At 38.0% G+C, this 57,671-nt stretch carries 48 protein-coding genes, 3 tRNA genes and 1 other RNA gene (1 of these 52 running past the window's edge); 41 read left to right on the top strand and 11 right to left on the bottom strand.

Going from position 1 to position 57,671, the window contains the following annotated elements:
* A protein-coding gene (gene deoD, locus ABP870_RS01445) for a purine-nucleoside phosphorylase (protein WP_350013724.1) crosses the window boundary here: on the top strand, positions 1-374 show its 3' portion. 337 nt of this gene lie to the left of the window's left edge; 374 of the gene's 711 nt are visible here — the last part of the coding sequence; its start codon lies off the left edge, out of view; its stop codon occupies positions 372-374.
* Between the two features lies 1 nt (position 375).
* On the top strand, positions 376-1,155 hold the full coding sequence (locus ABP870_RS01440) for a LytR family transcriptional regulator (RefSeq protein ID WP_350013723.1): 780 nt from the start codon (positions 376-378) through the stop codon (positions 1,153-1,155).
* Positions 1,156-1,885: 730 nt separating this feature from the next.
* Here the strand turns inward: ABP870_RS01440 and ABP870_RS01435 are convergent.
* From ABP870_RS01435 to ABP870_RS01405, 7 genes are all read right to left on the bottom strand, one after another.
* Positions 1,886-2,509 carry an ABC transporter ATP-binding protein gene (locus ABP870_RS01435; protein WP_350013722.1) on the bottom strand — a complete coding sequence of 208 codons (624 nt, stop codon included), beginning with the start codon at positions 2,507-2,509 and terminating at the stop codon, positions 1,886-1,888.
* 10 nt (positions 2,510-2,519) lie between these two features.
* Positions 2,520-3,887, bottom strand: a complete 1,368-nt coding sequence (locus ABP870_RS01430; protein WP_350013721.1) for an ABC transporter permease — start codon at positions 3,885-3,887, stop codon at positions 2,520-2,522.
* Positions 3,888-3,921: 34 nt separating this feature from the next.
* On the bottom strand, positions 3,922-5,193 hold the full coding sequence (locus ABP870_RS01425) for an ABC transporter permease (protein WP_350013720.1): 1,272 nt from the start codon (positions 5,191-5,193) through the stop codon (positions 3,922-3,924).
* Between the two features lie 284 nt (positions 5,194-5,477).
* Positions 5,478-6,209: a S1 family peptidase gene (locus ABP870_RS01420; RefSeq protein ID WP_350013719.1), complete on the bottom strand. Its 732-nt coding sequence runs from the start codon at positions 6,207-6,209 to the stop codon at positions 5,478-5,480.
* A gap of 483 nt (positions 6,210-6,692) precedes the next feature.
* Positions 6,693-8,075: a HAMP domain-containing sensor histidine kinase gene (locus tag ABP870_RS01415; protein ID WP_350013718.1), complete on the bottom strand. Its 1,383-nt coding sequence runs from the start codon at positions 8,073-8,075 to the stop codon at positions 6,693-6,695.
* On the bottom strand, positions 8,072-8,725 hold the full coding sequence (locus ABP870_RS01410) for a response regulator transcription factor (RefSeq protein ID WP_350013717.1): 654 nt from the start codon (positions 8,723-8,725) through the stop codon (positions 8,072-8,074). Before ABP870_RS01410 ends, ABP870_RS01415 begins: the two co-directional genes overlap by 4 nt.
* A 675-nt stretch (positions 8,726-9,400) precedes the next feature.
* Complete coding sequence (locus ABP870_RS01405; RefSeq protein ID WP_350013841.1) at positions 9,401-10,315, bottom strand: LysR family transcriptional regulator; 915 nt, start codon at positions 10,313-10,315, stop codon at positions 9,401-9,403.
* A 294-nt stretch (positions 10,316-10,609) separates the two neighbouring features.
* Here ABP870_RS01405 and pyrF point away from each other — a divergent pair, with 294 nt between their 5' ends.
* From pyrF to ABP870_RS01355, 10 genes are all read left to right on the top strand, one after another.
* Positions 10,610-11,308: an orotidine-5'-phosphate decarboxylase gene (pyrF, locus tag ABP870_RS01400; protein ID WP_350013716.1), complete on the top strand. Its 699-nt coding sequence runs from the start codon at positions 10,610-10,612 to the stop codon at positions 11,306-11,308.
* A gap of 33 nt (positions 11,309-11,341) precedes the next feature.
* Positions 11,342-11,971, top strand: coding sequence for an orotate phosphoribosyltransferase (gene pyrE / locus ABP870_RS01395; RefSeq protein WP_350013715.1), 630 nt, complete (start codon positions 11,342-11,344; stop codon positions 11,969-11,971).
* Positions 11,972-12,067: 96 nt separating this feature from the next.
* On the top strand, positions 12,068-13,510 hold the full coding sequence (locus ABP870_RS01390) for an amidase (RefSeq protein WP_350013714.1): 1,443 nt from the start codon (positions 12,068-12,070) through the stop codon (positions 13,508-13,510).
* Positions 13,511-13,610: 100 nt separating this feature from the next.
* Positions 13,611-14,477 carry a transporter substrate-binding domain-containing protein gene (locus ABP870_RS01385; RefSeq protein WP_350013840.1) on the top strand — a complete coding sequence of 289 codons (867 nt, stop codon included), beginning with the start codon at positions 13,611-13,613 and terminating at the stop codon, positions 14,475-14,477.
* 64 nt (positions 14,478-14,541) lie between these two features.
* Positions 14,542-15,216: an amino acid ABC transporter permease gene (locus ABP870_RS01380; RefSeq protein WP_350013713.1), complete on the top strand. Its 675-nt coding sequence runs from the start codon at positions 14,542-14,544 to the stop codon at positions 15,214-15,216.
* A gap of 79 nt (positions 15,217-15,295) precedes the next feature.
* Positions 15,296-15,796: a YbhB/YbcL family Raf kinase inhibitor-like protein gene (locus ABP870_RS01375; RefSeq protein WP_350013712.1), complete on the top strand. Its 501-nt coding sequence runs from the start codon at positions 15,296-15,298 to the stop codon at positions 15,794-15,796.
* Between the two features lie 9 nt (positions 15,797-15,805).
* Positions 15,806-16,459, top strand: a complete 654-nt coding sequence (locus ABP870_RS01370) for a uracil-DNA glycosylase (protein ID WP_350013711.1) — start codon at positions 15,806-15,808, stop codon at positions 16,457-16,459.
* A gap of 238 nt (positions 16,460-16,697) precedes the next feature.
* Entirely contained in the window at positions 16,698-16,817 is a 120-nt protein-coding gene (locus ABP870_RS01365; protein WP_350013839.1) for a DUF1398 family protein, read from the top strand.
* Between the two features lie 57 nt (positions 16,818-16,874).
* Complete coding sequence (locus ABP870_RS01360; RefSeq protein WP_350013710.1) at positions 16,875-17,213, top strand: MazG nucleotide pyrophosphohydrolase domain-containing protein; 339 nt, start codon at positions 16,875-16,877, stop codon at positions 17,211-17,213.
* Between the two features lie 28 nt (positions 17,214-17,241).
* Complete coding sequence (locus tag ABP870_RS01355) at positions 17,242-18,510, top strand: dihydroorotase (RefSeq protein WP_350013709.1); 1,269 nt, start codon at positions 17,242-17,244, stop codon at positions 18,508-18,510.
* Between the two features lie 69 nt (positions 18,511-18,579).
* Here ABP870_RS01355 and plsY read toward each other — a convergent pair whose 3' ends face one another.
* The gene (gene plsY, locus ABP870_RS01350) at positions 18,580-19,215 is read right to left on the bottom strand and encodes a glycerol-3-phosphate 1-O-acyltransferase PlsY (protein WP_350013708.1); all 636 of its coding nucleotides are present in this window, start codon (positions 19,213-19,215) and stop codon (positions 18,580-18,582) included.
* A 123-nt stretch (positions 19,216-19,338) separates the two neighbouring features.
* Here plsY and parE point away from each other — a divergent pair, with 123 nt between their 5' ends.
* The 9 genes from parE to ABP870_RS01305 all read left to right on the top strand — a co-directional run bounded on the left by parE (position 19,339) and on the right by ABP870_RS01305 (position 28,082).
* Positions 19,339-21,288: a DNA topoisomerase IV subunit B gene (gene parE, locus ABP870_RS01345; RefSeq protein WP_350013707.1), complete on the top strand. Its 1,950-nt coding sequence runs from the start codon at positions 19,339-19,341 to the stop codon at positions 21,286-21,288.
* A 182-nt stretch (positions 21,289-21,470) separates the two neighbouring features.
* A complete protein-coding gene (locus ABP870_RS01340; protein ID WP_350013706.1) occupies positions 21,471-21,890 on the top strand; it encodes a YkvA family protein in 420 nt (139 codons plus the stop codon).
* A gap of 320 nt (positions 21,891-22,210) precedes the next feature.
* A complete protein-coding gene (parC, locus tag ABP870_RS01335) occupies positions 22,211-24,670 on the top strand; it encodes a DNA topoisomerase IV subunit A (protein WP_350013705.1) in 2,460 nt (819 codons plus the stop codon).
* Positions 24,671-24,848: 178 nt separating this feature from the next.
* Positions 24,849-25,874, top strand: coding sequence for a branched-chain amino acid aminotransferase (locus tag ABP870_RS01330; protein ID WP_350013704.1), 1,026 nt, complete (start codon positions 24,849-24,851; stop codon positions 25,872-25,874).
* Positions 25,875-26,172: 298 nt separating this feature from the next.
* Positions 26,173-26,403, top strand: coding sequence for a DUF2969 domain-containing protein (locus ABP870_RS01325; RefSeq protein ID WP_350013838.1), 231 nt, complete (start codon positions 26,173-26,175; stop codon positions 26,401-26,403).
* 58 nt (positions 26,404-26,461) lie between these two features.
* A tRNA-Tyr gene (locus ABP870_RS01320) sits at positions 26,462-26,542 on the top strand.
* Between the two features lie 5 nt (positions 26,543-26,547).
* Positions 26,548-26,619 (top strand) — tRNA-Gln (locus ABP870_RS01315).
* A gap of 122 nt (positions 26,620-26,741) precedes the next feature.
* Positions 26,742-27,944: a 30S ribosomal protein S1 gene (gene rpsA, locus ABP870_RS01310; protein WP_062708756.1), complete on the top strand. Its 1,203-nt coding sequence runs from the start codon at positions 26,742-26,744 to the stop codon at positions 27,942-27,944.
* Positions 27,945-28,010: 66 nt separating this feature from the next.
* Positions 28,011-28,082 (top strand) — tRNA-Arg (locus ABP870_RS01305).
* Positions 28,083-29,044: 962 nt separating this feature from the next.
* Here the strand turns inward: ABP870_RS01305 and ABP870_RS01300 are convergent.
* Both ABP870_RS01300 and ABP870_RS01295 read right to left on the bottom strand, forming a co-directional pair.
* A complete protein-coding gene (locus tag ABP870_RS01300; protein ID WP_350013703.1) occupies positions 29,045-29,671 on the bottom strand; it encodes a DUF3862 domain-containing protein in 627 nt (208 codons plus the stop codon).
* 105 nt (positions 29,672-29,776) lie between these two features.
* Complete coding sequence (locus ABP870_RS01295; protein WP_350013702.1) at positions 29,777-30,385, bottom strand: TVP38/TMEM64 family protein; 609 nt, start codon at positions 30,383-30,385, stop codon at positions 29,777-29,779.
* 77 nt (positions 30,386-30,462) lie between these two features.
* Between ABP870_RS01295 and ssrA the strand changes: the two genes are divergently transcribed.
* The 14 genes from ssrA (at position 30,463) to ABP870_RS01225 (ending at position 48,049) form a co-directional block, all read left to right on the top strand.
* Positions 30,463-30,810, top strand: a transfer-messenger RNA (tmRNA) gene (gene ssrA / locus ABP870_RS01290).
* Positions 30,811-30,884: 74 nt separating this feature from the next.
* On the top strand, positions 30,885-33,989 hold the full coding sequence (locus ABP870_RS01285; protein WP_350013701.1) for a DNA polymerase III subunit alpha: 3,105 nt from the start codon (positions 30,885-30,887) through the stop codon (positions 33,987-33,989).
* A gap of 80 nt (positions 33,990-34,069) precedes the next feature.
* A complete protein-coding gene (gene pfkA, locus ABP870_RS01280) occupies positions 34,070-35,077 on the top strand; it encodes a 6-phosphofructokinase (RefSeq protein ID WP_350013700.1) in 1,008 nt (335 codons plus the stop codon).
* Between the two features lie 70 nt (positions 35,078-35,147).
* A complete protein-coding gene (gene pyk / locus ABP870_RS01275; RefSeq protein ID WP_350013837.1) occupies positions 35,148-36,650 on the top strand; it encodes a pyruvate kinase in 1,503 nt (500 codons plus the stop codon).
* 116 nt (positions 36,651-36,766) lie between these two features.
* Positions 36,767-37,324: a signal peptidase I gene (gene lepB / locus ABP870_RS01270; RefSeq protein ID WP_350013699.1), complete on the top strand. Its 558-nt coding sequence runs from the start codon at positions 36,767-36,769 to the stop codon at positions 37,322-37,324.
* A 193-nt stretch (positions 37,325-37,517) separates the two neighbouring features.
* Entirely contained in the window at positions 37,518-39,329 is a 1,812-nt protein-coding gene (gene glmS / locus ABP870_RS01265) for a glutamine--fructose-6-phosphate transaminase (isomerizing) (RefSeq protein WP_350013698.1), read from the top strand.
* A 135-nt stretch (positions 39,330-39,464) separates the two neighbouring features.
* The gene (locus ABP870_RS01260; RefSeq protein ID WP_350013697.1) at positions 39,465-41,237 is read left to right on the top strand and encodes a PTS mannitol-specific transporter subunit IIBC; all 1,773 of its coding nucleotides are present in this window, start codon (positions 39,465-39,467) and stop codon (positions 41,235-41,237) included.
* 76 nt (positions 41,238-41,313) lie between these two features.
* The gene (locus tag ABP870_RS01255) at positions 41,314-43,263 is read left to right on the top strand and encodes a BglG family transcription antiterminator (RefSeq protein ID WP_350013696.1); all 1,950 of its coding nucleotides are present in this window, start codon (positions 41,314-41,316) and stop codon (positions 43,261-43,263) included.
* 1 nt (position 43,264) lies between these two features.
* Positions 43,265-43,702 carry a PTS sugar transporter subunit IIA gene (locus ABP870_RS01250; protein WP_350013695.1) on the top strand — a complete coding sequence of 146 codons (438 nt, stop codon included), beginning with the start codon at positions 43,265-43,267 and terminating at the stop codon, positions 43,700-43,702.
* A gap of 12 nt (positions 43,703-43,714) precedes the next feature.
* Positions 43,715-44,869, top strand: a complete 1,155-nt coding sequence (locus ABP870_RS01245) for a mannitol-1-phosphate 5-dehydrogenase (RefSeq protein WP_350013694.1) — start codon at positions 43,715-43,717, stop codon at positions 44,867-44,869.
* 107 nt (positions 44,870-44,976) lie between these two features.
* Positions 44,977-45,312: a zinc ribbon domain-containing protein YjdM gene (locus ABP870_RS01240; protein WP_350013693.1), complete on the top strand. Its 336-nt coding sequence runs from the start codon at positions 44,977-44,979 to the stop codon at positions 45,310-45,312.
* Positions 45,313-45,764: 452 nt separating this feature from the next.
* Positions 45,765-46,406 carry an amino acid ABC transporter permease gene (locus ABP870_RS01235; protein ID WP_350013692.1) on the top strand — a complete coding sequence of 214 codons (642 nt, stop codon included), beginning with the start codon at positions 45,765-45,767 and terminating at the stop codon, positions 46,404-46,406.
* A 161-nt stretch (positions 46,407-46,567) separates the two neighbouring features.
* The gene (locus tag ABP870_RS01230; RefSeq protein ID WP_350013691.1) at positions 46,568-47,197 is read left to right on the top strand and encodes an amino acid ABC transporter ATP-binding protein; all 630 of its coding nucleotides are present in this window, start codon (positions 46,568-46,570) and stop codon (positions 47,195-47,197) included.
* 15 nt (positions 47,198-47,212) lie between these two features.
* The gene (locus ABP870_RS01225) at positions 47,213-48,049 is read left to right on the top strand and encodes an amino acid ABC transporter substrate-binding protein (RefSeq protein ID WP_350013690.1); all 837 of its coding nucleotides are present in this window, start codon (positions 47,213-47,215) and stop codon (positions 48,047-48,049) included.
* A 236-nt stretch (positions 48,050-48,285) separates the two neighbouring features.
* On the opposite strand, the gene ABP870_RS01220 is transcribed toward ABP870_RS01225, so the two are convergent.
* Positions 48,286-48,966 carry a hypothetical protein gene (locus ABP870_RS01220; RefSeq protein ID WP_350013689.1) on the bottom strand — a complete coding sequence of 227 codons (681 nt, stop codon included), beginning with the start codon at positions 48,964-48,966 and terminating at the stop codon, positions 48,286-48,288.
* Positions 48,967-49,296: 330 nt separating this feature from the next.
* On the opposite strand from ABP870_RS01220, the gene guaC reads away from it, so the two are divergent.
* From guaC to ABP870_RS01190, 6 genes are all read left to right on the top strand, one after another.
* On the top strand, positions 49,297-50,280 hold the full coding sequence (gene guaC, locus ABP870_RS01215) for a GMP reductase (RefSeq protein ID WP_350013688.1): 984 nt from the start codon (positions 49,297-49,299) through the stop codon (positions 50,278-50,280).
* 469 nt (positions 50,281-50,749) lie between these two features.
* The gene (locus ABP870_RS01210; RefSeq protein ID WP_350013687.1) at positions 50,750-52,291 is read left to right on the top strand and encodes an ABC-F family ATP-binding cassette domain-containing protein; all 1,542 of its coding nucleotides are present in this window, start codon (positions 50,750-50,752) and stop codon (positions 52,289-52,291) included.
* Between the two features lie 327 nt (positions 52,292-52,618).
* Complete coding sequence (gene ldcB, locus ABP870_RS10680) at positions 52,619-55,003, top strand: LD-carboxypeptidase LdcB/DacB (protein ID WP_350013686.1); 2,385 nt, start codon at positions 52,619-52,621, stop codon at positions 55,001-55,003.
* A 308-nt stretch (positions 55,004-55,311) separates the two neighbouring features.
* Positions 55,312-56,019: a CPBP family intramembrane glutamic endopeptidase gene (locus ABP870_RS01200; protein ID WP_350013685.1), complete on the top strand. Its 708-nt coding sequence runs from the start codon at positions 55,312-55,314 to the stop codon at positions 56,017-56,019.
* Positions 56,020-57,364: 1,345 nt separating this feature from the next.
* On the top strand, positions 57,365-57,541 hold the full coding sequence (locus ABP870_RS01195) for a hypothetical protein (protein WP_350013848.1): 177 nt from the start codon (positions 57,365-57,367) through the stop codon (positions 57,539-57,541).
* A partial coding sequence (locus tag ABP870_RS01190; protein ID WP_350013836.1) for a replication initiator protein A occupies positions 57,538-57,671 on the top strand: 134 nt, incomplete at its 3' end. The genes ABP870_RS01195 and ABP870_RS01190, both read left to right, overlap by 4 nt.

The raw sequence follows: 57,671 nt of genomic DNA, 5'->3' as shown, positions 1-57,671 counted from the left end.
CTAGTATCATTCGCAATGATTTTCCAGAGTTTGATTTTCCACAAATTGCTAATTTCCAATTGCTTGATAAAGCCTATCATATCGCTAAAGACCTTGGTTTAACAACGCACGTTGGGAATGTTTTGTCTTCTGATGTCTTTTATTCAAACATGCCGGAACGCAATATAACGCTAGGTAAGCTTGGTGTTAAGGCGATTGAAATGGAAGCGGCAGCTCTTTATTACCTTGGAGCACAACACAGTGTTGATACTTTAGCCATCATGACCATTTCTGATAGTTTGGTAAATGCTGAAGAAGACACAACGGCAGAAGAGCGTCAAAATACCTTCACTGACATGATGAAGGTAGGACTGGAAACATTGATTGCAGAATGATATGACGATAGATACTGATAAAGTAGCTGTTCTGTTAGACTTGTACGCTTACCATCATTTATCAGAAATCCTTGACGATAAGATAAATGATGAGACTCATTTTCTTTTAGAAAGTTTAAAGGAACGTAGAGAATTGAATGTTGCTTATCTTTTTAAAAAAGAATATGAGAGAAGGCAGTGTGAAGCTTATTTCGATCGTCATTTGGTATCCAATCCTTATGAGAAGGAGTTGTTGGCCAATTATATTTTTGACTTAGAAGCTAAGTTACGAAATGGTAAGATTATTGATTTTGTCAGAGCTGTCAGCCCTATCTTGTACCGCCTATTTTTAGAAGTCCTTGCAGATCAAGTGCCTGAATTGGATGATTATATTCATAATGCAAAGTCATCTCAATATGATACTTGGAATTTTCATAAAATGCACGCTTCTGATAATAAGGCAATAATATCTTATGTTTCTCAAAAAAGAGATGGCAAAGTAACTTCTAGCAGTTTATCAGAATTGATTCAACACACAGACTTAGATGAAACGATTAAAAAGACTGTTTCAGATTTGCGTGAATTTGAAAAGTCAGTTCGCAATCCATTGGCACATTTGATTCAATCTTTCGATGAAGAAGAATTACATCGAACGACTGGCTTCTCATCACAAACTTTTTTAGCAAAAATTATTGATTTAGCTTTGTACTGTGATGTTGTCTATGATCGAGAGAATTTCTACTTTGATCAAATGAACCACTTAATATTAAGGGAACTATATTCATCAAAAACCAAAAAATAACTTATAGTAGATTTTTGGACTAACTATCTCATAAATGCACGAAGCAAAATCTTACGAGTGGGTATCTTACGGCTAAACGTACGAGTCAGAGATAACAATATTTTTCTTCAAGAGATTCGTTACCATCTAGATTTATGAAGTTAATAAAAAAGTGAACAAATGAGAATTTCTGTTAGACAGAATTCCATATTGTTTGCTTTTTATGTTTTGTGTCGAACTTTTAACGTAAGTGTCCTATAACAAGGTATATTTAAAAACACATTTTAGAGTCAGGATTGGCTCTGGAATGTCAATATACTGAAGGATTGAGAGGAGGGACTAGATACTTTGTCATGGAACGCTTAGGGTTGCTTTATAAGAAATGTGTTTTCAGAAAGTGATCATTAGAAAATCAATCAAAGTAGTTAGATTATTTCTAGATGACTACTTTGATTGATTTTTTTGTTATTTGTTAATGAATAAGCATAGATTTCCAACTTGAAAATGATTCATAATAGCCCAAAGCTGTCTCTTTATGTTGATAGTGCTTGGCCTTTATTTATGTTAGAACACGCTCCGCATCTCTATTGTGATGGTTTTCTATAACCAAGAAATCAATGATTTACTCGTTGGGAATTTGATGACAGATGTCATTAAGGTTTTTCATTTATGTGGCTTTAAGCCTAGTCTCGCCCCGATAGGTGCGAGACAAATAAACCAGCCGTTAGACAGGGGGCATGATCTAGCGAAGCTAGTCTAGCTGTCCATTTTTCAAGGTTAGCTGAACATCAGCCATTTTGGCTAGTGCCTTGCTATGTGTAACCATGATGACACATTTGTCTTCGTGATGGGCGATATCTTTGAGGTTTTGAACGATATCGATGGCAATTTCTTCATCCAAGTTACCAGTAGGTTCGTCTAACAGCATGACCTTAGCTCCTGAAACAAGAGATCGGGCAATGGCGACTCGTTGTTGTTGACCTCCTGAAAGTTGTAGAATATTTCGATTGATTTGTTCTTTCGACAGACCTAAATCGAGTAAAACCTCAGCCCTTGCTTTTTTATTAACGAGTCTGATATTTTCCAAAGGGGTTAGATAATCTAGAAGATTATAATTTTGAAAGACTAAGGAGACATGATGACGACGGTAGTTAGCGTAGCCGATGTCCTTTAAATCTTTTCCTTCTATCAAAACTTGGCCTGAAGTTGGTTTATCTAGTCCTGCTAAGAGTGAGAGTAGTGTCGTCTTTCCTGTTCCCGAATGGCCAACAATAGAATAAAAGGTGCCCTTTTTAAAATCGTAATTTAAATCTTTGAATACCTGTTGCTGGCTGATGCCGTCATAAGTATAGGATAAATGGTTAATGGTTAGCATGTCTGTCTCCTTATGAAATCTTAGTTAGAATATCTTTGGGTTTTAGTAGGATAACTGGTAAGCTTGCTACGATAATACCGATAATGATCAAGCCACTGCTGATAGCAATCATACTGATTAGCTCATTAGAACTTAGATGTACTTGGAAGTGCTTGACAGTTTGCATGATAAGGTCAGTCTGACTATCAGCCCCCAAGGTGTAACCTCCTAATTGCTTCGTAACTTCTTCTCTGACGGTACGAGCAACAGCGTCCACGGTCTGGTTAGCTAATAATTGTCCTAGTGTTTTTCCAACAAGACTAGCAACGATAAATGATGGAATGGCAAGCAGAAGGTTTTCAACGATATATTGGCTAACAATATCGATCTTAGATTTTCCAAGAGCTAACAAGACACCGCATTCACGTAAACGATTATGTACATTGAAGGTTAGTAGTAGGATAACTAATATAGCACTGGCAATAATGGTTACAAGCACTAAACGTTTTACCGTTTTTTGAAGGAGACTGATACTACGATTATAAGATTTTAAAGCAGGGTTTTGCTCAGTCAGTTGGTAGTTTTGCCAATTGACTTCGTCAACATCCTGTTTCACTTTAGCGATAAATTCTTTGGCATTGACTGATTTTTTTAAGCCATAAGTTGCTTCACTATAAAGTGTTTTTCCTTTAGGGAAGCCGAATAAATCACTGGCTAGACTGGTATCAGATAGTAAGGTGTTAGAAACTAGCTCGTCATTGTAATTCGGTTTATTGAAGGTTTTCCCACTAAAAATCCCGACAATTTCGGCTTTTAAAGGTGTTTTATCTTTTCCGATATAACGAAGGGGATCACGTCCCAATGTTAAATGATCACCGACTTTAAGATTATTGTGTTTGGCAAAGTCTTCATGAACTAAGACCTTATAGTGATCATTAGGTTTTAGATGACGACCACTTTTGAGTTTTAACATACTTGTTGTAAAACGATTATCCTTATGGCTGTTTGAAATACCTTCGACAGTTATGGCAGTCGCAATATCCTCTCTTCGATAATCGCCTTCAGTGGTTCCGATAGGGACTAGCTTGGCATCTTCTAAACTAGCAAAGGATGATACAGACGGAACAAAACTTTTGACTTCAGGATAACTAGCGATCTTTTGAATAGCTTTTTCAGAAAGTTCTCCGGAACCATAACCATCTCCAACAAAAATATTACTAGCTGACAGGGTTATGCTCTGAGTGAGGTTATGCTTTTTGACGACTGCTCCTGACATCGATGATGATAAGCTAAAGATGGCTATCAGAAAACTGGCAATAACACTAAAAAGTAAAAAGTTGATTAGTGTTTTTGCTCTTTTTCGATACAAATAATAAATAGCTCTGGTAAAAAATGACATGATTACTCCTTCGTTTTAATGGGTGATGTGATGTTTAAGACATCATGGCAAAGAGTTTCTTCGGTGAATATCTTAGCAGTGAAGAACAAGCTAGGAAGACGGCCCCAACAGCTAAGGCTAAGTTGGTGACAATACTATAGCTAATATCGGTCACTTTTAAGCTAGTGGTGTGCTGAACCAGTTGCTCCAGATTGAGATGATTAGCTAGAAAAGCGATAGGCATGAGTTCGGCATTATCAGTATTTTCATAGCTAGCGCTTAAAAGGTCATGAAGTAAGCTAGCTCTTATGGAGGGCAGTAAGAGATTGCTGATTAGCAAAGCAACCACTACTGAGACACTAGCTACAATGAGAATTTCTAGGATATATTGTAGCAAGATGTCGCCTCGACTTTTTCCGAGTGATTGTAAAATACCGATTTCAAGCTGTCTACTCTTCATCCATAGATTGAGAAAGAAAGCAAGAATTAAGGTGCTAAGAACAAGAGTTCCCCAGAAGATTAGTTTAAAAAGTCTTTGTTGGCTTTTCAATCCTTTCAACTGTGCTTGAATACTGGCATCTTTTTTTAATTGATATTCTTTAGCGATATTTTTTCGAGTTTGTAGATCAGTCTGTGCTTGCATAGCCTCTGTCTTCGTTGAGGCTTCATAGTAACTCGTTTGATAAGTATAGTTTGGGTTGACTTTTGTCAGAGTTGCTTGTGTTGTGATGATATTATTATCTAGGGAATCACTTTCTCGATTAGTGATAGGAGATTGGGATACTTTAAATATTCCAGCTACAGCTAAGGTGTGTTGAGAGCCATTTGCTCCTTTTATCGTAAAATGTTCCCCTGGTTTTAATTGGTATTTTTGTGCAAAACGTTGACTAACCAGAGCTTTATTGACATCACAATCCGTTAAATAAGTGCCTGTAGCCAAAAATGATTTTGATTTTAACAATTTAGCTTTTGATAAGAATTCCTGATTAATCAAGCTATAAGGCCTTGACGTTGATTGTTGTTTATCGGTGACTGTTACGACTTCAGTGATTAAGTGGTTGGCCTTTAGGTGATAGCGAGACGCGACCTTTTGGAATGTATGGCGGGTAGCTGAACTTGTGGTATGTTCAGGACTGTTATCTATCTTAGTGACCATAAAGCGTTTCGATTGTACTTGTGAGAGTGTTTGGATATCTTTACTAAACGTTGCGTTAAGTGAGATGAGTAGTGTCAGAGAAAGGCTTACGATCAAAAGTAGGCTAGTCAATATGACCGTTTTGATGTAATGCCGCTTTAAATACAGTTGTGCGCGTGTCAGAGCATTCATAGATTTTCCTTTGTGATTCTAATAGCGTTGATGGATATCGAGTAATTGACTGTTTAAGGTAAAGCTTAAAAGCAATCATTTCTTGGGTAGCTAGCAGGGTAAGTTTTTTCGTCTAGTCAAGCCTATTAACAAGAGGCTAGATAAATATCTCAGCCTCTAAGATGTTTATATCAGCAGTGACTAATGCTTGGTTGCTTTAACTATCATTGACTAGTAATGAGAAATCATTGCCAGAGATTCGAGAGTATCTCATATTCCTGTTGTTTTTAGATAGATCAGTTAGTCTATTTTTTGATTGTGGTTGTTAAAAAGTCTCGTAATTCTGGTCGTAATAAAAATCCAAATGTTTTAGGATTCTTTTTATCGTCAGTTGAAGCATTAACCAGTCCGACTAACTCATTTTTCTCATTGATAAGTGGTGATCCTGAATTGCCACTATAGATTAAAGCAGCGAAGGTTAAGAAGCTCCCATCTGGTTCGACTTTTGTCAGTTTTCCTTTACTTTCCCAAAGCGTTCCATATGGTTTGTCTCCTGGGTAACCAATGGCGCTGATTTTGTCTCCTTTTTTTAGACTTTTGATAGTATTAGGACTAGCCAGTTTTAAGGGAGTAATGGCAGCCAGCGTTCCTTTGTCCTTGGGATTATCTCCAATTTCTAGGATAGTCATGTCATCGCTCTCTTTTTTGGCTGGGGTTATTTTTTTAACGGGATAGTCATAATATTTTCCATCTTTCCCTGTGATACGAACCACAATCTCTTTTAAGGGTTTTTTAGACACATTGACAACATGCTTGTTGGTAACTAAGTGATGGCGTCCAACAAAGAATCCTGTTCCATATTCTTTTTTATTTTTCAAGTATTGTACTCTAACAACACTTTGATAAGGATATTCTTGATTTTTTTGAATTTCAGTGCGTGTCTTTTCCCCGTCGATGACTTTATCAGCCAAGACAGTGGAGTGGTTTCCTAGTAATAAGAGAAAACCAAGGGCGATGCAGGTTACTAATTTTTTCATTATGTATTTCCTCTCTCTAAATGTTTTTTTCTCACTGATGACTAAAAACATTCGCCAATGAGAAGCTCCAATGATTTACTCCTAAATTTTCTAGAATCTCTTAAGACCGATGTCGATGATCAGATAGCGACTATCAGTTTGTAGCATTGTAGTTGTTATCTAGTTGATGACTAGGTTTTTCTTATCTAAACTAGATTGTTGTCCCTTTTTTGGAACCTTTAACAGAAGGCTCTATACTCAGTTAATTTCAAAAAAATAACTTTTTCTTAAGTAGTGCGGACAAAAGCAACCTCCTTCAGAGTTTCATTCCTAATTTTTAAGCCTAAGTCTCAAAAATTCCGTTATTAGTGACAGCAATATTGTCACTAATAATACCACTACGGCGAAAATATCCTTTCAAGCTCACTTCGTTCGCTCTAAACTGCAGAAACTTATTTTGCTATTTGATACATCGCGTTATTTTATGATTTTGGCTGAGTATTATTAAGACTGACTCTCTTTTTCTAAGTCTGGAAAAGTGACTGTAAAGATTACCCAGCGCTCGTGTTGAATATCAATATGATAGTCAAAGTGGTAGCGTTCAAATATTTGGTGAGCGATGAACAAACCTAATCCTGTGCCACCATCTTTACGGGAGCGGCTGTAATCTGGTCGGTAAAAAGGCTGGAACAGTTGTTCTAATTGTTCTTGACTCAACAATTGCTCGGCTTCATTTTTGATCACTAACTGGTTAGCCTTAAGTGTGATGGCAATCTGACCTTCAGGTTTGGTATACCTAAAGGCATTATCAATGATATTTTTAATAGCTTTTAGTAAATATAATTTATTGGCTTTAACCCATTGTTCTTCTAGAGCGACAGTTACCTGGTAGCGATCAAGCTCTGATAAGATATGATAAACTTCCATCTCTTCTTCTAAAGCAGTCTTTAGCGAGAAAATCTCTTGATTTTGTTCCACAGCTGATTCTAGTTTGGACAGAGATAGGATGCTTTGAATAACTTGCGCCTGCCCCTCCAAGACTTTACGAGATTTCCTGAGATATTTATCTCTATTAGCAAAATCTCCTACATTGTAGAGCATACCGTCAATCATGCCGATAACACTAGAAATTGGTGTTTTTAACTCATGAGAAGTCATTCGCAGAAATTCTGATTTACTTCGTTCTAGATCAGCAAGTTTATCATACTCTTTATTTAAAGATTTAATGGTTGTAAATAATTTATCGTAAAGCCTGTTAATATCACTAGCTAGGTTAGCAATTTCATCTTTACCTTTAATGTCGCAGGATAGATTGGGTTCTAGATTGGCCATCTTTCGAGTAGTGTTTGAGATAGTAATTAAGCGGCTGCTAGAGGTTTTACTATAAAGAAAAGCAACAATACTAGCGATCGTTAAGGATATGAGAAGCAAATAAGGGTATAGGGTTAGCAAAATCTTGCTGGCATCAGAGACTGGCTGCAGCGAAAGCTCTCCTAATAGTGTTACCTTTTCGCCAGAGTCTAAAGTAAATGTATGCTTCATTACTTCATTGTTAGAATGAGAGTCATCACTTGCAATGATAATATCACTGGACTCATTATCACTAGCATTGCTAATTTGTATGCTTGGAAAAATGATATGTTGTTTTTGATTGACTACTGAATACCAGATGTTTGATTTATTGTTTTTAGAGAGAAGTCTGCTGACTTGTGTTAATGACTTCCCCTCTACTTGTTTGCTAACTTGTTTAAATTCATGCTTGATCTCTTGTGTTTGAACGTGCTCATAATAAATGGGCATGATAAAATAGAGAAGCCCTAGGATGATTGTCACAACGGCAAAAATGAGCAGATTAATGACCAAAAAGTTTTTTTTGATTAATTTCATGCACGGTCACCCAATAGATAGCCCATTCCAGTAATGGTTTGAAGCGGAAGACCAGGCATCTTTTTTCGAATATTTTTGATATGATTATCTAAAACGCGGCTGTCCAGCTCACAGTATCCCCAAATGGCATCCATTATTTGGTCTCTGGTGACTAACTTCTGGTGGTGTTGGACCAGGTACTCTAAAATGTCAAATTCTTTTTTCGTCAGGGTTATGGCAACATTTTTCCATGAAACTGTCCGTTCAGAAAGATCGATGACCAAATCAGTGATCGTTAGTTTTTCACCTCCTGCAACACCTCTCAAAGCATTTTCAATCCGCTTGATTAATATTAACGGTGAAAAGGGCTTTGTGACATAATCACTAATCAAATGATTAAAACTGACTAACTGAGTGTACTCATCATCAAGAGCTGTTAGCATAATAATAGGAACGTCAGAAGTCTTTCTAATTTCTTCGAGGATTTCGATGCCACCAATAGATGGCAACATAATGTCCAGGATAATTAAATCATAAGAATGGCTCTGCCATTTTTCTAAGGCGTCGGCCCCATCAAAAACAGGGTCGGGGCTGTAATTATTTGCTTTTAAAAACTCACAAACGACTTGATTAATTGTTTTATCATCTTCGACGACTAATATCTTAAACATTATTTCCTCACTTTTTAACGATAGTTTTTATAAAAGACACATTTATTTTTATTGTATCATATATTGTTTAGCGATGAGTCAATCTTTGAAAAGGTATTTGTCACTATGGTAGCAGCTTATAGCAAGAACACACTTGATAGTGATGACCTTGCTAGTCTAACCTTGAGAAAACAGTCAGTCTTAACAGTAAATATGCGGACAAGTCCATTCATATTAGGATTGATGAAAGAGCTAGCCAAGAATCAGTAGGGATGTCTTAAAGTATATGGTAAACCTATGTTCTGGTTGGTACTCAGAAAAAAAGGGGTATCTATCAAATGCATCGAATCATTAAATCCCTCCTTTACCTTTAGAATAATTTTAGTGTATCAAATGTATCTAATGTTAGCCTACAGCTCATCTATGTTTTATCTGTTTTTTTGATTAGAGTATTGAGTTAAAAGTTAGACTGGTCTGTCAATACTTTTTGAGCTTATGTATAATCAGGCTTTGTCACAACAGTGAAATTGTCAAATATTGACAAATCAGTTTAACTTTTGGTGTTGCTTGATAGCTAATGGTCATAATGAAAGAAGCTCTATATTTTTGGCTTTTAAAATTATTTTTAAAATGGGTAAGAAAAAAGACAAACATCAAAACAGATGCTTGCCTTTGAACTGGTATAACGGACGATTGTCAATTATTTGTTTTAAATTGGACTTCTTCCAATAAGTAATCGATAAATTTTTCACCCATTTTTGAAAGATTGGCCTTCTCATGTTTTAGGTAGACAATATCAATTTGGTCATCAACATCAAGCGGAATAGAAACAATATTGTCGCCATTGAGTTTGCTGTTTAAGACACCTGTTGCGATGGTATAACCATCAAGACCAATCATAAGATTGAAAAGTGTAGCACGGTCTGATACAACAATCGATTTGGGATGAGGAACCTGAGCCATAATTTCTTCAGAGAAATAGAAGGAGTTATGAACCCCTTGATCATAACTAAGATAAGGAAAATCCGCTAAATCTTCTAGTTGGATGATCTTTTTAGTTGCCAAAGGATTGTCCTTGCTGACAAAAATGTGTGGCTGCGTTGAAAAAAGATTGGTTGCTACCAAGTGATTATCATCAAACATTTTGGTGAGGACGTCCCTATTGTAACTATTGAGGAACAAGACACCAATTTCAGATCGGAAATTCTTGACGTCATCAATGATTTCGTAAGTCCTTGTTTCACGTAAAAAAAGCTCATACTTCGTCATATCTGTCTTATTTAATAATGAGACAAAAGCATTGACAACGAAAGCGTAGTGTTGTGACGATACGCTAAAAAGTTCCCGTTGCGCTATTGGATTTTTATAACGTTCTTCAAGAAGGTCGGTCTGTTCAATCACCTGTCGGGCGTAAGACAAAAACTCAACGCCATCCTTAGTTAGTGTGATTCCTTTGGGATTACGAATAAAGATAATGATGCCCATTTCGTGTTCCAAATCTCGAACAGCGTTGGAAAGGCTGGGTTGCGTAATATAGAGTTGTTTGGCTGCCTCATTCATCGAACCAGTTTCGACGATCTTAATAATGTATTGTAATTGTTGAATTCGCATAGCCATATTGTATCACAAAGCTGTCTGAAAGATAAGATAATGACAAAAATTCTCATCAAACGGCTGGAAAAGCCGGATTATATTTTGACAAGGACCTAACAATTGGATATAATAAATAAAATTAAATAACCTTTAACTAAGTCCAGAGAGGCATAGAAGGTTGGAATCTGCGGATTTCTTTCGGAATAATATGATCAGTTAGTATCGTCTAATTGGTCTACAAGAGGATAGTTCCTTGATTTCGTAAAGCCTTGCCTTTTCTGGTAAGGCTTTTGTTTTGCAAAGGAGACCGAATTGTTTGAGACGCGACCAATTATTGCTCTTGATTTTCCCGATTTTGATAGTGTTAAAGCATTTCTAGGAAAATTTCCAGAAGGTGAAACCCTCTATGTCAAGATTGGAATGGAGTTATACTATGCCTGTGGTGTTGAGATTATTTCTTATGTAAAATCTCTGGGACACAGTATTTTTTTGGATTTGAAGTTACATGATATTCCCAATACAGTTGAGTCAGCCATGAGAGTTTTAGCTAAGCTCGGTGTTGATATGACCAATGTTCATGCGGCAGGCGGGGTAGAGATGATGGCAGCAGCCAAACGGGGATTTGGTCAGCAAGGCATCTTAATCGCTGTTACCCAGTTAACATCTACCAATCAGGAACAGATGCAAGACAATCAAAATATACAAACCAGTTTGGCAGATTCTGTCAAACATTATGCTCAAAAAGCAGCGGAAGCTGGTTTAGATGGCGTTGTTTGTTCGGCACACGAAGTTACCTTGATTAAAGAGGCAACCATGTCAGATTTTGTTTGCCTAACACCCGGCATTCGTCCGACTGGTTCAGAATGCGGCGATCAAAAGCGCGTGATGTCACCTAGTCAGGCCAGAGCTGCAGGATCAAACTTTATTGTGGTTGGAAGACCTATCACACTAGCCCCTGATCCTTATCAAGCTTATCAAGCCATTAAGGCTGATTGGAATGCTTCGGTTTAAAAGGATTTCTAGAAAGTCACAAAGGAGATTATTATGACACTTGCTACACAAATTGCTTCGGATTTATTAGACATTAAAGCTGTTTACCTCAAACCGGAAGCTCCTTTTACATGGGCCTCTGGTATTAAATCACCTATTTACACTGATAATCGCATCACCTTATCCTATCCAGAGACACGCACCTTGATTGAAAATGGCTTTGTTGAAATGATTCGAGAGCATTTTCCTGAGGTGGAAGTGATTGCAGGTACAGCCACAGCAGGAATTCCACACGGGGCTATTATTGCTGATAAGATGAATTTACCATTTTCATATATCCGTTCAAAACCTAAAGATCACGGCGCTGGTAATCAGATCGAAGGACGCGTCATCAAGGGCGAAAAGATGGTCATTATTGAAGATTTGATTTCAACCGGTGGTTCTGTTTTGGATGCTGTTAAAGCTGCTCAGGATGCAGGTGTAGATGTTTTAGGTGTGGTAGCTATTTTTTCTTATGAATTACCCCAAGCTCAAGCAAACTTTGAAGAAGCTAATGTTACATTAGTCACCCTTTCAAACTATAGTGAATTGATAAAAGTCGCTAAAGTTCAAGGTTATATCGATGCTGACGGTCTTATGCTCCTAAAAAGATTTAAAGAAGACCAAGAGAATTGGCAAGATTAAAAAATCGAGAAGCTGCTCTAGTCAGCTTCTTTTTGATATAATAGTCATCAAAAATAGTGTTTGAAAAGTCATACTCATGAAAAGAAAGGGATTAGGATGGTTAAAGATGCAACTGATATGGCAAAAAGTGTTCGCTCTGGACAAGTTTCAGCCAAGGAGTTAGTCCTAGAAACTATTGCCAAAGCTGAAAAGGAAAATCCTAGACTAAATGCCATTTCCAGTACACGCTTTGAGAAAGCCTTGGAAGAGTCAGAAACTAGAGATTTCACTAATCAATCATTTGGAGGTGTTCCCATTTTCTTGAAGGATTTGGGGCAAGAACAGGCTGGTGAACAATCAACGTCAGGGTCACGTTTATTGGTAAACTATCGTGCCAAACAGTCTGATAATTATGTGAAAAGACTGGAATCACTTGGTTTTATTGTCTTAGGGAGGACCAACACTCCGGAGTTTGGATTTAAAAACATTTCTGATAGTCAGCTACATGGCTCCGTCAACCTTCCAGATGATATCACGCGCAATGCAGGCGGCTCATCTGGTGGTGCAGCAGCCCTTGTTGCTTCTGGCGTTAGTCCTCTAGCAGCCGCTAGTGATGGTGGTGGTTCCATCCGAATTCCAGCCTCTTTCAATGGCCTGATTGGTTTAAAGCCAACGCGAGGCCGTATCCCTGTAGGTCCTAGTTCTTATCGGGGATGGCAGGGAGCATCCGTCAATTTTGCGCTGACAAAGACTATCAGAGATACCAAAACGCTTTTAGAACACTTTCAAGTGTGTCAGATGGAAAGCCCATTTGTATTGCCTCGGCTTAGTCATGAGGATTTGTTTGAAAAATCCCTAAAACCCCTGAGAATTGCCTTGCAATTGGAATCCCCTATCGGTGGACAGGTGTCGGCTGATGCTATTCATGCTGTTAAGAAAGCTGCGCATTTCTTAGAAAAAGAAGGCCACGAGGTTTTTGTTCTTGATAAACAGCCCTTGGACGGCATTGAAGCCATGAAATCATATTACATCATGAATTCGGTCGAAACAGCTGCTATGTTTGATGGTATAGAAACCAGCCTAGGACGTCAGATGACGATTGATGATATGGAATTGATGACCTGGGCTATCTACCGAAGTGGTCAAAGGATTTCGGCTAAGACCTATTCTAAGATTTTGTCGCAATGGGATGACTATAGTCGTTTGATGCATGACTTTCATGAGACATATGATATTCTCTTGTCACCGACAGTGGCAGATGTTGCCCCTAAGCATGGTCAGTTTGACTTATCAGATCAGTTAAGAAACCATTTAAGACATATTGATGACTTTAATCAGGCAGAGCAACAAGACATGATCTGGCAGATGTTTCAAGAGAGTTTGAATTGGACACCTTTTACTCAGCAAGCTAATCTCACTGGACAACCTTCTATCAGTTTGCCGGTTTATCGTACAGAAGCTGGTTTACCTCTCGGTGTCCAAGTAACAGCCGCCAAAGGGAGAGAAGACTTACTGTTACAATTAGGAGAATTGTTTGAAAATGAGAATAAATTTGTTTGATAGTTTCAAGTTGTTCTTCTTGAAAGAAGCCGAAAAATACAGTAAACTATTTCAGTAAGCCTTTTCAGTCTTATAGAAAAATTAAAAGGATGATATAATGATTAAGAAAACAACAGCGCTTGTGTCAGTGGGAATGGCTGCTAGCCTTCTGGTTGCTTGTTCAAATGATAAGGCAGCTAAAAGTGAGTCGAGTTGGGATAAGGTTAAAGAAGCAGGCGTTTTGAAAGTTGCCACACCTGGAACACTCTATCCAACTTCTTATTATGATGATAATAAGAAACTGATCGGTTATGAAATCGATATGATGAATGAAATTGGCAAACGTCTTAAGATCAAAGTTAACTATCAGGAAATCGGTGTGGCAGAGTCCTTTACTTCAGTTGATAGTGGTAAAGTGGATGTTGCCGTCAATAATTTTGATGCAACACCAGAACGCCTTAAGAAATACAATATCTCTATTCCTTACAAGTATTCAGTCGGCGGTATGATTGTCCGTGAAGATGGTTCTTCTGGTATTAAAGCTAAAGACCTATCCGACTGGAAAGGGAAGAAAGCTGGCGGTGGTGCTGGAACTCAGTACATGAAAATCGCTGAAAAACAAGGTGCAGAGCCAGTTATCTATGATAATGTGACTAACGATGTCTATCTTCGTGACGTCTCTACAGGTCGTACAGATTTCATTCCAAATGATTACTATACACAAAAAGTGGCTGTTAAGTTTGTGACGGAACAATACCCAGATATCAAAGTTAAAGTTGGTGACGTTAAGTATAACCCAACAGAACAAGGGATTGTCATGAGTAAAAAGGATAAGACGCTTAAGAAAAAACTTGATGGTGTTATCAAAGAAATGAAGGAAGATGGCACACTTAAGAAGATTTCTGAGAAATACTATGCTGGTCAAGATTTGACAGAGCCAGAAGAAGGAACTGAAGATCTAGCAACAATTGATGTTTCAGATAAATAAGTAAAGTGATTAGAAGACTGAGCCATAACTCGGTCTTCTCTTTTAGTAAGAATTGGGAGGAATTATGTCAATTAACTGGCAAGCATTGTTCAATCCAGAGTTAGCTATTGAAGCTATCCCTGTGATTTTAGAAGGGGTCCCATACACTCTATCTCTTTCTCTAATCGGATTTTTCTTGGGAACTATTCTAGGATTTTTTGTTGCGCTTTGTCGTTTGTCGCGTCTTTGGCCATTGAGATGGTTGGCAGCAAGCCATGTCTCTCTCATGCGAGGGATTCCATTGATGGTTCTGCTTTTCTTTATTTACTTTGGTCTACCGTTCATGGGTATTGAACTGGATGCTATAGTTGCAACGATCATAGCCTTTTCTTTGATGTCTAGTGCTTATATTTCTGAAATTATCCGTTCATCACTTGCTGCGGTGGACAAAGGCCAATGGGAAGCAGCACGTTCATTGGGGCTTAGAACATCTATTATTTATCGCAAAGTCATCATTCCACAGGCTATCAGAATTGCCTTACCTCCATTAAGTAATGTTCTCTTAGATATGGTCAAAAGCACAGCCCTGACAGCGATGATTACCGTACCGGAGATGTTTAATAAGGCTAAAATTATCGGTGGTGCCAAATCAGACTACATGACGGTGTACATTGTTGTTGCCCTCATGTACTGGATTATTTGCACACTATACGCTGTTGGGCAAGAAAAAATGGAAAAACGTTTGGCTTTTAAACATTAGGACAGGTTTGGATACCCTTTCAAACCTTTTTCTTTTACCATTATGCTAAAATAGAACTAAGAAAGTTGAGGTAGTCCTGATGAAAATTCAACATTGCTTTGAAAACAATACCCTTCCAGATTTGTATAGTAAATACACAGACAAGCCAGTTGATGGTTTTTCTGTAACGTCTTTTCCTTTTGAGCTAATCGATTTACCTGAAAATACAGTCAGTTTAGCCTGGACTTTCACGGATGTTGATGCCATTCCAGTCTGTGGATTTGAGTACATCCACTGGGTTGTGGCAAATGTTTCTCCAGCACAGACTCATATTGCAGAAGATTTTGCTAATCAAGATAAAGACCACCTCAAAGGCTCAAATAGTTTAACCAGTAAATTTATGGCTAAAGATTTTGGGGATTTGTCAAAAACTTATATCGGTCCTTGCCCACCCGACAAAGACCATCTTTATACCTTGACAGTCTATGCTTTAGATAAAGAACTTGACTTAAAAGAAGGCTTCTTCCTTAATGAGCTTCGTCACGCCATGAATGGTCATATCTTGGCTCAAGCCAGTCATGATTTCGTAGGACGTTCATAGGAGTAAGATATGGGACATTCTAAATGGCATGGTTTGTTAAAAAAACAATTACCGGCAGGCTATTTTTCTAAAATCAATCATTTCTTAGATGCTGTGTACGCTCAGGAAATTATCTATCCCGAACGAAAGAACGTTTTTAAAGCTCTTGCAAGCACAGATTACGATCAGGTCAAGGTTCTCATTCTTGGTCAAGATCCTTACCATGGACCAGGGCAGGCACAAGGCTTATCTTTTTCAGTGCCTAATGACATGCCGGCGCCGCCATCCTTGAAAAATATCTTGAGGGAATTAGCAAATGATATTGGTCCTAGAAATCATCATGACTTGACCCCTTGGGCTGATCAGGGAGTACTTCTTCTAAATGCTTGTCTAACCGTACCTGCAGGACAGGCGAATGGGCATGCGGATATTATTTGGGAGCCATTTACTGATGCTGTCATCTCTTTACTTGATCAAAGAGAAGAACCGTTAGTTTTCATTCTTTGGGGTGCCTATGCTCGTAAGAAAAAAAGACTTATTAAAAACCAGAGACATCTCATTCTTGAGGCTCCGCACCCGAGCCCACTGTCAAGCTACCGTGGCTTTTTTGGAAGTAAGCCTTTCTCTAAAACCAACCAGTTTTTAGAAAAGACTCATCAGAAACCCATTGATTGGTTACAGTAGAAAGACGACGTATGCTAGATTTCATCAATAATCAAGTAGCTTATCAACCGTTAACAATACTAGATTTTTCGAAATTTATCCCAGTTTTTAACGAGGTATGTATGGTAGTAAACAGTGCTTCTCTTGAAAAAGGATTGGTAACTTTTACAGATTTTGCAGGTGCCTTTGCTCAATAAACAGACTACCGAGTTCACATCTTAATTGCACTTCGAGCAGTCAAGGAACAAGCTGAAAGCTCATCAATCAGGTTAGAACTACATTTCCAAGTTTTTGTGAAGATAAGGCTGAATCAGGTATTGCCTACTGGACCATTGATTTAGCAGTGATATCCTGCACTTATTATGACCAAAACGATTAAGCTGTTATCATAGAGAATATTCCAAGTGTCTAATTTCATATTCAAGGAGAGAATAACATGTCATTAACATTATCAGATTTACAGAACTATTTAGCCAATCATTACGGCGATGATCGAGATGAACAAGGTTTTTTTATGAAGTTAGTTGAGGAAGTGGGGGAAGTTGCTGAAGTGCTCAATAAACGAGCTAAGCGAAAAAGTTCAGGTGATGAAAATTTGCAAGAAGAACTTGGCAAAGAGTTGGCAGATCTTATCCATTATGCTGTCGCTATTGCTACGGTTAATCAGATTGATTTAACCAGTGTTATTATTGAAAAAGATAGAAGTGCAGCTCTTAAGTACCAGCACGAAGAGAACTTAGAAACATTTTTGTCCAATCTTCATTCAAATTTATAATAATTGCAGTAGTTTAGAAGGAGAACCCATGATACTCATAAAAAATGGTCGCCTAATTGATCCTAAAAGTCAATTTGATGATGTGACCGATATTTTGATTGATAATCAAAAAATTATCAAGATTGCCAAGGGCATTCAGGTAAAAGATGCACAAATCATTGACGCTAGTGGCAAAATAGTTGCTCCCGGGTTGGTTGATATTCATGTTCATTTTAGAGAGCCAGGGCAGACCCACAAAGAAGATATCCATACGGGGGCTCAGGCAGCAGCTGCTGGTGGATTTACGACGGTCGTGATGATGGCTAATACTAATCCTACTATTTCAACTGTGGAAACCTTGACAGAAGTTTTAGAGTCAGCCGCTAAAGAAGATATTCATGTTAAGACCAATGTCTCAGCAACCCTCGATTTTGATGGTAAAACAGTGACCGATTTTGAAAGTCTCCTCAAAGCAGGAGCTGTTGGGATTTCGGATGACGGCATTCCTTTAGAAAATGCAGGTGTTGTCCGTCAGGTTTTTAAAAAAGCTAAGGCATTGGATGCTATTGTGGCTCTTCACGAAGAAGATCCCAATCTTAATGGTGTTTTGGGGCTAAACGAAACCATTGCTCGGGAACATTTTGGCTGTGGCGGTGCACGAGGCGTTGCCGAATACTCTATGATGGCGAGAGACGCTATGATTGCTTATGAGGTGGGCAACAAATTCCATGTTCAACATTTGTCCAAAGCTGAATCTGTCAAGATTGTTGAATTTGTTCAAGGCTTGGGTGCTAAAGTGACCGCAGAAGTCTCACCACAACATTTTTCCAAAACCGAAACACTCCTCCTAGAAAAAGGTGCCAATGCCAAGATGAATCCACCTCTACGTCTAGAAAAAGATCGATTAGCGGTGATCGAAGGATTGAAATCAGGCGTTATCTCGATTATTGCGACTGACCATGCGCCTCATCATAAGGATGAGAAAAAGGTTTCTGACGTTACAAAAGCTCCTTCAGGTATGACAGGATTAGAAACATCCTTATCTTTAGGCTTGACCTACTTGGTTGATGCGGGTCACTTATCTCTTTCTGAGTTATTAGCTAAAATGACAATTAACCCAGCACAACTATATGGTTTTGATGCAGGCTATGTCGCAGAAAATGGGCCAGCTGACTTAGTGATTTTCTCAGAAGAACACCGTTTTGTAACGGAAGATTTTAAATCCAAGGCATCTAATTCCCCCTTTGTTGGTGAAAAACTCAAAGGAAAAATAGCTTATACCATCTGTGACGGTCGTATTGTTTATCAGAATAATTAAAATCTAAGTTAAATGTCGAATAAGAAGAAAACTCCTTGCCAGTATATTGTTGACAGGGAGTTTGGTTATTTATTTTGGTTTTTGCTTAGTGATATTTAGTCCGAAAGGAACAAGATTTTCTTTTTTAGCCTTGATTCGTTGGATATTGTCTTGGTGACGAACGATAATGACACCTGCCATTGCTAATACAACAAGGGTAAACAAGATGTCATAATCCTTTAGAATAAAATCGAAAGCAGGAAAAAGTAAGACACTAACAGCAGCAACGACAGCCACTGTAATACTTGTGAAGGAAATCATGCTAGAAAGAAGAAGTGTCACCACAAAAATAATAAAAAGATAGAAAAGAAATGCAGGTGCGAATCCAAGTAAGACCCCTGCGCTGGTAGCAACAGCTTTACCGCCTTTAAAATTGGCAAAAATCGGATAGGTGTGTCCGATGATAGCAAAGAATCCAATAAGTAAAGGAGAGACAGGGCTATCTAACCAAATGGCGAGGAGAACTGGTAAAGTCCCTTTAAATAAATCAACAGCGAGCGTCACTAGGCCAGCTTTTTTTCCTAAAATACGGAAAGTATTGGTAGTCCCCATATTTCCAGAACCAAAATGACGTAAATTGATATGGTAAACATATTTACCAATCCAAAGTCCAGTAGGAATTGAACCTAATAAATAGGCCACTAGTATGAGTAAAATTATTTTCATGTCACTATTATAGCATAGCACACTGAACGAACAAGTTTATTTTAAGGTCAATACTTTAAATTTTTTTGCAAATTTTTTGGAAAACTTGTAATATAGGAAAGATGAAACTATTTGGAGGCTATTTTGGCTAAAAAAGAAATTAATATTAACAATTACGGCGATGATGCCATTCAAGTCTTAGAAGGATTGGACGCTGTCCGCAAACGTCCTGGCATGTATATCGGCTCAACGGATGCGACAGGTCTTCATCACTTGGTTTGGGAAATCGTTGATAATGCTGTCGACGAAGCTCTCTCAGGATTTGGAGAAAAAATTTCCGTAACCCTCAATAAGGATGGTTCGGTTAGTGTCGCTGATAACGGTCGGGGTATGCCAACCGGTAAACACGCCATGGGGATCCCGACTGTCCAGGTTATCTTTACAGTTCTCCATGCGGGTGGGAAGTTTGGTCAAGGTGGTTACAAAACTTCAGGTGGCTTGCACGGTGTTGGTTCTTCGGTTGTTAATGCTCTCTCGTCTTGGTTAGAGGTTGAGATTACACGTGATGGTGCGGTATACAAACAGCGATTCGAAGATGGCGGAAAACCTGCTACTAGCTTGAAAAAAATTGGCACGGCACCTAAGTCAAAAACAGGAACAACGGTTACCTTTATGCCAGATGCTACTATTTTTTCGACGACAGATTTCCGTTTCAATACCATCTCTGATCGTCTTAAGGAGTCTGCATTTCTTCTAAAGAATGTTACCATGACGCTGACTGACCATCGTCAGGAAGAAGAAATACACGAAGAATTCCACTACGAAAACGGTGTGCAGGATTTTGTTACCTACCTCAATGAAGATAAAGAAACCTTGACGCCAGTCATCTCTATTGAAGGGAGTGACCAAGCGTTTCAAGTTGATATTGCGATGCAGTACAACGATGGTTTTTCAGATAACATCCTTTCTTTTGTTAATAATGTCCGCACCAAAGACGGTGGAACACATGAGACAGGACTAAAGTCAGCTATTACCAAAGCCATGAATGACTATGCCCGTAAAACGGGATTACTAAAAGAGAAGGACAAAAACTTAGAAGGTTCTGATTATCGAGAAGGCTTATCGGCAGTTTTGTCAATCCTAGTTCCTGAAGAACACCTCCAATTTGAAGGGCAAACTAAGGACAAACTGGGGTCTCCTTTAGCAAGACCAGTCGTTGATGGTATCGTTTCTGAAAAACTAACCTATTTTCTACTTGAAAATGGGGAAGTAGCTTCAAACCTTATTCGCAAAGCGATTCGTGCTAGAGATGCTCGCGAAGCTGCCCGTAAAGCGCGTGATGAAAGTCGCAACGGCAAAAAGAATAAGAAGGACAAGGGACTTCTATCAGGTAAATTGACTCCAGCTCAGTCTAAAAATGCTAAGAAAAATGAACTTTACTTGGTCGAGGGAGATTCAGCTGGCGGATCTGCCAAACAAGGACGTGACCGAAAATTCCAAGCCATTTTGCCGCTTCGTGGTAAGGTCTTGAATACTGAAAAAGCTAAAATGACTGATATTCTCAAAAATGAGGAAATCAACACTATGATTCATACCATTGGCGCAGGAGTAGGTGCCGATTTTAGTTTGGATGATATCAACTATGACAAAATTATTATCATGACTGATGCCGATACCGATGGAGCCCATATCCAAACGCTGCTTTTAACCTTCTTCTACCGTTATATGAGACCTCTAGTAGAAGCGGGGCATGTCTTCATTGCTCTTCCACCGCTTTACAAGATGTCAAAAGGTAAAGGCAAGAAAGAAGTGGTTGAGTATGCTTGGAGCGATGGTGAGTTAGAAGAACTTCGTCAAAAATTTGGCAAAGGCTCGCTCTTGCAACGCTATAAAGGTCTTGGTGAGATGAATGCTGATCAGCTTTGGGAAACAACCATGAATCCAGACACGCGCACGCTCATCAGAGTAACCATAGATGATCTAGCGCGTGCAGAGCGCCGCGTATCAGTTCTCATGGGAGACAAAGCAGCACCACGCCGCCAGTGGATTGAAGATAATGTCAAGTTTACCTTGGAAGAAAATACCGTTTTCTAAGGAGACTTCTACGATAACTAATGAGATACTAGAACAAACCGCAAAAGTATTGATCCTGTTTTAATCCCTCCTGATTATTTTAGTAGTTATCCTTTGAAAATCAGTCTTATTAGTAGATTATTTTTTGATAAAACTTAATCTTAAAGTCTCATCCTTGATAGAACAGAACGAGAGGTCATACGATGAAAACATATTTCGATAAAAAACAAGCCATGATGGAACTACAAAGTCGCTATAAAAAAGCAGATGAATTGCTCAGAGATGATGCTAAAATGGAGCCATTTCTTGAAAAGCTAGAAAAGAGGATGAAGTGGGTTCCGTTTATTCGTCAGGAATTAAAGATGCTTCCAATTTTAATCAGCATGGTTCGTAGCTACTGGAAAAAAGATTATACACGTGCTCCTCGCAGAACTATGCTAGCCATCGTCAGCGCTCTTATCTATTTCCTATCGCCCATTGATGTTGTTCCAGATTGGATTCCCATTTTAGGTCAATTGGATGATGCCCTTGTTGTGGCAGCTTGTTGGAAACTAGTTAATAAAGACGTTGAAGATTATCGTCGATGGCAGAAAGAACGTCGTCACCAAGTCGTGGAACAATAATTTAGTAAAGACTCTAGATGTTTGATACAAGAAAAAGTATCAATACCAAAAGGTAGAGAATTATTACTTTCTTATGAGAATCAAAAGAGTCCATTTTAGTTAACGTTTCTAACAAAATAAGGAACTAAAACTTAGGAAAAATCAAGTCACTCTAGAAGCGAGCGTCTTGATTGGATTATTGTTTTTTATGGTGTTTTCACAAACAACCGTCCCTTTTTATGCTATGGAAGGAGTTGAATGCGCTCTAAAGGCTGTAAAAAAAGAGATAATTTCGAAAAAACTAATGTCATACTTTTTGCCTTTTATGAGCGTAATATTCTATGTCTAACATTCAAAACATGTCCCTCGAGGACATCATGGGAGAGCGTTTTGGTCGTTACTCCAAATACATTATTCAAGAAAGAGCATTGCCAGATATTCGCGATGGTTTAAAACCCGTCCAACGTCGTATTCTTTATTCCATGAATAAGGATGGCAATACCTTTGACAAGGGTTTTCGCAAATCTGCCAAATCTGTTGGGAATATCATGGGTAACTATCACCCTCATGGGGATAGTTCTATTTATGATGCCATGGTTCGTATGTCTCAGGATTGGAAAAATCGTGAGATATTGGTTGAAATGCACGGTAACAACGGTTCTATGGACGGTGACCCACCTGCGGCAATGCGTTATACGGAAGCCAGATTATCTGAGATTGCTGGTCATCTTTTACGCGATATTGAGAAAAAAACAGTCCCTTGGGCTTGGAACTTTGATGATACTGAAAAAGAGCCGACTGTTTTACCAGCTGCTTTTCCTAACCTTTTGGTCAATGGTGCCACAGGAATTTCGGCTGGTTATGCCACGGATATTCCGCCTCATAATTTAGCAGAAGTGATTGATGCGGTCGTCTATATGATTGACCATCCGTCTGCCAAGTTAGATAAATTAATGGAATTTCTCCCTGGACCTGATTTTCCAACGGGGGCAATCATTCAGGGAAAAGATGAGATTCGCAAGGCTTATGAGACAGGAAAGGGGCGAGTTGTAGTTCGTTCTCGTACTGAAATTGAAACGCTTCGCGGTGGTAAAGAACAAATCATTATCACGGAAATCCCCTACGAAATCAACAAGGCTGTTCTTGTCAAGAAAATCGATGATGTTCGTGTGAATAATAAAGTTCCTGGTATTTCCGAGGTTCGTGATGAATCTGACCGTGAAGGCTTGCGTATTGCGATTGAACTCAAGAAGGATGCAGATACCAAAACCATCTTAAATTACCTCTTTAAATATACAGACTTACAAGTCAATTATAACTTCAATATGGTGGCGATTGATAATTACACGCCTAGACAAGTTGGACTGCAAAAAATCCTATCTAGCTATATCGCACACCGTCGAGACGTTATCATTGCTCGTTCAAAATTTGACAAAGAAAAAGCTGAAAAACGCCTTCATATTGTGGAGGGGCTGATTCGTGTATTGTCTATTTTAGATGAAGTGATTACCCTCATTCGTGCTTCTGAGAATAAAGCTGACGCTAAAGAAAATCTAAAAGTATCTTATGATTTTTCAGAAGAGCAGGCAGAAGCCATCGTCACTCTACAACTTTATCGCTTGACCAATACTGATATTGTGACCTTGCAGAATGAGGAAACAGAATTACGCGAACTTATTGCGACTTTGACGGCAATTATTGGTGACGAACGAACCATGTACAATGTGATGAAACGTGAACTTCGTGAGATTAAAAAACAGTTTGGCAATCCTCGTCGTTCTGATTTAGAAGCAGAAGCAGCAACCATTGAAATCGATACAGCAAGTCTTATCGTTGAGGAAGAGACTTTTGTCAGTGTTACTCGTGGCGGTTACATCAAACGCACCAGCCCACGTTCATTTAATGCTTCAACAGTTGATGAACTTGGTAAAAGAGATGATGATGATTTAATTTTCTATGCACAAGCTAAGACAACACAACACTTATTGATTTTTACTAGCAAAGGGAATGTCATTTATCGACCGGTTCATGAATTAACAGATATTCGTTGGAAAGATATTGGAGAACATCTCTCTCAAACTATCACTAATATCAACAATGATGAAGAAGTGCTTCATGCGGAAATTCTTGATCATTTTGACTCAGGAATTTATATGGCTGCTACTCAAGAAGGTCAAATCAAACGTTTTGAACGTAAAGAGTTATCACCTTGGCGTACTTATCGGACAAAATCTGTGAAATTCGCTAAACTTAAAAGCGATACTGACAAAGTGGTGACGGTTACCCCTATCAATCTAGCAGATATTATGGTAGTAACTCATAAAGGGTATGCTCTGCATTTTAATGCGGAAGAAGTGCCAGTGGTTGGACCAAAAGCTGCAGGGGTTAAAGCTATCAATCTTAAAAATGATGACTATGTTCAAAGTGTTTTTTTAACAAATGCCTCAAGTTTTTATTTGTTGACTCAAAGAGGAAGTCTCAAACGGATGAAAGTCTCAGATATTCCCTTGAGCAAACGAGCTGGACGTGGGTTACAAGTCCTTCGCGAATTAAAATCAAAACCACACCGTGTCTTTCAGGCAGGGCCAATTCATGTTATGGAAGAAAATTTAGGGAACGAAATGGATCTCTTCTCAACGCCTGCTGAAAACGAGCAAGTTCTGTTAGAAATCGTATCCAATACAGGAGAGACGAAAGAAATAGATTTAACTGCCTTAAGCCTTTCCGAAAGAACAAGTAATGGTTCCTTTATTTCAGATAGCATATCAGAGCAAGGTGTGTTTTTCGCCAGAATCATCTAATGCCTATTTATCGTTGAAATGACTTTAAACGGTGACTAACTATGCAATGTTGAAAAGAGTCTGGGTTTTTCCAGATTCTTTTTTTTTGTAAAATTGTCAGAATTTTACAAAAAAGTATTGAAAACATCAAAAAAATGAGCTATACTAGACAACAACTTTTAAAGAAAAGAGGTTACTTATGGTAGTAGAATTAGATTGGGAAAACCTAGGATTTTCATATCACAAATTACCTTATCGTTATGTTTCGCATTTTAAGGATGGAAAATGGGACGATGGTGGATTAACAGAAAAAGCAACATTAAGCATTCCAGAAAGTTCACCAGCCATCAACTATGGGCAACAAGCTTTTGAGGGTTTGAAAGCTTATCGCACTAAGGACGGTAGTATTCAATTGTTTCGCCCTGATAAAAATGCAGAACGTTTGCAAAATACTGCAAAGCGTCTATTGATGCCACAAGTACCAACTGATAAATTTATTGAGGCTTGTAAAGCAGTCGTGAAAGCAAACCATGAGTATGTACCTCCTTATGGAACAGGAGGTACCCTTTATTTACGTCCGTTAGTAATCGGCATTGGTGATGTTATTGGTGTTTATCCCGCGCAGGAGTATATTTTCACCGTTTTTGCAATGCCAGTAGGAGCATACTTTAAAGGTGGGCTCACACCAACGAATTTTATTGTATCCGAAGACTTTGATCGTGCTGCTCCTTATGGAACAGGAGCAGCTAAAGTTGGTGGTAATTATGCCGCTAGTCTCCTACCGGGTAAAAAAGCTAAGGCAGCAGGATTTTCTGACGTTATCTATCTCGATCCAGCCACACACTCAAAAATTGAAGAAGTTGGAGCTGCAAACTTTTTTGGTATTACAGCAGATAACGAATTTGTCACACCATTAAGTCCCTCGATTTTGCCATCCATCACAAAATATTCATTACTAGAATTAGCCGAAACTCGTCTGGGAATGAAAACCGTTGAGGGAGATGTGCCAATTGATCAACTAGATCGATTTGTAGAAGCGGGTGCCTGTGGAACTGCCGCGGTCATATCTCCAATCGGTGGCATTCAGTATCAAGATAAACTGCATGTCTTTTACAGTGAGACGGAAGTAGGTCCGGTAACTCGTCAATTATATGATGAGCTTGTTGGCATTCAATTTGGCGATGTTGAAGCACCAGAAGGATGGATTGTCAAAGTTGATTATTAAAAAGTAAGGTTCTAGTCTTGCAAACTTCTGCAAGTGCCCCCTTCAAACGATAGAAAATTGGAACTGTAAGATTAACTAGAAAAAACGTTTAGAAAGGTTGTTAAATAAACCTTTCTAAGCGTTTTTCTTTCCTAAATCAAATAAAAAGAATAAAAGAAAATTACCCAACCTCGACTTTTTCGTCAACTGTCTGTCTACACCCTTGCAAGCTTTTTGGTTTTTCGGTAAAATACTTTCTAGTAAGATAAGGAGAAAATGTAGTTTTATGCTGATAAGCTTGAAACTATACCAAGACAAAATGAGTAAAAAAGATAAAAAAATTGAAATTCAAGTGAGCGACGCACAAATTACGGTAAATAAGCAAAAAGTGTCTGGTTACCAGCTACAAGCTGGTAAAAAAATGATTGGTGAAATTGCTGAATTAGACAATCGCTTTGCCATCGTAGACAAAGAAACAGTGACAGAATTCCATAAAACGTTAGACAGTGCTGTTCAAGTCGTTATTGCTAATTATAATTTAAACAATTAAAAGTGGATAAACCTCTTGCGGCTAAACAAAAACTATGGTAGAATAGTTTTTGTTGTTTGGAGAGATAGCGAAGTGGCTAAACGCGGCGGACTGTAAATCCGCTCCTTCGGGTTCGGGGGTTCGAATCCCTCTCTCTCCATTCTTTGGGGTATAGCCAAGCGGTAAGGCAAGGGACTTTGACTCCCTCATGCGTTGGTTCGAATCCAGCTACCCCAGTCATGGTATGTGGCAAAGCCTAATTGTCTTAGCGATCAGTTGTGCCCTTGCGAGTTACCTTGAGAAAATATATTGGTATCAAAAATCAGAATTGGCTGATTTTTGTTGGAGGATTTTTTAGAATGAATGAATTTGAAGATTTGCTAAACAGTGTTAGCGAAGTTAACCCTGGTGACGTTGTCACTGCAGAAGTTTTAACAGTTGATAACGATCAAGCAAACCTTGTTATCGAAGGTACAGGTGTTGAAGCCGTTCTTACTCTTCGTGAATTGACAAATGACCGCGATGCAGATATTAACGACCTTGTTAAAGCTGACGAAACGATTGAAGTACTTGTTCTTCGTCAAGTTGTAGGGAAAGACACTGATACAGTAACTTACTTGGTATCTAAAAAACGCTTGGAAGCTCGCAAAGCTTGGGACAAACTTGTTGGACGTGAAGATGAAGTTGTTACAGTTAAAGGCACTCGTGCCGTTAAAGGTGGCCTTTCAGTAGAATTTGAAGGTCTTCGCGGATTTATTCCAGCTTCAATGATTGATACTCGTTTCGTACGTAACACTGAGCAATTTGTAGGTCAAGAATTTGATGCAAAAATCAAAGAAGTTGACCCATCAGAAAACCGTTTCATCTTGTCACGTCGTGATGTTGTTGAAGCAGAAGCTGCAGAAGCGCGTAAAGAAATCTTCTCTAAAATTGAAGAAGGTTCAGTAGTGACTGGTAAAGTTGCTCGTTTGACAAGCTTCGGTGCTTTTATTGACCTTGGTGGTGTCGATGGACTTGTTCACGTAACTGAATTGTCACATGAACGTAACGTATCACCTAAATCTGTTGTGTCAGTTGGTGAGGAAGTAGAGGTTAAAGTTCTTTCAATTGATGAAGAAGCTGGGCGTATTTCACTTTCACTTAAAGCTACTACACCTGGACCATGGGATGGTGTTGATCAAAAATTGGCTAAAGGTGATGTTATCGAAGGTAAAGTTAAACGTCTTACAGACTTCGGTGCTTTCGTAGAAGTACTTCCAGGTATTGATGGACTTGTTCACATCTCACAAATTTCACACAAACGTGTTGAAAATCCTAAAGATGTTCTTTCAGTAGGTCAAGATGTGACTGTTAAAGTTCTTGAAGTTGATTCATCAGCAGAACGTGTTTCACTTTCAATCAAAGCTCTTGAAGAGCGTCCAGCACAAGCTGAAGGTGATAACAGTGAAAAACGTCAATCACGCCCACGTCGTCCAAGACGTGAAGCAAAACGTGATTACGAGTTGCCAGAAACTCAAACCGGTTTCTCAATGGCTGACCTATTTGGTGACATTGAATTGTAATTAAAAAATAAAAGGCTTGCTAAGCAAGCTTTTTGTTAACTTGAGTTGTATCCTGACTCAAGTTCTCCACCTTTAGTGTAATGGATATCACGTAAGATTCCGGTTCTTGAGATGGGGGTTCGATTCCCTCAAGGTGGATAAAAATAGACTAAAAACCTTTTATAGGCCAGTGCCTTTATCATTAAGTACGAGAGAGAATCAGATGGTTTCTCTCTTTTTATTAGGTTTAAAGCCTTGTTTAAGGCTCTATAATTTCTGCAATGGGTAAATCCCTATATGGACGTTCTAGACCTTTTTGAGTATATGAAAGAATTTATAGACTTATAATAATAAGTGAACAAATCATCATTAAAAAGACTCATATATAACAACATTATGTTATTGAGAATGTGAGGCCAAAATACGATATTTGACAAGGAATGTTCGATATAGGCAACCACAAGGAATTGAAGGGTGCGCTGGATGATGTGATGATGCATCAGCTTATGTCAACTGCCAAATTCAGATGGGGAAGACGATTTTTAACGAAAACCCAATGTTTCCTTCTTTTACTATGCAGGCTATAAGATGTTGATTTGTATCAGAAAGCATCGTTTGAGATGCAAGAATTGCGGAACAATAGCGGTAGTTGAGATAACTCTTGCCTCCAAAAAAACATCAAATTCCTACCATCGTCAACCAAAAAGTTATACTCAATAAAAAAAAGAGAAGACCGATTCAGTCCTCTCTAGGTGTTAGCTATTCATATACTCACTTCAGTTGGCAAAGAACTACAAAGAGTCTAGAAACTGGTCCTCGCTAGATGAAAAAAGGTTATTCACTAGCTGATAAATTAACTTATACTGAAATGAAAAAGGCGATAGGACTGCTTAAGAATCTTTGGATAAAAAAGTATTCGTTTAAGTATCACCTGAGTGAAGAAATCGTCATCACTTTTGTCAAACTGTCGGAAAGAAAGCGATATAGTCATGGCAAAGAGGCGATTGAATGACCATAAAGAAACAGTCCTGACATGTCAAGCAACACAACTCAAAATGATTACGACTTAATAAGAAAAACAATAATGCTTTCGTCAGTCAGCAGAACTTAAGCGGCTATTTTTATTCTAATCCATTTTGTGATTTCTTACTGAGTTTCCCATTTTTAAAAATTAATTCAATTTGTCGAGTATTGTCTTTTCCTTTTAAATTACTTGACCATAGAGCCTGTAGTTGTTCTCCATCGGACGAAACAGCTTGAGACATGACATCAGGTTGCCCGAGAATTTCAGTGACTTCTGTGAAGGTTAAATCATTAGGTAATTTGTCATCGTAAATTTTCTTTGTAATGGTTTGTTTCCGTTCAAAGGCAAAATTTGAAATGGCTCTGGCAATAGTGCTATCTTCAAATAATTGTACACTAATTGTAGCCCCGTCAATCTCCCAGGTGTAAACATCTAATGTTACATCTCCAGCAGGTTTTGTAGTGTGTGATTTTGGTTCACCATATAAAGCTTTTACTTGTTCAAGTGATGTCCCTCCCTTAAAGTCATTGGCAGCAGTTGCTGTTTTAATATCGTTGAACTTTAAGCGTACTTGTGGATCTTGTCTGGGTTCTGATTTTGATTGTATAGTGGTGAGTTCTTTTTTCTTGGCATTAGGATTAGCGTCTTTGTTTGTTGAACACGCTGCAAGACTAATGAGGGCTAAACTTAAGGTTGCTACTGGTAATATTTTTTTGAAAATCATATGTATTCCTTTTTGATTAATTATGAGTATTATAGCATATCTTTAGGTAAAACATAATATTATGAGACAGAAAAACGATCCGTAAGTCAGAAACTTGCGAATAGTTTACAGAAATTTTTTAGCCCAGTCTCCACCGTAAATCCATAAAGCACTATAGCCGATAATGGAGAATGGTTTGGTTATAAGAATGATTATAATGAAGCGCTTCAAAGTCATACTAGTTAGAGCAGTAATCATAACCATCATATCAGCAGGGGACACAGGAGCCACCATACTTAATATAAAAAGATTTTCGAAATGTTTACTCTCTAATTTTTGCTCGTATTTGAAAAAAGTGTCTTCTTTAACGAAAAGAAGAATAAATTTTCTACCAAAGCGTTTCACTAAAAGAAACAGGATAACACTTCCAATAATAATGCCGAGATAATTGTAAATAAAACCTTGCCACCACCCAAAGACCCAAAAGCCTACCACGGTAGTTAAGCCACCAGGGATAACTGGAAAGACCACTTGGATGATTTGGATAGCGATAAAAATAAGAGGTCCTATGATGTTGTGTTGCTGAATAACCGTCTTTAAAACATTAGTATCATTTAATATACCAATATGATATAGCCAGAGGATTAGAATGCCTGTTGCAATCAAACAGAGAAAGCCAATGCCTCTAATTATTTTTTGCAATATTCGGTAGCGCTTGCTATAGTTCATTTCCATAGCTCAATCATACCACAACGGAATTTTTTTTGCTATTTGAAACCAGATTTGATATACTATTGTTATCACTTTTGTTTGGGGTCGTTACGGATTCGACAGGCATTATGTGGCATATTCTGCGACTCATCGTGCGGATGTAAAACGTCAGTTAAATATAACTGCAAAAAATAACACTTCTTACGCTTTAGCTGCCTAAAAAACAGCGGGTGTGACTTGCTTGGAATTGCTTGTGTTTCGGGTCAAGTCTTATTTTAGCAAGCTACGTTTAAGTATTGTCTAGCTACTTAAAAAGAGATTGATAGACTCGCTTAGTATAGGGTTGAGTTATGTGTCGATACTAAGTTAAATGAAGGCATAACCTATAGTTGTAGACGAATATGATGGCAGGTGTTTGGACGTGGGTTCGACTCCCACCGGCTCCATAATGTCCCCTTTATCAGCAATGGTAAAGGGGTTCTTTTTTGATGTTAAAGCTTGATAGGAATTTTGGGAGAAGTAAATGTTTGTGCCATTAGAGACAAAAACGGTCTATAGCTTTATGGAGAGTCTCATAGATATAGATACCTATATTTCTCGAGGAAAAGAACTTGGTTACTCGAGTTTAGGAATTATGGATAGGGATAATTTATATGCTGCCTATCATTTTATTCAAAAATCCAAAACAGCAGGTATCCAGCCAATTGTTGGACTTTCAACAAACTTGCTTTACCAAGATAGTCAGATAGAATGCCGCTTGGTTGCTCTAAATTCGGAAGGATATAGAAACTTGATGAAATTATCAACTGAGGTGATGACAGGCAATCGACGATTTGAGGATTTATTATCCTATTTTGACAGTATACTACCTATTATTCCTTATTATGAGGGTATCGATTCTTTAGATATTCCAGTACCATTCACAATAGGCGTTGGTTTAGATACTCCCGTTCAATCCTTTAATAGACCAATTCTTCCTCTTCACCAAGTTACTGCTTTTGATTCAGCAGATAAAGAAACCCTTCAAATGCTTGAAGCCATTAAAGAAAATATGCCTTTGAAAGAAGTCGCTATAAGGCCCCAGCTTTCTATTTTATCTGATGCAAAGCAAATGGAGGAAGCATTTGAAAGCCGTTTTCCTGGGATAATAGCGCAATTAACAGAAATTATCAAAGGTATTTCCTACACATTTGATACTGATTTAAAGTTACCACGTTTTAACCGTGACAAAGACGCCCATGTCGAGTTGAGAGAGCGTACGTTTGCAGGCTTGCAAGAAAAGGGGCTAACGTCACCAATCTATCACGAGAGACTAGAAAAAGAATTAACCATCATTCATGAGATGGGGTTTGACGATTACTTTTTGATTGTTTGGGATTTATTAGCCTTTGGACGTCAGCAAGGTTATTATATGGGGATGGGACGAGGTTCAGCAGCAGGAAGTTTGGTTGCTTATGCTCTTTCGATCACTGGCATTGATCCTGTAAAGAATGACTTACTGTTTGAACGGTTTTTAAATGCTGAACGGTATAGCATGCCAGATATTGATATCGATTTACCGGATATTTACCGCAGTGAGTTCTTACATTATGTTCGTGATCGTTATGGATCTAAACATGCTGCTCAAATTGTAACTTTTTCGACCTTTGGCGCCAAACAAGCTATTAGGGATGTTTTCAAACGTTTTGGAGCTGCAGAATATGAGCTTACCAATATAACGAAGAAAATTTCATTTCGCGATAATTTGACCAGTGTTTACGAAAGGAACATGTCTTTTAGACAGATTATTAATAGCAAAGCTGAGTATCAAAGAGCCTTTGAGATTGCTAAAAGAATCGAGGGCAAACCGCGTCAGACTTCAATTCATGCTGCTGGTGTGGTGATGAGTGATGATTTATTAACAGATCATATCCCATTAAAATCTGGTGAAGAGATGCTGATCACTCAATATGATGCCGATGCTGTAGAAGCTAACGGTTTGCTAAAAATGGATTTTCTGGGCTTACGAAATTTGACCTTTGTTCAGAAAATGAAAGAGAAGGTAGCTTCTGAATTAGGAGAACAAATTGTTATTGAAGATATTGATTTAGAAGATCAGGAGACCTTGAAACTATTTGCCGCTGGAAGAACTAAAGGTATTTTTCAATTTGAGCAAGCCGGTGCTATCAATCTTTTAAAACGCATTAAACCAGCTCGATTTGAAGAGATTGTTGCAACAACAAGTCTAAATCGACCAGGATCAAGTGATTATATTGATAATTTCATTTCACGAAAATATGGCAAGGAAACCATTGATTTAATTGATCCTGTAGTAGCAGCGATTTTAGAGCCAACTTTTGGCATCATGCTCTATCAAGAGCAGGTCATGCAAATTGCCCAGGTCTTTTCAGGGTTTACGCTTGGTAAAGCGGACATGCTGCGTCGAGCCATGTCTAAGAAAAATGCTGCTGAAATGCAGAAGATGGAAGTCGACTTTTTAGCAGGAGCCAAAGAATTGGGCAGAAATCCAAAAACGGCCAGACGCTTATTTGAAATGATGGCTAAGTTTGCAGGTTACGGATTTAACAGAAGTCATGCCTTTGCATACTCGGCTTTAGCTTTTCAACTGGCTTACTTTAAAGCTCATTATCCTTCCATTTTTTATGATATTATGCTCAATTATTCGAGTAGTGATTATTTAGATGATGCTTTGACTTCAGGTTTCACCCTATCAAAGTTATCAATCAATCATATCCCTTATAAGGATAACATTTCAAACGGTCAAATTTACTTAGGGTTAAAAAATATCAAAGGGTTACCAAGAGAATTAGCTTATTGGATTATCCAAAATAGGCCTTTTCATGGCGTTGAAGATTTCTTAACACGCTTACCAGAAAATTTTCAAAAGTCAGAAATGGTGCTTCCCCTCATACAAGTTGGTTTATTTGATCAATTTGAGAAAAACCGTCATAAAATTGAAGCAAACTTGGACAATCTAATTCTCTTTGTTCAAGAACTCGGAAGTCTTTTTGCGGAATCATCCTATAATTGGATAGAAGAAGCTGACTATTCCAATGCTGAAAAGTATCGTCAGGAAGTTGCCATTTTAGGAATTGGTCTGAGTCCACACCCCTTGAAAGAATTGATGACCAACAATGTTCGTTCCATAGATAGAATAGCGCATTTGACAGCTAATCGAACCGTTACTATCTTGGGTCAAATTGTATCTATAAAAATCATTAGAACCAAATCAAGTGGTCAGCAAATGGCATTTTTGAGAGTAACAGATACTGATCGACAAATGGATGTCACCGTATTTCCAGAAACTTACCATCATTTGTCAAGTCAGTTAAAAGAAGAAGGGATTTACTATTTCACTGGTCGTACACAAGAGCGTGATGGACGCACACAACTGATTTTAAATCAGCTTGAAATAGCAAGGACGGAAAAATATTGGATTCAAGTTCGAAACCATGATCACGATTTGATTATTGCGAGAATTTTGAAAGAGCATTCGGGTAATATTCCAGTAGTGATTCACTATCAAGAAAGCCATGAAACCATTCAAAGTAAGACATATTTTGTTGAAAAATCACAAATTTTAGATGAAGATTTAAAACCATACGTCATGAAAACGGTTTTTCGCTAAATTATGGTAGAAATCCTCCCGTTTCAAGGGTGAATATGCTATAATGGAGAAGTTAAAAATGTAAAGGAGTAACGTACAAAATGAAACGTATTGCTGTTTTAACTAGTGGTGGTGACGCTCCTGGTATGAATGCTGCTGTTCGTGCAGTAGCTCGTAAGGCAATCACAGAAGGAATGGAAGTTTTCGGTATTAACCGTGGTTATGCTGGAATGGTCGATGGAGACATTTTCCAACTTGAAGCTGGAACAGTTGCTAATATTCTTTCTAATGGTGGGACTTTCCTTCAATCAGCTCGCTATCCTGAATTTGCGAGTCTTGAAGGTCAATTAAAAGGTATTGAACAATTAAAAAAACACGGTATTGAAGGTGTCGTTGTTATTGGTGGTGATGGGTCATACCATGGAGCTATGCGCTTGACAGAGCATGGCTTCCCAGCAGTTGGTGTTCCAGGAACAATCGATAATGATATCGTTGGTACAGATTACACAATCGGGTTTGATACTGCTGTAAGTACAGCCACTGAGGCGCTTGACCGCATTCGTGATACATCTGCATCACATGACCGTACTTTCGTTGTTGAAGTAATGGGTCGTAATGCTGGGGACATTGCCCTTTGGTCTGGTATCGCTTCAGGTGCTGATCAAATTATTATTCCTGAAGAAGATTATGATATTGATGATGTTGTCGCTAAAATCAAGCAAGGGTATAGCCGCAACAAAAAACATCACATCATTGTTCTTGCTGAAGGCGTGATGAGTGGTGAAGCATTTGCTGCTAAATTGAAAGAAGCAGGAGATGATTCTGACCTTCGTGTCACCAACCTAGGACACTTGCTCCGTGGGGGTGCACCAACTGCTCGTGATCGTGTTCTCGCTTCATGGATGGGTGCTCGTGCCGTAGCACTTTTAAAAGAAGGTCGTGGCGGAGTTGCCGTAGGTGTCCACAAAGAAGAGTTGGTTGAAAGTCCAATTCTTGGAACGGCTGAAGAAGGTGCTTTATTTACACTTGAAGGTGACAAAATTGTGGTTAACAACCCACATAAAGCACGCTTAGATTTTGCTAAATTGAACAAAGATTTAGCAAACTAAAAAGTTGTTAGTTAAGTTTAGTTAGTCGTCGATAATCGACAAAAAATAAAGGGAGTTTTTATATATCATGATGAATAAACGTGTAAAAATCGTTGCAACACTTGGTCCAGCGGTTGAAATCCGTGGCGGTAAACGTTTCGGAGACGATGGATACTGGGGTGAGCAACTAGATGTTGAAACGTCTGCAGCTAAAATTGCTGAGTTGATCGAAGCAGGAGCAAATGTTTTCCGTTTCAACTTCTCACATGGTGATCATGAAGAGCAAGGTGCTCGTATGGCTACTGTACGTCGTGCTGAAGAATTAGCACGCCAAAAAGTTGGTTTCCTTCTTGATACAAAAGGTCCAGAAATGCGTACAGAACTATTTGAAGGTGATGACAAAGAATTTGCGTACACAACAGGTGAAAAAATTCGTGTTGCCACTGCTCAAGGTCAAAAATCAACACGTGATGTTATTGCATTGAACGTAGCAGGTGCCCTCGACATTTACGATGAAGTTTCAGTTGGTAATACGATTCTTATCGACGATGGAAAACTTGGTTTACGTGTTCTTGAAAAAGATATTGCAAAACGTGAATTTATTGTTGAAGTTGAAAACGACGGTATTATTGCTAAGCAAAAAGGTGTTAACATCCCTAACACTAAAATTCCTTTCCCTGCTCTTGCAGAACGCGATAATGCAGATATTCGTTTTGGTCTTGAACAAGGTCTTAACTTTATTGCTATCTCATTTGTTCGTACAGCTAAAGACGTTGAAGAAGTTCGTGCTATCTGTAAAGAAACTGGCAATGATCATGTTCAATTGTTTGCCAAAATTGAAAACCAACAAGGTATTGACAATATTGATGAGATCATCGAAGCAGCTGATGGTATCATGATTGCTCGTGGTGATATGGGTATCGAAGTTCCATTTGAAATGGTTCCTGTATTCCAAAAAATGATTATCACTAAAGTTAATGCAGCAGGTAAAGCAGTTATCACAGCAACAAATATGCTTGAAACAATGACTGACAAACCACGTGCAACTCGTTCAGAAGTATCTGATGTCTTCAACGCTGTTATCGATGGTACCGATGCAACAATGCTTTCAGGTGAGTCAGCAAACGGTAAATATCCAGTTGAAGCTGTTAAAACAATGGCTACCATTGATAAAAATGCACAAGGTCTTCTTAACGAATATGGCCGTTTAGATTCGTCATCATTCCCACGTACTAATAAAACGGATGCTGTGGCTTCAGCGGTTAAGGATGCTTCACATTCAATGGACATCAAGCTTGTTGTTACAATCACAGAATCAGGTAATACTGCACGTGCAATTTCTAAATTCCGTCCGGATGCAGACATCTTGGCAGTTACTTTCGATGAAAAAGTACAACGTTCATTGATGATGTATTGGGGTGTTATCCCAGTTGTAACTTCAAAACCAGGTTCAACTGATGATATGTTTGAATTAGCTGAAAAAGTTGCTCTTGAAACAGGTCTTGTTCAATCAGGAGATAACATTGTCATCGTTGCTGGTGTGCCAGTTGGTTCAGGTGGAACTAACACAATGCGTATCCGCACTGTTCAATAAGAAATTATCTTTTGATTTAAGTAGAGTAGTCTTAATGACATTGGTCTTAAGGTTACTCTACTTTTTTTATGTTTTGAAAAATGGTATAATAGTTTTCAAAGCAAGGAGAAGTTAGTATGGTAAAACGTGATTTAATTCGAAATATTATTTTAGTAATTATTTTAGCACTAGTCCTTTTTTTTATTGGTAGATTTTACATTTCTACCATCAAGGTGAGTGAAAAAAATGAAAATAATTTCTTAAAAGCTAATGATGTTTTAGTATATAATAAACAAGAAAAACCTAAACCAGATGACTTTGTTGTTTATGTGATTGATGGTAAAAAGCATATTAGTCGTGTCATTGCTGAAGGTGGTGATACTGTGACATCTATGGACGATGTGCTTTATATTAATGGTCTTGTTAAACCAGAACCCTATATTGAAAATCTAAAAGCTGCTTATTTAACTCAAACTAACCATCAAGTGAATTTTACAAAGGATTTTAACTTACAAACTATTACTAAATCATCCAAAGATAAGATTAGTAAAGGCCATTTTCTTGTCTTAAATGATAACCGTCGGGATGAGCAAGATAGCCGTCAATTTGGATTGATTGATCAAGCTCAAATTAAGGGAGTATTGACATTTAAGTTGTACCCATTTGATGCGTTTGGTTTTTTGGAAAATCAATAGGCTTTGAAAAAATCATAGATTGTCTATGGTTTTTTTGTTTTAATAAATATGACTATACCAATTTTTGTGTTGACATAATCAAAATATCATTATATACTAGCAATGTCTTATTTTTAAGGTATAAATGACTATACCAATTTAGAATAAAAAAAGGAGGAGTGGTTATCTATTTGAGATAACTACGAAGAAATTTATGTGTGGAATTGTTGGTGTTGTAGGAAATCGTAATGCAACAGATATCTTGATGCAAGGTCTTGAAAAGTTAGAGTACCGTGGCTATGATTCAGCAGGTATTTATGTTGCCAATGGTGAGCATTCGAGTCTTGTAAAATCAGTGGGTCGTATTGCAGATTTACGTGCTAAAATTGGTATTGATGTTGCTGGAAATACTGGTATTGGTCATACACGTTGGGCTACTCATGGTCAAGCAACTGAAGATAATGCCCACCCACATACATCAGCAAATGGACGTTTTGTTCTCGTCCATAATGGTGTTATTGAAAACTACCTTCAAATTAAAGAAGAGTACCTTTCTGGTCATGACTTAAAAGGTCAAACAGATACGGAGATTGCGGTACACTTGATTGGCCGACTTGTCGAAGACGGTTTGTCTGTTTTAGAAGCCTTTAAGAAGGCTCTATCAATCATTGAAGGTTCTTATGCTTTTGCATTGGTTGATTCTGAAGATACAGATACTATCTATGTCGCAAAAAACAAGTCACCTCTTTTGATTGGTTTGGGTGATGGTTACAATATGGTCTGTTCAGATGCAATGGCTATGATTCGTGAAACATCTGAATTTATGGAAATCCATGATAAAGAATTGGTTATTTTGACTAAAGATTCAGCGTCAATTACTGACTACGATGGAAATGACATTGAGCGCGATTCTTACACAGCTGAATTAGACCTTTCAGACATTGGTAAAGGGACTTACCCATTTTACATGCTCAAAGAGATCGATGAACAACCAACTGTTATGCGTAAATTGATTTCAACATATGCTGACAGTGAAGGAAATATGAACATCGATCCAGCTATCGTTAAATCTGTTCAAGAAGCTGATCGTATCTACATTCTTGCTGCTGGAACATCATATAATGCTGGTTTTGCTTCAAAAGCAATGCTTGAAAAATTAACTGATACACCAGTTGAACTAGGCGTTGCCTCTGAGTGGGGCTATAACATGCCACTTCTTAGCAAAAAACCAATGTTCATCTTGCTCAGTCAATCAGGGGAAACAGCAGACAGTCGTCAAGTGCTTGTAAAAGCCAATGAAATGGGAATACCAAGTTTGACAGTAACCAATGTTCCAGGTTCTACGCTTTCTCGTGAAGCAACCTACACAATGCTTCTTCACGCTGGCCCTGAAATTGCCGTTGCATCAACAAAAGCCTACACAGCTCAAGTAGCGGCACTTGCTTTCTTGGCAAAAGCGGTCGGTGAAGCTAATGGTAAGGCAGAAGCACTTGACTTTGACTTAGTACATGAGTTATCATTAGTCGCACAATCTATCGAAGCAACGCTTTCTGAGAAAGATATGATTGCTAATAAAGTCGAGGCATTATTGGCTATAACACGTAATGCCTTCTATATTGGCCGTGGTAATGACTACTATGTTGCTATGGAAGCATCTCTTAAATTGAAAGAAATTTCATATATCCAATGTGAAGGATTCGCAGCAGGTGAGTTGAAACACGGTACGATTTCATTGATTGAAGATGGTACTCCAGTTATTGGCTTAATTTCTTCAAGTGAACTGGTAGCTGCCCATACACGTGGCAATATCCAAGAAGTAGCTGCTCGTGGTGCTAATGTCTTGACAGTTGTAGAAGAGGGATTAGAACGCGATGGAGATGATATTGTTGTCAATAAAGTTCATCCATTCTTAGCAACCATTGGTATGGTAATTCCAACTCAGTTGATCGCTTACTACGCATCCCTTCAACGTGGTCTTGATGTTGACAAACCACGTAACCTTGCTAAAGCTGTTACTGTTGAATAAGTGTTTAATATAAAAGGAAGATGCCAGGCAAAGATCTGGCATCTTTTTTGGCACAAAAATTGTGTCAAAGTTTGAGTGTCATAGAAAGCGCTTTAATGATATCATGAAGATGTAAAAAAAATAGGAGGCGTTCTCATGGAACAACAATCATCATTAAAAGTGAAAATCCAAAAACTTGGAACAACACTTTCTAATATGGTCATGCCCAATATCGGGGCATTTATTGCGTGGGGAGTAATCACAGCACTTTTTATTGAGGCAGGTTATTTACCAAACGAAAAATTAGCCACTATCGTAGGTCCAATGTTGACTTACTTGCTTCCAATTCTTATTGGTTATACTGGCGGTTACAACGTCTACGCCCAACGTGGAGGTGTTGTTGGTGCCATTGCTACGTTTGGTGCTATCGCTGGCTCCACAGTGCCAATGTTTATTGGGGCTATGATTATGGGACCACTTGGTGGTTGGCTAATCAAAAAGTTCGATGAAAAATTTCAATCTAAAATCCCAACTGGATTTGAAATGTTGGTTAACAACTTTTCAGCCGGCTTAATTGGCTTTGGTCTTGTCCTTATTGCCTTCTTTGCTATTGGTCCAGTTGTTGCTACATTGACGGGTTGGGTTGGTGATGGCGTTCAAGCGATTGTTGATGCTAAACTCTTACCGATTGCCAACTTGATTATTGAACCTGCTAAAGTTCTCTTCTTAAATAATGCTCTTAATCATGGCATCTTTACTCCACTAGGTACTGAACAGGCAGCAGAGACTGGTAAATCAATTCTTTATCTTCTTGAAGCTAACCCTGGACCTGGTCTTGGTATTCTCCTTGCTTATGGTATCTTTGGTAAAGGTTCAGCAAAAGCTTCTTCATGGGGAGCAACTATTATCCACTTCCTTGGTGGTATTCACGAAATCTACTTCCCATATGTCATGATGAAACCTGCAATGTTCTTAGCTGCAATCGCAGGTGGTGTGACTGGTACCTTTACTTTTCAACTTCTTGGAGCAGGTCTAACGTCACCGTCATCACCAGGTTCAATCATCGCTATTATGGCTATGGCACCTAAAGGATTTGGACCACACTTAGTTGTTCTTGCAGGTGTGCTTGCAGCGACAGTAGCATCATTTCTTGTGGCATCTATTATCCTTAAAACAGATAAATCAACTGGTGACGATTTGGCGCAAGCGCAAGCAGCAACAGCGGCTGCGAAAGCTCAAGCCAAAGGTCAATCAAAAGCAACAGAATCAGCACCAATCACAGAAGACATTTCTGCAACCTCTATTGATCAAATTATCTTCGCTTGCGATGCTGGCATGGGAAGCTCAGCTATGGGAGCATCTATTCTGCGTGATAAGGTGAAAAAAGCTGGTCTGAATATCCCTGTTACTAATAAAGCCATTTCAAACCTTACAGATGTTGATCGCACCTTGATTGTGACTCAAGAAGAGTTAGCAGCACGCGCTTATCAACGGACACCACGTGCCGCACACGTTTCAGTGGATAATTTCTTAGCCACACCAAAATATGATGAAATTGTGTCTCTATTAGTCGAAGAAGAAACGGCGATTGTTCCAGCACAAGAGAAACAAGCAGTTATAACAGATGAGAAGGTTGATTTGAACCAAATTGATGAAGTAGTATTTGCTTATGGAAAGGCTGAAGGTTCAGCAACAATGGGTCAAGCGACTCTTGAAGCCATCTTTAAGCATCAAAATATTGGTATTCCAGTATCAAAAGCAGCCTTTGTCGAACTTGACCGTTTTAATGCTAAAAATATTCTTGTCGTTACCACAATTGCTAATCAAACCGATGTCCAATCAGCTGCACCAAATGCTCAGCTTCTTGTCGTTGATAGTCTTGTAACCACACCAGAATATGACAAAATGGTCGCTAGAATGAATAAATAATTAAATGTGAATTCCACCATGTTACTGTCTAATAGTGACATTGAAAGCAAGAATAGAAAAGTAGTATAATAAGTTTATGCTATTGACAAAACGAGAAGAACAATTGCTGAAAGCTTTCCTGAAATATGGGAAGCTTTCCGTCAATCAACTAACAGAAATTTTACAAGTATCAAAACGGACCACTTATCGGACAATTGCTGATCTTACCGAGAGCCTACATACTAATCAAATCGGGGTATTAAGAGAGTCGGGGAAATATTACTTATCTGGTGAGTTAGATCAACTAAAACATTACCAGTACCAAAAGAGTTATTCCCAGAGAGAAAGACTTTCTCAAATTTCCCTATCTTTATTAATGGAAAGCAAGCCTTTAACTAATGAATGGTTACAAGAAGTCTTTTTGGTGAGTAATGTGACCATCATCCAAGATATTGCCAGCATAGAGGAACGTTTCAAGGCTTTTGATCTTCGCCTGCATCGCCAGGGAGGGTATTCACTTGAAGGAGATCAAGGATTAAAAAGATGGTTAGCAGCGGTTATTTTGACACAAAGTCTGGCTGTTTCTGACTTTAGTAAATTAGATCAAGTAAAACTGTCGTGGTTTAATGTGAAGCAGTTTAAGATTGCAAAAAAACTTTTTGAACAAATTAGTGAGCAACTTCCTGAATGCGACACTATTATGGGGCACTTTCTGATTGTTTTATTGAGTTTGGCTAATGCTAATCAACTGGACTTACAAAGTCGACCTGTCAGTCGAGAAGCTCTTGATTTGACCCAGTCACTTTTTAATGATTATGCCAAACAAACAGGTCAGTTCTTTAACTTGCAAGAAATTTTATATTTCGCTCAACGCTTGGATGAATTTGTCATTAAACGACAGCCGATGCCACTTTTTCAAGAGCAGATGGATAGTGAGTTTTACTACAATATCTCGAATTTGATTGATAAAGTATCTCTTTACACAAAAATTAACTTTGCGAAAGATCAGATCTTGTTTAAGTTTCTTTTTAATCATATTCGGTTAAGTTTAGCTGTTCCAGAAATGTTTGGTGAGTCTAGTCAGAATACTATTGCGCATAGTGCTTTGAAGCACAGTTCCTATCTGCATCGAGTTGTCAGTCTATTGGTTAAAGATATTTTTCCACCATACTTACAGACAGAAAATGAATACGAACTAATTACCTTACATTTTGCTTCTAGTTTAAGAAGAAGTCCTGATATCTATCCTATTCGTCTCTTGTTATTGACAGATGAAAGACCCTTGGCTAGAGAGCTCTTAGTGACTCGGATTAAACATTTGGCACCTTTTATTGAACGGCTAAGTGTTGCCTCACCGAGTCAGATTGAGATGACAGCTATTCAGCAGTACGATGCTGTTTTAACAACACAACCAACTACGGAAGATTTCTATTTTATTCCTATTTATCCTGATGGGAAAGAACTTCTGGCTCTTCAGGATTTCTTGCAGGGGGTGCAAGAGAATCGCGAGGTAGTTGTTCGTGATGACTTGCCAATTGAGGCTAGCTTTGATGTTCAAGATTATCTGGTAGTCAGTCAGTCATTATTACAACATTTTAATGTTTATCAAGTAGCTAACGTTGGATCTTTTGAAGAGGCAGTGGCGACTGTTGTTAGCGTTTTACCAGGGATTGCTGACTATGATTACTTATCAGCAAAGTTAATCCAGCGTTTTGAGCAAAGTCCTATGGCTATTCCAGAAACGGGGTTAATGCTACTTCATACACAGTCAAGTAGTGTCAAACAATCAGGCTTTTATGTTTGTGAATTGGAACAACCTGTAACAGCTATTTCGATGAATGGAGAGCCCGAAGTGATTACAAGAGTATTAGTCATGCTGACGGGCATTTCCGAAAGTGACACTGTTAGAGAATTGATGACAGCAATTGGTCAATCAATCATTGAAAACCATCTCTATACAGAGATTTATAAAACTGGTAATAAGGCTATTATTTATCAATTACTCAATCAAATTTTCACAGAAAATATTAAGAAAATGGAGAATTAACATGCAATTTGAAAAAGAACTCATTAAGTTAAATCAAGCCTTTGATAATAAGGAAGAGGCCATTCGCTATTGTGGTAATCTTCTCAAAGATGGAGGTTATGTTAATCCATCATATGTAGACGCTATGGTTACGCGTAATGAAGAGTTATCCGTTTATATGGGCAACTTTATTGCCATCCCACACGGCACAGATAATGCCAAAAAAGAAGTTTTGAAATCTGGTATTACTGTTGTTCAAGTCCCTAAAGGTGTTAACTTTGGAACAGATGAAGCCCCTCAAACAGCGACAGTCTTGTTTGGTATCGCAGGTATTGGCGATGAACACTTAGATATGATTCAAAAAATTTCTATCTTTTGTGCAGATGTTGATAATGTGGTTAAATTAGCAGATGCTCAAACAGAAGAAGAAGTTATTCGTTTGTTGAATAGTGTTGCCTAAAAGGAGGATAGGATGAAAAAAGCAGTACATTTTGGCGCCGGAAATATCGGTCGCGGTTTTATCGGGGAGATTTTATTTGCCAATGACTTCTCAATTGACTTTGTAGATGTAAACGAAAGGATTATCGACGCCCTGAATGATCGTCATAGTTATGATATTGAAATTGCTGAAGACGGTAAACGTCATATTACAGTTTCAAGTGTTTCAGGTATTAATAACGCTAAAAATCCAGCTGATGTGGTTGCAGCTGTGGCGGAAGCTGATTTGATTACAACAGCCATTGGTCCAAATATTTTGCCATTTATCGCTGAATTGATTGCGGATGGATTGAAAGTTCGTAAAGAAGCTGGTAACACGCATCCCCTTGACGTCTTAGCCTGTGAGAACATGATTGGTGGGTCACAATTCCTATATGAAGAAGTGAAAAAATACCTTTCAGATGAAGAGTTAGCTTATATTGAAGAGTACGTTGGATTCCCAAATGCGGCTGTCGATCGCATTGTACCAGCTCAAAGCCATGAAGATCCCCTCTTTGTTGTCGTAGAACCATTTAACGAATGGGTAGTGGAAACAAGCCGTATGAAAAACACCGACTTAAAATTGGAAGGTGTGCATTATGAAGAAGACTTGGAACCATTTATTGAACGTAAATTGTTCTCTGTTAACTCAGGTCATGCCACATCAGCTTATACAGGGGCATATTACGGTGCTAAAACGATTCTTGAAGCCCTCCAGAATGCTGATGTTAAAGCACAACTGGAAGCTGTCCTTGGTGAAATTCGTTCGTTGCTGATTGCTAAGTGGGGCTTTGATGAAGAGGATTTGAAGGCCTATCATGAGGTGATTATCAGCCGTTTTGAAAATCCATATATCGTTGATGATGTTGTCCGTGTGGCTCGCACACCAATCCGCAAACTCGGTTTTGATGAACGTTTTATTCGTCCAATTCGTGAGTTACGCGATCGTGGGTTATCGTACGACAATCTTCTTAAAACGGTTGCGTTTGTCTTTAACTACAAAGATGAAAATGATGAGCAAAGTGTCCAACTCCAGCAGTTGTTATCTGAAAAATCACTTCGTGACGTTATCGGTGAAGTTACTGGTCTTGAAGATCAGACACTCGTGAACGAAATCCTTGCGAGTGTAGAAGGATTGAAACATCAATAATCGTAACCTAAAGATGGAATTTCTCCATCTTTTTTATTTAGTATAGGCTTGCCAAATCAAGTATTCTAAAGTAAAATAAAGAAAATTATTATTATTTAGGAGATATGATGTCATTACCAAATTGTCCAAAATGTAACTCAGAGTATGTTTATGAGGATGGAACGCTATTAGTTTGTCCTGAATGTGCTTATGAATGGTCACCAAGCGAAGTGGCTGAGGAAGAAGAGGGATTGATCGTTAAAGATAGCAATGGTACACGTCTAGCAGACGGTGATACGGTTACTGTGATTAAAGATCTTAAAGTAAAAGGTGCGCCAAAAGATATTAAACAAGGCACACGTGTCAAGAACATTCGATTAGTTGAAGGTGATCATAACATTGACTGTAAAATTGATGGTTTTGGAGCTATGAAACTTAAATCAGAATTTGTTAAAAAACTGTAATCAGGATATTTAGAAAAATATGGCGAAGGGCTTTAGACAAACCACTGACAACAGTTTATCTGCAAGTATTTAGCATTTTTAAATCACCAAATCTTTCTAGCAACGGAGTGTTATACAGAGCTGTGAATAATCTGAACAGTTTTGTATCGCTTCTTTTTGCATTTTTAATGGTTTTTGGTAAATTTTAAGCTATATTTCTTCACGACAAACGCATGAAGGATTTTTAGCAAGAAAATAAAGTTTTCTGTATTTCAATGTTCAGAATTTACAAAAATAGTAGCCATGTTTAAGCGTTTTTCCTATAGTGAAAACGTTTAGATAAAATATTTTTATCTGTACTATAATTCGGAAATAACTGTTTCATGCGTTTGTCGTGATATTTCTTAATGTTTTCTTCTAAAATAGCTAAAATTTTGATATAATATACGGAAATAATTTTTTTGGAGTCACATATGACCTATATATCAGAGGTATTACCTAGCTTGCTACAAGGCGCCATGGTTACCTTGCAAGTATTTTTTATTGTTATTATGTTATCAATCCCGATTGGAGCTCTACTTGCTTTCTTGATGCAAGTTAAGTTGAAGCCATTAGAGTGGCTCATCACCCTCTATATTTGGATTATGCGCGGAACCCCCCTTTTGTTGCAGCTGATTTTCTTCTACTACGTGTTACCGAGTGTTGGTGTAACTATGGACCGTATGCCAGCAGCCATTCTTGCTTTCACTCTTAATTATGCTGCTTATTTTGCGGAAATCTTCCGCGGAGGAATTGAAGCCATTCCAAAAGGACAATACGAAGCTGCAAAGGTCTTAAAATTTAGCCAATTCCAAACGGTTCGCTACATTATCTTACCTCAAGTGTTTAAAGTTGTTTTACCAAGTGTCTTTAACGAAGTTATTAATCTTGTCAAGGATTCTTCTTTGGTATATGTCCTAGGCGTAGGTGATTTGTTGCTTGCAAGTAAAACAGCTGCTAACCGCGATGCGACTTTGGCACCTATGTTTATCGCAGGAGCTATCTACCTTATTCTAATTGGTTTAGTTACAATCATCTCTAAGCAAGTTGAAAAGAAATTCAATTATTATCAGTAACATAAGAGTGTTTCTAAATAAGAAAAACCATTTTGAAATGCCAGTGTTGCTATAAGTATTAGATGCTCACACTTGATAAGTGATAACGTTATCCGTGCTTTTAAGCAAGTGCCAACGTTTCATTGCCTATCGACCCACGGTCGTATTAGAAAGGAAGCCTTATGTTAGAATTAAAAAATATTTCTAAAGCTTATGGCTCAAAAGTTATTTTTGAAAATTTTAATCTGACCATTTTCCAAGGTCGTATTTTAGCTTTGGTAGGTCCGTCAGGCGGAGGAAAAACGACACTCCTACGTATGCTTGCCGGTTTGGAAAAGGTTGATTCAGGTCAGATTGTTTACAATGGTCAAGAAGTTGCTATTGATCATCTTGAAGAGCAAAACTTACTTGGATTTGTATTTCAAGATTTTCAACTTTTCCCACACATGACTGTTTTGGAAAACTTAATATTATCACCTATGAAAACCATGGGTACCCCACGAGAAGTCGCTAAAGATAAAGCGATTGACTTGTTAAATCGTTTAGGTCTGGGGGAACATGTTGAGGTGTATCCCCACTCCCTATCAGGCGGTCAAAAACAAAGGGTCGCCCTTGCACGTGCGATGATGATAGATCCCCAGATTATTGGTTATGACGAGCCAACATCTGCTTTGGATCCTGAACTTCGAAAAGAAGTGGAGAACTTGATTTTACAGAACCGCGAGACGGGAATCACCCAAATTGTGGTGACACACGATATGGCCTTTGCTGAAAGTATTGCAGATGATATTTTAAAGGTCAATCCCAAATAACAAAGGGGAAGACATATGACAAAGAAGTTTTTTACAGTTTTAACACTTGCTATTGCTAGTTTTATTTTAGTTGCCTGTGGTTCAAATAAGGCTAAAGAAACGACCACAAAGGATAATTGGAAAACCTATCAAAGTCAAAAAAGCATTACCATCGGTTTTGATAATACATTTGTACCAATGGGGTATGAAGATAAATCAGGTAAAAATGTCGGTTTTGATATTGATCTTGCCAACGCTGTTTTTAAAGAGTATGGTATCAAGGTGAAATGGCAAGCTATTAACTGGGACTTGAAAGAAACAGAACTCGAAAATGGCAATATTGATATGATTTGGAACGGTTATTCTATTACCAAGGAGCGTAAAGAAAAAGTTGCTTTCACTAATCCTTACATGAAAAATGAACAGGTACTGGTGTCTAAAAAATCTAACCATATCACGGATTTTAAAGCTATGAAGGATAAGGTTCTAGGTGCACAATCTGGTTCATCTGGTTATGAAGCCTTCACTGCTAATCCTAAAGTTCTTAAAGATTTTGTCAAAGATGGTGATGCCACTCAATATGAAACATTCACACAAGCTTTGATTGATTTGAAGAATGACCGTATTGATGGTCTTCTCATTGACCGTGTCTATGCCAACTATTACCTTAAAGAAGAAGGTGATATTGACCAGTATAATATTGTAACTGGAGACTTCACTGGTGAAGACTTTGCAGTGGGGGCACGTAAAGCAGATAAAACCTTAGTTAAGAAAGTTAATGGGGCCTTCAAAAAATTGTATAAAGATGGTAAATTCCAAGACATTTCAACCAAATGGTTTGGTGAAGACGTTGCAACCAACGTTATCAAATAGAAAAATAAAGAAACGAGGCAGAACTTTGAACTGTCTCGTTTCTTTATGAGGATTGCTTAGGCCGTCTCTCTCCGAAGATTCGAAGTAGACACCCAAAAAGGTGTGAGTGTGCGCTAGTGGTTTACCCAAAACGCATTTCCAGAAATAGTGAATATGAAACCACAAAGATATTACAGTCCGTTGAAAAGCAATAAGTGTGTTAGAGCATCTCGTCAATATATCGTTTATCAAAGGTGTCAAAAATGGTCATCGTCATCAAATAAATGATTGGAAATAGAGGCACCTGAAGTGGTATCTGACCATCCAACTAAGGCTTGACCGGATTCCTCAAGATAGGTTGCTAGAAGAGGGTGGAGGTCAATGACTTGAGAGAAAGTTCCACGAAAATGCCCTTCTTGGTCATACAAACCTCGATAATCTTGAATTAGAATTTGGTCAAAAGAACTCGACGGTATCATAACAGTAACCTGATGATTGGCATTATCTTTTAGTTGATCTTGAATCCAACTTTCCAAAGGTTCAGTTCCTTGACTGAAAGAAAAAAAGTTACCATCAAATCCCTTATTATCATAAATTGGTTGACCATTTTCATCAAAATAAACCAACTTTAGAGGGTAGTTATCTGGATAAGCTATCAATTTTTGATAAAACTGTGTCAACTGTTGGCTTAATTGTAAAATAAAGGAAGGATCAACAGCGTAATGTTTCGGAATCTCAAGTGAACTTTCAAAAGTTGCTGAGTGAAGAAGCAACTGAGTGTTATTGTCAAAGGCGATATAGTTGATTTGTTTCGGATTAATGAAGTTCTTGGACAGAGTGAGTTCAAAGAGATGGTGAAAAGAGTCTTGTAACCAATCAAGAAAGATTTTATCAGTTTGTTGCGACCAGTAAGCCGTTATTTTTACAGGATATAACATGGGTCTATTTTACTATTTACAAGAAAAGTCTGCAATTGCTAAGATTAAGAAACTATAACTTCAAGAATATAGTTCGTAAAAAGCGAACTATATTTGATAAAATAACGTAAAAATTGTAAAAAACTTATATCTTTAGTAGTATATAAAAAGGAAAGGCAAGAAACTGCCTAGCGATGCTACGAATGTGTAGTTATAGGAAGGTCATTATAGTTTTTAAGCGTTGTAGGTTTGAGAAAATGTACGGTTTTTTGACGAAGAATGACTAAAAAAGTAAACACTTTGCTTCATTTCTTATGTTATGACCTGGCCTGCAATAGAAATGAGGAGTTTATGTTTAGCGATTTACCAGTTTTTGACTATGAAGATATTCAATTAGTGCCTAATAAATGTATCATCAATAGCCGCTCTGAAGCTGATACAACTGTCAAATTGGGTAACTATACTTTCAAAATGCCTGTCGTTCCTGCTAACATGCAGACGATAATTGATGAAGAAGTGGCTGAGCAATTAGCAAAAGGTGGTTATTTCTATATCATGCATCGTTTTGATGAAGAGGCTCGTAAACCATTTATCAAACGCATGCATGATCAGGGTTTGATTGCGTCGATTTCAGTTGGCGTCAAAGAATACGAATACGATTTTATAACATCGTTGAAAGATGATGTGCCAGAATTTATCACTATTGATATTGCCCATGGGCATGCCGATAGTGTTATCAAGATGATCAAACACATTAAAGCGGAACTTCCTGAAACATTTGTTATCGCAGGTAATGTGGGAACACCTGAGGGCGTTCGTGAATTGGAAAATGCTGGTGCAGATGCTACTAAAGTTGGTATTGGTCCTGGTAAAGTATGCATTACTAAAGTTAAAACTGGCTTTGGTACAGGTGGTTGGCAATTAGCGGCACTTCGTTGGTGTTCAAAAGCGGCCCGTAAGCCAATTATTGCAGACGGTGGTGTAAGAACTCACGGTGATATTGCCAAATCAATTCGTTTTGGAGCTAGCATGGTGATGATTGGTTCGCTCTTTGCCGGACACATTGAAAGTCCAGGAAAAACCGTCGAAGTTGATGGTGAAACCTTTAAAGAATACTACGGTTCAGCATCTGAATACCAAAAGGGTGAGCACAAAAATGTCGAAGGTAAGAAAATTCTTCTTCCAACTAAAGGACATCTTCAAGACACTTTGACTGAAATGCAACAAGATTTACAATCATCAATTTCATATGCAGGTGGTAAAGATGTCGAAAGTTTGAAATTTGTAGATTATGTCATCGTTAAAAATTCAATCTGGAATGGTGACTCTATCTAAGATTATTGATAAAAGAGCGTTTTAGGATGCTCTTTTTTCTAGGCAAATTCCTTAAAGAATGGTGGAAGGTGCTTTAACCGCTGAAATACGCTCATTGACGAACAGATAACTTTGATTATTTCTATCTCAAGCAAAGTTTTAAACAAAGATAATAAATAATAAAGTCTTAATCGTTGATGAAGTCCTTGCCAATGGACAAGCTGTTAGAGGATAATTGAAATGATTGACTACACTGTCGTACAGATTGAAGGTCTCGGCATTGTTATTGAGAAATCTTTTCAAGATGATTGATTGCTGATTGAAGGTGTGGAGTTAAGGCTACATCGTTAATGCGTATCACAAGATTTAAAGCTGAAAAAACTGCATTTGCTAATCCGTTAAAATAGTTAGATTTTTATTTGGTCATTTTCTTTTTAGTGGTATTTACGTTATAATGGTAGGGATTGAATTGTCATTGTAAAGGATTATTATGAGTATTTTAGAAGTTAAAAATCTTAGTCACGGTTTTGGCGACCGTGCTATCTTTGAAAATGTATCGTTTCGTCTTTTAAAAGGGGAACATATTGGTCTGGTTGGAGCTAATGGCGAGGGTAAATCAACCTTCATGAGTATTGTAACAGGACATTTGCAACCCGATGAAGGTAAGATTGAGTGGTCTAAGTATGTCACGGCTGGTTATTTAGATCAACATACTGTTCTTGAGGCAGGGCAAACTGTTCGTGATGTCTTACGTACGGCTTTTGATGACCTTTTTAAAACGGAAGTTCGTATCAACGATATTTATATGTCCATGGCTGATGATGGTGCCGATGTAGATGCCCTTATGGAAGAAGTTGGTGAACTACAAGATCGTTTGGAATCACGTGATTTTTATACCTTAGATGCTAAAATTGATGAAGTAGCGCGTGCTTTAGGTGTTATGGATTTTGGTATGGATACTGATGTGACGGAACTTTCAGGGGGGCAACGCACCAAAATTCTCTTGGCAAAATTATTGCTTGAGAAACCAGATATTCTTCTACTTGATGAGCCAACCAACTATTTGGATGCAGAGCACATTGACTGGCTTAAACGTTATTTACAGAATTATGAAAATGCCTTTGTTCTTATCTCTCATGATATTCCATTCCTAAACGATGTGATTAATATCGTATATCATGTTGAAAATCAAGATTTGGTTCGTTATTCTGGTGACTATGAGCAATTTCAAGCCGTTTATGCCATGAAAAAGGCCCAAAAAGAAGCCGCTTACGAACGTCAACAAAAGGAAATTGCTGATTTACAGGATTTCGTTCAACGTAATAAGGCGCGTGTTGCGACGCGTAACATGGCGATGTCTCGTCAGAAGAAGCTGGATAAGATGGATCTGATTGAGCTTGACAAGGAAAAACCAAAACCAGAATTTCATTTTAAGGAATCTCGCACACCCAGCCGTTTTATTTTCCAAACTAAGGATTTGGTTATCGGTTATGATCGTCCCTTGACTAGAAAACCTTTAAATTTGACCTTTGAACGAAATCAAAAGGTTGCTATTACAGGTGCTAATGGTATTGGTAAAACCACCCTGCTGAAAAGTCTTTTGGGGGAAATTAAGCCCCTTGAAGGTGTCGTAGAAACGGGTGATTTTCTAGAGATTGGCTATTTTGAACAAGAGGTTGCTGGTGGTAATCGTCAAACACCACTTGAAGCCGTTTGGGATGCCTTTCCGGCCCTTAATCAAGCAGAAGTTCGCGCAGCTTTGGCAAAATGCGGTTTGACTTCAAAACATATCGAAAGTCAAATTCAAGTTCTCTCAGGTGGAGAGCAGGCAAAAGTTCGTTTCTGTCTACTGATGAATCGTGAAAATAATGTCCTGATTTTGGATGAGCCAACTAACCATCTGGATGCCGACGCAAAAGCAGAGCTTAGCCGCGCATTACAAGCCTATAAAGGTTCAATCCTTATGGTTTGCCATGAACCAGATTTTTACCAAGGTTGGACAGAAGTTTGGGATTTTAACGAAATGATTTAATACACAACAGGTCATCTTCTTAAGGAGATGGCTTTTCTTAATTTAAATGAATCAAAAACAGGACAACTATGATAATCATATAATATTGGAACGGTATGTTCACTCGAGAATTGTAAAATACTTCTCTCTTGAAGTGTTTTTTGTCTTATTCCTATTTCATTCAACTGTGTTATGTAGGAGAGGATAATTTTCGTTTAAGATTTGGGAAGCAAAATCTCATTACAATATAAATATTTCATTTACGTTACAAAGATTACATTTATGTTTGACAAATGACATTTTGAAGTCTATAATGAAGATAAAAAGGTTAGAAATGAGGGTGAGGTTATGAAACAATGTTTTGTTACAAATGGAAAACAACGGTTTTCTATTCGAAAGTATTCCTTTGGTGTAACGTCAATCCTTCTTGGGATGAGTTTTGTTTGTGCCAGTCAAGTTTCAGCTGATGAAGGGCTTAAGCCGAATTCTGATGCTATTGATAACTATCATCATATAAGAGATAGTAGTGTCATGACACCATCTCCTGAATTTATTTCTTCTAGTGTTATGAGTCAATCTCTTGAGACGTCACAAATGATGACTGGTTCAGAGACAGTTCCATCACTTTCTGCTAAAGGTATTTCTGAGACGTCAATGGAAGCTACAAGTGAGGAGCCTAGTTTAGCGACAGCACATTCAGAAGCCTTTTCAAACAATACAGATGAAAATACTGAAGTGGCTCCAAGGATGGTATCAAATTCAGCTAGTCTGATCGCTTCAAAAATGCTGACAAAAGAGATTGAAACACCCGACCTTCCCAAGCAAGGGACTTATATCTATCCCGAACGGACTGATATTCGTAATGAAGCTAAACTGTCTGCACCTGTCCAATTTTATGTCAATGCTGGCGATAAAGTCTTCTATGATAATCTAGTAACCAAAGATGGTCATCGCTGGTTAACTTACCTCTCTTATAGTGGGGTTAGACGTTATGCGTCTCTTGGAAAAGTGAGAGATATTCTTCCTAACTCTAATGCCAACGGAGAACAAGATTCCCAAAAAGTTCTTGAAACACTTGCTACAAGAGGGACTTATCGTTTTACAGAAGAAGTTGCGGTGAAAAATGCTCCTAAAGCTGCTGCAAAGACGGAATTCACCTTTAACAAGGGAGAATCAATCAACTATGATAAAACGTTAATTGCAGATAACTTCCAATGGCTTTCTTATGTCAGTTACAGTGGCATTCGCCGCTATGTTGCTCTTTCGAGTGTTAAGGATAGCCCAGTTGAACCCTCAGTAGATAATTCCCAAAATACTACAACTAAGCAAGAAATGTCTAAAGAAAAAGATGCAGCTATTTCCCAAAATGGAACATATGCCTTTACGCGAGATAGTGCTATCAAGAATAAACCTGAAGTAGCTGCTCGGACTGAGTTTGTCTACCGCAAAGGCGACAAGGTTAATTATGACCGAATTCTTGAAAATGATGGTCATCACTGGTTGTCTTACATTAGTTATAGTGGAGTGCGCCGCTATGTTGATCTAGGTCGCGTAAAACAAGTAACTCACGAAGAAACAAAACCGGCTCAAGAAGTAAAACCGACAAGTAGTGTTAAACTATATGGTCGACTAGCTATAAAAGATATTTCCAATGAAGGCTTCACAATAACCGTTTCAGAAGTTTCCTCACCAACTGCTATTAAAGCGATTAAAGTACCTGTCTGGTCGGAACAAAATGGTCAAGATGACTTAGTATGGTATACTGCCCAAAAACAAGCTGATGATACTTATCAAGTCAAAGTAGCTAGCAAGACTCACAAAGGAAGCACAGGTGATTACCATGTGCATCTCTATTATGCCTATGGACAAGGGCAATTAAAGGGCATTCTATCTACCAAAGTTACCCTACCAACAAAACCAATTATGGCTCCAGTAGTCGCAAGTCCCTCAAAGCCCAAAGTGAGTTTTAATGGTTCGTATTATAGTGTGGCTGGTAAATATGAAGAAGTTTTAGTGGTTAATAAAAAATACCCACTATCTGCCCAATATAATCCAGGAGAAAATTCATCCGCTAAAGCAGCTTTTGTTAAACTTCGTAATGATATGATTGCCAAAGGATACAATGTTGGGTATAGTTACAGTGGTTTTAGAAGCTATGATACTCAGGCTGGATTGTATCAATCTTATGTTAACCGTGATGGACAAGCTGCGGCAGATCGCTATTCAGCAAGGCCTGGTTATAGTGAACATCAGACAGGATTGGCATTTGATTTGACTGATAAAAGTGGTCGTCTTCTAGAAGATAAGGCTGCAAGCGTATGGCTTCAAAATCATGCGCATGAATACGGTTTTGTTGTACGTTATCAACCGGGGAGAGAAGCTATTACAGGTTTTATGCAAGAAGCTTGGCATCTTCGCTATGTTGGCAAAGAAGCAAGAGAAATTCATGAGTCAGGATTGTCACTTGAAGAGTATTATGGTTTCCAAGGTGGTAATTATGGCAGTGTCACAACAAAGACTGGTACTAATAAACCAACCTTACCAGCACAAGGAACCTATACCTTTAGTAAACGTGCTTCTATTAAGGCAGAGCCTAAGTTGTCAAGCTCAGAATTAGCCTATTATGAAGCAGGATCATCCGTTAACTACGATAAGGTTGTGAAGGTAGCAGGTCATCAATGGCTATCTTACATGAGTTTTAGTGGTGCAAGGCGTTATGTCGCTATTGATTAGGATGAATAGGGTTATCATGTAGCTATTTTAACTAACGCTTCATTAACAAGTAGTTGATGGAGCGTTTTTGAATGTTTTTTATTAATTTCCTGCTATAAATCAATTTCTCATGAGTTCGATAAATAGAAATTTTGACGAATTTGTGACAAAAAGATACCGTTTAGGACGATTCGATGACTGTTTAGGAAATGATGATTATTTAACGATTTTGTGTGTTATACTGTCATCAAGTTAAAACCATTTCATAAGTGCATTAGTTTTAATCATTTATGACGGTATTGACTATATTTAGAAAAAGGAGTTTTAAAATGTCTCGATTTAAACGTATTACTAAATTTGTTGGTTTGATTCTCTTGGTGGTAGGGATTAATCTGGCGCCTATGATTTTGATTGGAAATCAAGATAAGACGCCAATAGTGTTACAGTGGGTCTTTGGTGTTCTTTATTTATTACTTGCTTTTTTAATTATTCGTAAGGTTTGGAAAACGTATCTTAAAAAGGAGGATTATAAAATTACTGGTAGACCATTCGACTGGAAAGACTTTGGTGTTGCAGGATTATTTTTCTTAGCTGCGCGTTTGGTCGCGATTTTAGGAACACTGTTATTACAAAAAATGACAGGAAATCCTATGTCAGCTAACGATGCTGCTTTACAGGCTAGTTCCAGCGATTTGAAGAATATGTTTCCTTTGTATTTTGTGGCTTTTCATGTCATGATTGGCTTTTTTGCACCAGTCTTAGAAGAAGTGACTTTTAGAGGGTTTTTTAACCGTTATTTCTTTAAAAAGGATAATAAATGGGCCAAGTGTCTTGTGAGCTCCTTGATTTTTGCTTTATTGCATGCTGTTATGCCAATAGAAATAATCATGTATTTTGCATTAGGTAGTGTTTTCTTCTTTGCTTTTAAACGCGAAGAAAATATTCGTGATTCGATTCTTGTTCATATGATGAATAATGGGTTACTGGTTATTGTTTCAGTTTTTAACTATATTCTCTTGTTAATGGGGGTGATTTGAGAAAGGGTTAGGAGTTCAGAATGTTAAAGGGAAACGAGGACTAGCTGATTTTGGACTTACTATTGTGATAACCACGATTTTGGTTTATCTTTTTAAGATGTCGCTAGCAAATGTTAGTCTTTTGAGTACTTTTATGGTGTTTGTTTATCTAATCGTCTTTTTATATGGCTCGGGATATGCTTGTCTTGTCCTGAGCCTGAAAGAATCTTTTTCTCGTTATAAGAAAGTAATGGTTGTTAAGAGGTATGTGTTTTAGCTGAGATTGGTCGCTTTTAGTCCATTTTGTTCTACTTATGAAATGTTGACCGAGTTATTGATATGGCTGATTTAAACAAGATTCGGATTTGTTGACTATTTAAGGAAAAACAAGGTTCCCCTTTTTGGTCATTATAGTTATACCAGGTTTGGATTATCTGTTTATGAAATGTGTTTTCTGTTTTTAATGATAGTTATCAAAAGTGATTAGGTATCTGTGGTGACTAGCGTATCATCAGAAGTCCATGATATGATAGCTTATCCTTAATTGTTTTGAGTTAATTGAAGCTAGCGTTAGTCAGTTATAATCGATTGAATAAATTTTCAAAATAGGTCTTTCTGATGAAGGACCTATTTGATATAAGGAATTGATTCTTATTGATTACACTAGCGACTTATTCTCTTTTCATGGTATAATCGTAATGATAAATTAAGCGTTAGAAAGGTGTATCGTGGCTAAATTGACTCCAAGCTGTCAAGGAGATTATCACTGGCTCGAAAGCCAAGCATCACCAGGAAGATGCGTGTCAACTGTTAGAAGTGTATCACAAAATTAGTCAAGAAGAAGCAGTGGTTTGGTATCCAGGGATTGTTGTTTTCGGAACATATCATTATCGTTATGCAACGGAACACGAGAGTGACGCTCCCATGTTAGCTTTTGCTCCTAGATAGGCTAAATAAGTCTCTATATAGACCAAAATTTGCCGAATCGTGAAGCGTTAGGAAAAAACAAAGCGATGGTAGGCTGCGTTTATGATAATAAAATCGCTGACATCCATATGGATATCTTAGAAAACATCTTAACTTTATCATTGGAATACTTAAAAGAAAGAACTGAAATAGGAAAGGAATACAAAATGGCTACTATTCAATGGTTGAATGGGTGCCACGTGGAATTGCAAAATCAAAAATAGGAAATATAGCCCAAATGCCTTGACTTATCAGGGCTTTTACTATTTTATTCTTTGGTAAGTAATTTTAGTGTTAAGCAATAATACTCAAAAATAATCAATTTTTGGTGCCTAGTTTGGTGCCTAGAGTTACGAGAACATTTTAATAGGTGTTCTCGCTTTTTTATTTTCAGGAGGTAATGATGCAAAAGGAAGAGCAGTCATCACGACAAATTGTGATGTGTCATCTCATGGCTATCATGGGAATTAATATTGAAATAGCAACTCAGTTAATTACTGAGATGGAACAGTCTGGCTTAATCCAGTTTGATGACATAGGAAATGTTGCTCTATTAGTGTTGGAGGGACAATCATGAAACGTATTACCGCAAATCACTATCAGACGTCAGAACGTTACTATAAACTTCCAAAACTTTTGTTTGAGAGCGATCGCTACAAGGATATGAAGTTAGAAGTTAAGGTTGCTTATGCTGTTCTAAAAGACCG

Origin of the sequence: Streptococcus jiangjianxini (genome assembly GCF_040225085.1) — a bacterium.
Classification (GTDB): domain Bacteria; phylum Bacillota; class Bacilli; order Lactobacillales; family Streptococcaceae; genus Streptococcus; species Streptococcus jiangjianxini.
This window is presented reverse-complemented; position numbering and strand designations above follow the sequence as displayed.

Coding starts and splice junctions, on each gene's coding strand:
- ABP870_RS01295 (WP_350013702.1), bottom strand. CDS start 30,385: ATGGAAATGAACTATAGCAAGCGCTACCGAATATTGCAAAAAATAATT.
- ABP870_RS01285 (WP_350013701.1), top strand. CDS start 30,885: ATGTTTGTGCCATTAGAGACAAAAACGGTCTATAGCTTTATGGAGAGT.
- ABP870_RS01435 (WP_350013722.1), bottom strand. CDS start 2,509: ATGCTAACCATTAACCATTTATCCTATACTTATGACGGCATCAGCCAG.
- ABP870_RS01195 (WP_350013848.1), top strand. CDS start 57,365: ATGATGCAAAAGGAAGAGCAGTCATCACGACAAATTGTGATGTGTCAT.
- pfkA (WP_350013700.1), top strand. CDS start 34,070: ATGAAACGTATTGCTGTTTTAACTAGTGGTGGTGACGCTCCTGGTATG.
- ABP870_RS01260 (WP_350013697.1), top strand. CDS start 39,465: ATGGAACAACAATCATCATTAAAAGTGAAAATCCAAAAACTTGGAACA.
- ABP870_RS01235 (WP_350013692.1), top strand. CDS start 45,765: ATGACCTATATATCAGAGGTATTACCTAGCTTGCTACAAGGCGCCATG.
- lepB (WP_350013699.1), top strand. CDS start 36,767: ATGGTAAAACGTGATTTAATTCGAAATATTATTTTAGTAATTATTTTA.
- ABP870_RS01430 (WP_350013721.1), bottom strand. CDS start 3,887: ATGTCATTTTTTACCAGAGCTATTTATTATTTGTATCGAAAAAGAGCA.
- ABP870_RS01240 (WP_350013693.1), top strand. CDS start 44,977: ATGTCATTACCAAATTGTCCAAAATGTAACTCAGAGTATGTTTATGAG.
- ABP870_RS01230 (WP_350013691.1), top strand. CDS start 46,568: ATGTTAGAATTAAAAAATATTTCTAAAGCTTATGGCTCAAAAGTTATT.
- ABP870_RS01375 (WP_350013712.1), top strand. CDS start 15,296: ATGAAAATTCAACATTGCTTTGAAAACAATACCCTTCCAGATTTGTAT.
- ABP870_RS01255 (WP_350013696.1), top strand. CDS start 41,314: ATGCTATTGACAAAACGAGAAGAACAATTGCTGAAAGCTTTCCTGAAA.
- ABP870_RS01220 (WP_350013689.1), bottom strand. CDS start 48,966: ATGTTATATCCTGTAAAAATAACGGCTTACTGGTCGCAACAAACTGAT.
- ABP870_RS01390 (WP_350013714.1), top strand. CDS start 12,068: ATGGTTAAAGATGCAACTGATATGGCAAAAAGTGTTCGCTCTGGACAA.
- ABP870_RS01250 (WP_350013695.1), top strand. CDS start 43,265: ATGCAATTTGAAAAAGAACTCATTAAGTTAAATCAAGCCTTTGATAAT.
- ABP870_RS01440 (WP_350013723.1), top strand. CDS start 376: ATGACGATAGATACTGATAAAGTAGCTGTTCTGTTAGACTTGTACGCT.
- ABP870_RS01340 (WP_350013706.1), top strand. CDS start 21,471: ATGAAAACATATTTCGATAAAAAACAAGCCATGATGGAACTACAAAGT.
- ldcB (WP_350013686.1), top strand. CDS start 52,619: ATGAAACAATGTTTTGTTACAAATGGAAAACAACGGTTTTCTATTCGA.
- ABP870_RS01380 (WP_350013713.1), top strand. CDS start 14,542: ATGTCAATTAACTGGCAAGCATTGTTCAATCCAGAGTTAGCTATTGAA.
- ABP870_RS01355 (WP_350013709.1), top strand. CDS start 17,242: ATGATACTCATAAAAAATGGTCGCCTAATTGATCCTAAAAGTCAATTT.
- ABP870_RS01200 (WP_350013685.1), top strand. CDS start 55,312: ATGTCTCGATTTAAACGTATTACTAAATTTGTTGGTTTGATTCTCTTG.
- ABP870_RS01300 (WP_350013703.1), bottom strand. CDS start 29,671: ATGATTTTCAAAAAAATATTACCAGTAGCAACCTTAAGTTTAGCCCTC.
- ABP870_RS01425 (WP_350013720.1), bottom strand. CDS start 5,193: ATGAATGCTCTGACACGCGCACAACTGTATTTAAAGCGGCATTACATC.
- ABP870_RS01370 (WP_350013711.1), top strand. CDS start 15,806: ATGGGACATTCTAAATGGCATGGTTTGTTAAAAAAACAATTACCGGCA.
- ABP870_RS01245 (WP_350013694.1), top strand. CDS start 43,715: ATGAAAAAAGCAGTACATTTTGGCGCCGGAAATATCGGTCGCGGTTTT.
- plsY (WP_350013708.1), bottom strand. CDS start 19,215: ATGAAAATAATTTTACTCATACTAGTGGCCTATTTATTAGGTTCAATT.
- ABP870_RS01360 (WP_350013710.1), top strand. CDS start 16,875: ATGTCATTAACATTATCAGATTTACAGAACTATTTAGCCAATCATTAC.
- glmS (WP_350013698.1), top strand. CDS start 37,518: ATGTGTGGAATTGTTGGTGTTGTAGGAAATCGTAATGCAACAGATATC.
- parC (WP_350013705.1), top strand. CDS start 22,211: ATGTCTAACATTCAAAACATGTCCCTCGAGGACATCATGGGAGAGCGT.
- ABP870_RS01420 (WP_350013719.1), bottom strand. CDS start 6,209: ATGAAAAAATTAGTAACCTGCATCGCCCTTGGTTTTCTCTTATTACTA.
- ABP870_RS01325 (WP_350013838.1), top strand. CDS start 26,173: ATGAGTAAAAAAGATAAAAAAATTGAAATTCAAGTGAGCGACGCACAA.
- guaC (WP_350013688.1), top strand. CDS start 49,297: ATGTTTAGCGATTTACCAGTTTTTGACTATGAAGATATTCAATTAGTG.
- ABP870_RS01405 (WP_350013841.1), bottom strand. CDS start 10,315: ATGCGAATTCAACAATTACAATACATTATTAAGATCGTCGAAACTGGT.
- rpsA (WP_062708756.1), top strand. CDS start 26,742: ATGAATGAATTTGAAGATTTGCTAAACAGTGTTAGCGAAGTTAACCCT.
- pyrE (WP_350013715.1), top strand. CDS start 11,342: ATGACACTTGCTACACAAATTGCTTCGGATTTATTAGACATTAAAGCT.
- pyk (WP_350013837.1), top strand. CDS start 35,148: ATGAATAAACGTGTAAAAATCGTTGCAACACTTGGTCCAGCGGTTGAA.
- ABP870_RS01410 (WP_350013717.1), bottom strand. CDS start 8,725: ATGTTTAAGATATTAGTCGTCGAAGATGATAAAACAATTAATCAAGTC.
- ABP870_RS01415 (WP_350013718.1), bottom strand. CDS start 8,075: ATGAAATTAATCAAAAAAAACTTTTTGGTCATTAATCTGCTCATTTTT.
- ABP870_RS01330 (WP_350013704.1), top strand. CDS start 24,849: ATGGTAGTAGAATTAGATTGGGAAAACCTAGGATTTTCATATCACAAA.
- ABP870_RS01210 (WP_350013687.1), top strand. CDS start 50,750: ATGAGTATTTTAGAAGTTAAAAATCTTAGTCACGGTTTTGGCGACCGT.
- ABP870_RS01225 (WP_350013690.1), top strand. CDS start 47,213: ATGACAAAGAAGTTTTTTACAGTTTTAACACTTGCTATTGCTAGTTTT.